This is a genomic window from Mucilaginibacter sp. (genome assembly GCF_039935595.1).
Taxonomy (GTDB): Bacteria; Bacteroidota; Bacteroidia; order Sphingobacteriales; family Sphingobacteriaceae; genus Mucilaginibacter.
This window is the reverse complement of sequence record NZ_JBDTJZ010000084.1, coordinates 1-56,147: the sequence shown is the minus strand read 5'-3', so window position 1 is coordinate 56,147 and position 56,147 is coordinate 1. Positions and strand designations below refer to the sequence as shown.

The window sequence follows — 56,147 nt, the reverse complement described above, 5'->3', positions numbered from 1 at the left end:
GGTGGCGATACCACTTCGTCAAAGCAAGGATTGGTAATCAGTGTAACTTCTATAGGTTATGCTGATGAAAAGGATATTGTGTACCGCAATGGCGCCGAAGAAGGCGATTTAGTATGTGTATCAGGCGATTTGGGTGGTGCTTATGTAGGGTTACAGTTGCTGGAACGTGAGAAACTTATATACTTAGAAAACCCGCAAGTACAACCCGACCTTGAGGGGAAAGATTATATTGTTGAACGCCAATTAAAGCCCGAAGCACGTAAGGATATTATAGATTTGTTAAAGGAAATTGATGTTAAGCCAACAGCCATGATAGATGTATCTGATGGTTTAGCCTCCGAGATAATGCATGTATGTAAGCAAAGCGGCAAAGGATGTAATATATACGAAGAAAAAATACCGCTTGACCCCATGACCTTTGAAACCGCCCGCGAGTTTAACCTGGACCCAACGGTATGTGCCCTAAGTGGTGGCGAAGACTACGAGTTGCTATTTACCGTTAAACAAGCCGACTACGACAAAATAAAGTTTAAAATGGATATTACCATTATCGGCTATATTACCGAGCCTGCAGTGGGTTGTAACTTGATATCAAAAAGCGGGGTGGTACATCCGTTAAAGGCGCAGGGGTGGAATGCGTTTAAAGCGAGTGAATAAGAATTAACCAGGCATCTGCTCACAACTGATTATGAAAAAAGCCATTTTATTAGTTACGTTGTTGATTTTGGCTATTTATACTAGCGCACAAAAATCTTATGTATTTAAGGTTAAATATCTCCCCAATTATATTTACAAGTCAAGCAGCGAGGAAAGGTTGTTTCCAGATATTAACGATAACACGGAAATTTTTTCCGTAAGGACTTTAAGTATTGAAACCGACAAGAAAAATGGAAAAGAAAAAATTCCGTTTAAAATGTTTTATGATGCGAAACAAAGGTTTATACCAATGCAGGAAAAATTCACTCAACTTAATCCTAAGTTAGACAAACAGGTATATGGAAACATTAACGATGAAAAAATTGATATAGACACGGTCCCTGGAAAAAAAGCTAAACAGGTGTCTGATAACGATTGGACTAGAATAATTAATGAGTTTGAGTTAGACCTAAGTTTCCCCCTAAAACCATTAAGCATTGGCGAATCATTTACCCGAACAGCTTATATCCAAATTATACATGTTGGCGGACTTTATCAAATGCCAATAAACATAACCTACATATTGCGCAATGTAAAAGATAACATAGCGGTTTTTGATACTCAGTTAGCTATGAATTTTGATTTTAACTGGGCAAAAGGGTTTAAAGCGAAGGGGACTGCAAAAGGAATGGGCAAATTGATATTTAACATAGCGAAGAGTTATCCTGAATATATTAGCAGCGATTTGGAGATGAATTATAGCGGCAGTAGAACGAGTATAGATATAATTGTTGATACCAAGCCTACTACTTTAAGAAGAGTAGTAGAAATTAAAAATGAAATAACACCACAATAAATGGCATAGTAAGACAAAAAAAGCGGCTAAGTATCCTTTTTACTTAGCCGCTTTTTTTAACAGTTATTGTATACTTTATTTAGTAACGTACATTACCTCTTTAACCGCTTTTATAACCTTTTCAGGATTTGGCAGATATTCTTGTATCAGCGTTGGTGCATAAGGCAATGGTACATCGCCACCCATAATGCGTAGTATCGGGGCGTCTAAATAATCAAACGCGTCTTTTTGTACTTTAAATGCTATTTCGGTGGCTATTGAACCTAATGGCCAGCTTTCTTCAACCAATACCAAACGGTTGGTTTTTTTAACCGATTCGATAATAGTAGCGTAATCAATAGGGCGTACGGTACGCAGATCTATTACTTCGGCGCTGATGCCTTCTTTTTCTAATTCGGCTGCGGCCGCGTTAACCACCTTCATGATCTTACCAAAACCCACTAAGGTTACATCAGTACCTTGTTTGGTTACGTTGGCTTTGCCAATTTCTATATAATAGGTTTCTTCGGGCACTTCGCCTTTATCGCCGTACATTAATTCAGACTCCATAAAAATAACCGGATCAGGATCAATAATAGCCGATTTTAACAAGCCTTTGGCATCTGCCGGGTTTGAGGGCACTACCACTTTTAAGCCCGGGCAATTGGCATACCAGTTTTCAAAGCACTGGCTATGCTGTGAGCTTAACATACCCGCGTTACCGGTAGGGCCGCGAAAAACAATAGGAACAGAAAACTGACCGCCACTCATTGACATAATTTTAGCCGCGCCATTAATAATTTGGTCAATAGCTACTAACGAGAAGTTAAATGTCATGAACTCGATGATGGGTTTTAAACCATTCATGGCCGAGCCTATACCAATACCGGTAAAGCCTGCTTCGGAAATTGGCGTATCAATAACACGTTTGGCGCCAAACTCATCTAACATGCCCTGGCTAACCTTATAAGCGCCATTATATTCGGCAACCTCTTCGCCCATCAGGTAGATGGTTTCATCCTTACGCATTTCTTCAACCATTGCTTCGCGAAGGGCTTCTCTGAACTGTATTTCTCTCATCGTGTTAAAATATACTATTTACGCGCAAATATAAGCACTAATGTGTTAAAAGCAATTGCTTTGCCTGTTGTACAATAAGCTTTTTATTATAGCCGGGTAGTTAATTGTCAATTTTTTTTATCTCGGTGGTAATGGTGCGTTTGGTAAAGTTTGCCGATGTAAATTGCGTATACGAATGCTTTGAGGTTTTAATTATTTTTTCGGTTAAAACAGCAGTCGGGGGTACCCCCTTTAGCTTTTGTACAAAAGCCTTTTGGGGAGTAAGCGTAAAAGTGCAACCATCAACCCACTTAACCGTGTATTCGGTTGGCGTTTTAGCGCCATCGTAGTATTGCAACTGTTTATTGCCCTTACGTATAATAGTAGTTTTTTTACCCTGAAAAGTCATTTCAAATTTCCCCGTTCTGAAGTTTTTACAATCGGGATTTTGAGCATATAAATTAGCAGTTGTAAATATTAAGACTATAACGAAAACGAGCAGAAGCTTCATACTGCAATTATTTTTTACGTTCGCCTTTTAGTTTTGATGCCAGTTCAATCGCTTTATAAGCATTTACAACACCGCCCGATTTAGAAAGGGTTGAAAAATCAACCTTTTCAGTGCTTCCGGGTTTTATGACCATGGTACCTGTTAATGGCGTAGCCGATTGTAAAATTACCTGCTTTAATTGTTTGGCGCTCAAATCGGGGTAGTATTCTAAAATCAACGCGGCAATGCCGGCTGTAATTGGCGAAGCAAAGCTGGTACCGTCGGCAGTATTAAATTCGCCATCCATATCAATAGAGGTCACCTTAACACCCGGGGCAAATACATCAACATTATGTTTACCGTAATTGCTGAAAGAGGCCGGCAAATTTTCGCCCAATAAAGCGCTTGATGCGCCAACGCTTATAACGTTTTCCGAATCGTTTGATGAACCATCAGCAAAAGTATCGTTAGGATATTGTGGCTTCACGTCAACGTCCTGCCCGTCATTACCCGACGCTTGAACCAACAACACATCTTTTGAAGCCGCGTATTTAAAAGCCGCGTCTACCCAATCCTTATGAGGCGATAGTTTTTTGCCGAAACTCATATTAACCACCTTGGCACCATTATCAACAGCGTAACGTATGGCGTTAGAGATATCTTTATCGTACTCATCGCCGTTAGGCACGGCCTTAATGGCCATAATACGTACATTATCGGCTACGCCGTCAATACCATAGCCATTGTTGCGTATGGCGCCTATTAATCCGGCTACACCTGTACCATGCGAGGCGTCCGGAAATTTTAAAATGTTATTGCCGTATGGTTTACCATCCTGCACATCAGGGTCATCGCCTACAATTTTTTTACGCGAGGTTAGGTCGGGGTTAACATCATTATTTATTTTGGCCTGGTATTCGCCGTATTCCTTAAGTATTTTACTGTTATCACCACCATCTTCCTGCAAAACGCGTGTCCATATATCAAGGCTCTTCATAACGGTATCGCCCGGGTTCTTTATTTTAGCCAGATCGGCCAGGGTAAAGGAGGCGTCGGTATTTAATTTTAACGCGCGTTTAATATAGCCGCTGCTAACCATCAATACATTCATCATTTGCGAAACCTGACCAATTTCTGTTGATGATTTGCCAACAGTTTCATCATATATGGTTTTTACTTTTAGCCAGTAGGCATACTCTTTTTCATTGCCATCGGTAGCCGTAGCAGCATTAGCATATTTTGTTTTAAGGCGGTTATATTCGCGCACCTCTTCAACGGTTTCGGTATAATCGCTTTTACCATTGGGGCCACCTAAAAAATCCCAGCCATGCACGTCATCTACATAGCCATTATGGTCATCATCAATGCCATTTCCCGGTTTTTCTTTAGGGTTTACCCATAAAATGCTTTTCAGATCTTTTTGCGCGGTATCAATACCGCTATCAATAGTAGCCACCACTACGGTTTTGCTTTTTTTGCCCTTCACAAACTGGTAAGCATTGTTTAAACTTATGCCGTAATACCCATCGGCCTTAAGGTCCATGGTATGCCAGTTTTTGGGAGGATCGGCAACTACAGCCGGTGTTTGCGCTACAGAGGTTAAACTTAGAAATAAGAAACCGCATATAGATAAAGCGGTATTAAACTTGCGAAGAATATTCATTTATATAAATTTTGCGTAATATATTAAATCGGGAGTTATTTTTTTGTAAAACCTTTAACATACGAGGTTAGCTACAGGATGCGTTATAGTTACAATAGTTGCTTTTCTGAACGGTTTATTTATCGTTCAAGTATATTACAACCAAATTTTGACGCAGTTGTTTATTTAAGATGACTAACACTTTAATGTAATATTAGAGGTAATAATAGCATAAAGCCCAACGGATACGTATATTTGATATACAAGAAAAAATATCCCGGCAATTACACATCTCACCGCAGCAATTGTTTTATATTCATAATCAATGAATTGTAAAAAGCGATGTTCAAAATGTTTGTATGTTGAAAACTATATTGCCATGGGGATATTTATAACTTGTAATTTGAACCTGTAAGGTTTAAATGAGTCTAATGTATATTTAAACTAATGTTCTGCAAACAATATTGAATGGAAGAAGAATTTGAATTTGGTTTTACCGAAGATCCAAAGTTTTCGGTAGAACGGTACGAGGAAATGATACGCAATCATGACCAGTACTTTTTTGATGCCCAGGCGTTTGAGAATATTATCGATTACTACATCGAAAAAAATGACCCCGCCAAGGCATTACAGGTTGCAGAATATGCCCTAAACCAACACCCATTTGCCGCTGTTTTTTTAATAAAGCAGGCGCAGTTGCTGGCTGTAACCAATCAGGTTGACGAGGCTTTTGCCGCGCTTGAAAAAGCCGCTACACTGGAAGCTTCTGACGCTGATATTTACATCATTCGCGGTAATCTGTACGAAAGTATGGAACGCTTTGAAGAGGCGCTGGAGAATTATATTAAAGCGCTTGAGCTGGCCGAAGAAACCGACGAAATTTTACTGCATATTGCCTACGTACACCAAAACATGGGCGATTACGAAAGCGCCATTAAGTACCTGAAGCTTTGCCTGGAGCAAAACATGGAGAATCAGGATGCTTTGTATGAGCTGGCCTTTTGTTACGACGTGTTGGATAACCAGCAGGAAAGCGTGCAGTTTTACCAGCAATATATTGATAACGAGCCTTACAGCTACGCGGCCTGGTACAACCTGGGCAATGCCTTTACCAAATTGGGCTTGTTTGAAAAAGCTATTGATGCTTACGACTACGCCATCCTGATAAAGGATAGCTTTGCGTCGGCCTACTTTAATAAGGGTAACGCTTTGGTTAATCTGGAAAAATATGCCGAGGCTATTGAGGTGTACCGCCATACTTTTGAGTACGAGCAACCCAATGCCGATACCTATTGTGCCATTGGCGAATGCTATGAAAAGCTGGAGCAAATGGATGATGCCCGCGCTTTTTACAAAAAATCGGTTAAAATGGACCCAAAACTGGCTGATGCCTGGTTTGGTATAGGTGTAACGCTTGATTTTGAAGAGCGCTATTTTGAGGCGCTGCACTTTTACAAAAAAGCGCTTGACCTTGATATTGCCAATGCCGATTACTGGTTTGCCATTGCCGATGCCGAGTATAAGCTGGGCCATATTGACGAGGCTCAAACCGCTTACGAAAAAGTGGTGGAGCTGAATCCGTTGGATATTGATGCCTGGCTGGATTACTCGTCAATACTATATGAGCAGGAAAAATTGGTTGGGGCCATCGAGATTATATCCGAAGCTATAAAAAACAACCCCGAGGCGGCCGAGCTGTATTACCGCATGGTGGCGTATTTATTTGCCAAAGGCGAATATAACGAGGCATTAAACTACCTGGAAACCGCACTGGCAACCGACCCGGAGAAGCATTATATACTGTTTGATTATTTACCGCAGTTGCAACAAAATAAAGCCATAATTGATATTATTAACCGGTTCACCAAATAGTTATAGGAGATTAAAGATTGAAGATTGGTTGGATGCATGGTATAACCAATCTTCAATCTTTACTTTCTAATCTTTAAAAACCGAAATATTTTTCGGTTTTTTTTATAACCTTTGAGCCGTTATTTTATTGCGATGTGTTTATGAATTATACGATCAATAACCTCCCCCAGCGTACACAAAAACCCCGTAACAGCGGCATAACCATGATGATGGATAAGGGCCTTAGCCCGCGCCAGGTGGAAGATTTTATTGAAGTAGCAGGTGCCTATACCGATATTGTTAAGCTGGGATGGGCCACATCATACGTAACACCTAACCTTGATAAAAAATTACAGGTATATAAAGATGCCGGTATACCCGTATATTTTGGCGGCACCCTGTTTGAAGCCATGCTGGTGCGCGGGCAGTTTGATGATTACCGCCGCTTGCTTGATAAATACGACCTGCAATACGCCGAAGTATCTGACGGCTCAATCGAAATACCGCACGAAGCTAAATGCAGCTACATTAACCAGCTGGCAAAGCAGGTTACGGTAATATCCGAAGTGGGATCAAAAGATGTGCAAAAAATATTTGCCCCTTATAAATGGATACAACTGATGAAGGCCGAAATTGAAGCCGGTTCATGGAAGGTTATTGCCGAGGCCCGCGAAAGCGGCAACGTAGGCATCTACCGTGACTCGGGCGAGGTGCGCCAGGGATTGGTGGATGAGATACTAACCCAGATACCCGAAGAATCCATTATTTGGGAAGCCCCGCAAAAGGCACAGCAGGTGTGGTTTATTGAGCTGATAGGCGCCAACGTAAGCCTGGGCAATATAGCTCCGGCAGATGTTATCCCGCTGGAAACCCTGCGCCTGGGCATCCGCAGCGATACGTTCGACCATTTTTTGGATATGTAGTTGTTGGTTTGTCCGTCCGTTTTGGTACGGATATGTACGGGCGCATAACCCCTACGTCATTTGCGAGCGTGGCAATGACGCTTCAGTTTTGCAATTAAAACCGTTTCTTTGTAAATAGCATACATGATGATGAGACAATACGGATTAATAGGCTTCCCGCTTTCGCATTCTTTCTCCAAAAAATACTTTGCCGAAAAGTTTGCAACCGAAAATATTACCGACGCCCGTTACGATAACTACCCTATTGAACATATTAAGGACCTGCAGGACCTGCTTGACGAGCACCCTGGTTTACTGGGCCTAAACGTTACCGTACCCCATAAAATAGCTGTAATTAAATACCTGGATTGGGTGGAGAATGATGCCCGCAATGCCGGCGCGGTTAACTGCATACGCATATACAAAGAAAGCCCTGTAGAGGCCGCCTTTTCAGGCGAGGTGGGTATTAAGGATCATGATTTTAGGCTGGAAGGCTTTAATACCGATATTTACGGTTTCGAAATGTCATTAAGGCCCCTGCTGCACTATCATCATGACGAGGCCCTGATACTGGGCGATGGTGGCGCGGCACGTGCCGTTAAATGCGTGTTGGATAACATGGGCATCAACTATAAAGTGGTAACCCGCAAGCCCCAGCCCGGTAATATTTTATTTAAGGATTTAGAGGCGCGCCATATCGCGCAGCATAAAATAATAATTAATACCACGCCGCTGGGTACATCGCCTAATGTACACGAATGCCCGCCCATACCGTACGAGCATATTACCGATAAGCACCTGCTTTACGATTTAATTTACAACCCCGAAAAAACCCTCTTTTTGCAAAAAGGCGAGGAGCAGGGCGCAACTATAAAAAACGGCTACGAAATGCTGCTGCTGCAGGCCGAAAAATCATGGGAAATATGGAACTCGCCCGCAAAGCACCCTTAACCGTCCTGCTGCTGGCCGCCTGGCTTATAAGCGGCTGCGGCGGCAATGCCGACTATACACCCAAACCACGGGGGTATTTCCGCATAGTGATGCCTAAAAAGCAGTACCGGCTGTATGATGCCGGCTACCCGTTTACGTTTTTGTACCCGGCCTATGCCAAAATGGAGGTTGATACCACCCCATCGCGCAATAACTTAAAAAAGGTGGAGTATAAATTGAATATGCAGTTCCCGCAGTTTAACGGTACGCTGCACCTAACCTACCAGCCGGTTGCCGACAAAAAGGAGTTTAATATGCTTATTGAAGATGCCTACAGGCTGGCCTTTAAGCATACCGTAAAAGCCACAGGTATTGACGAAACCCGCATAAGCAGCCCCGACCGTAAGGTGTACGGTTTGTATTATAATATTGATGGCAATACCGCATCGTCTGTACAGTTTTATTTAACTGATAGCACGCGCCACTACCTGCGCGGCGCCCTGTACTTTAACGAGGCCCCCCGGCTGGACTCGATACAACCCGTACTCACCTTTGTAAAAAAAGATGTGGATGTAATGATCAGAACTTTGAAGTGGAAGTAGGTTATTTGGTCATTGTGTCATTGGTCATTAGGTCATTTTTTGTCCGCCAAGCCCTTTTTGTTATTGCGAGCGAGAAAATGGACAGCCATTAACGGGCAGGGTAATCTCAACGCCCCCAATTATTCCTAAATTTTAATCGCCCCAAACAATTAAATGCTTATTTGCTTATTTTAGGCGTATGATAAAGCGTTTAAAGGTTATAGGGTTTTATGGTTTGCTGGCGACTATGTTGGTGCTGGCGGGTTGCAGCAATAAAACTAAGGGGGTGCTGGTAGCGGCTCCAACGCTGCCGCCCAATGCCAATGCGGGTACCAATATTATACCGGTGCTGCCCGCGCCGCTTACTACGCAGCAATTTTATACGGTAAAAAAAGACTCGCTGCTAAACATTGTTGAGCAGGAGCAGCCCCTTACACTGCTTGATAGCCTGGGCGTGCCTATACCATCGGCATGGGCGGGTACGGTTAACTTTGGCATACGCAGGCCCAATTATGTTATCATTCACTTTACCGGGCAAGACAGCATACAGCAAACGCTTAAAACATTTTCGTTATTAAGTACCGAGGTTAGCGCGCACTACGTGGTGGGTAAGGACGGTAAAATTTATCACCTGGTTAATGATTATATGCGCAGCAACCATGCCGGTGTAGGCAAATGGGGCAGCGTTACCGATATGAACAGCTGCTCGTTAGGTATTGAGATTGACAATAACGGCACGGAGCCTTTTACTGATGCCGAAGTTAAAAGCTTGCTGGCCCTGCTTGATTATTTAAAGCGTACCTACAATATACCAACGGCAAACTTTATTGGTCATGAGGATTTTGCCCCCAAACGCAAGCCCGACCCGGGCCCGCTTTTCCCATGGAAACTGCTGGCACAAAAAGGTTTCGGCTACTGGCAGGACGACGTGCTTGAACCCGCTCCCGCCAACTTTGACCCGGCTATTGCCCTGCGCCTTATAGGCTACGACACCAGCGACCTTAACGCCGCCATTATTGCCTTTAAACGCCACTTTGTACAAACCGATATCAGCCCTATACTAAGCCCGCAGGATTTGAATGTATTGTATAATGTGTATAAGAAGTATTGAGTTTTCAGTTTGCAGTAGTGAATATAAAAACTGCTAACTGAAAACTGCCAACTGAAAACTACTTCTTAACCCACCCATCCTTCAATGTTACTGTGCGGTTAAACACCAGCTTATCGGGCGTGGAATGCTTATCTAAAGTAAAATACCCTTTGCGGATAAACTGATAGCCTTTGCCTGTTATAGCTGTGGCCAAATCGGGCTCAATATAGGCGTTGGGTAATATATGCAAGCTGTTGGGGTTCAAGTAATCTTTAAAATCGCCATCCTCGTTAGATGGATCCTCTACCTGGAACAAACGGTCGTAAAGCCTTACCTCAGCGGTTTTGGCATGTGGTACGCTTACCCAATGGATAGTGCCTTTTACATGTATACCGCTGGTATCCTCGCCCGATTTTGACTCGGGGATATAGGTACAATATATTTCGGTTACGTTGCCGCTGGCGTCCTTTTTAAAATCTTCACATTTTACGATGTAGGCATTTTTAAGCCGCACCATCAATCCAACACCCAGGCGGAAAAACTTTTTAGGCGGTTCTTCCATAAAATCTTCGCGCTCTATCCACAACTCATTACTAAAGGGGATATCCCTGCCGCCATCGCCGCCCTCAACCTCGGGGTTGTTTTCGCCGTGCATGGTTTCGATTTTCCCTTCGGGATAGTTGGTGATGATGAGCTTTATAGGGTCCAGCACGGCCATGCGGCGCCATGCGGTTTTATTCAGATCTTCGCGGATGCAAAACTCTAACAGGCCCACATCTATCATATTCTCGCGTTTAGCAACACCAATACGCTCACAAAACTCGCGGATAGAGGCTGCGGTATATCCTCTGCGGCGCAACCCGCTAATGGTTGACATACGCGGATCATCCCAGCCTTCTACATGGTTTTCGGCCACTAACTGCATCAGTTTGCGCTTGCTCATTACGGTGTAGGTCATATTTAACCTTGCAAACTCATATTGCTTTGACGGGAATAAATCCAATTGCTCAATAAACCAATCGTACAACGGACGGTGGGGCACAAACTCCAGCGTGCATATAGAGTGGGTAATCCGCTCAATAGCGTCAGATTGGCCGTGCGCAAAATCGTACATTGGGTAAATGCACCAGGCATCGCCGGTGCGGTGATGGTGGGCATGTTTAATACGATACATCAATGGGTCGCGCAGTTGCATGTTAGGTGATGCCAGATCGACCTTAGCCCTTAACACTTTGGCGCCATCCGGGTATTTACCGGCTTTCATATCGGCAAATAGCGTAAGGTTTTCCTCTGCCGTACGACTGCGGTATTGGTTGGGTGTACCCGGCTCGGTAGGTGTGCCTTTTTGGGCGGCTATGTCCTCGGCGGTGCTATCATCCACATAAGCCAGGCCTTTTTTAATCAGTTCAACAGCAAAAGCGTATAGCTGGTCAAAATAATCAGAAGCATAAAGCTCTTCGGCCCAATCAAAGCCCAGCCATTTAACATCTTCTTTAATGCTGTCAACATACTCGGTTTCCTCTTTGGTGGGGTTGGTATCGTCAAAACGCAGGTTGGTTTTACCGTTATATTTTTGGGCGAGGCCAAAGTTTAAGCAAATAGATTTGGCATGGCCAATATGCAGGTAACCATTAGGCTCGGGCGGAAAACGGGTTAACACCCGGCCACCGTGTTTGCCGGCGCTTATATCCTCTTCAACAATCTCCTCAATAAAATTCAATGATCTCTCTTCGCTCATAAAAAATTTGCAATGGCTGCAAAAGTAATAAATTGTGGCGGGTTGACGTAATTGGTTTTACGTGTGTCGCCAGTGGTGAGCAAACTATTATGCACTCTAACTGTGTAGAAAAAGAAAACTATATTAGCTTTGCAAAATATATCCGGTTAAAAAGTTAAATATAAATATACGTTGTTACCCGATAATACGTTAACAGCATTACAATCTGAACATTAAACATGAGAACCTATTTAAATAAACTGATAACATTATTACTTTTTGTAAGTGTTTACCTGGGAGCTTCGGCACAGTCGGTTCCTGATACTGCACGTATATCAATAGGTGTAGATGGGGGTTTACCGCTTTATGTTACCAATTTATACTCGCATATTTTGGGCGCATCTTTGCATATTGATTACCCCATAAGTCGCAGAACCTACATTACCGGTAGTGCAGGGTATAATATATTTTTCGCGTCATCTACAGCGTCATCCGCGCCAAATGGCATATTAAATGTGCAAAACGCCAATATGAAAACCGTTCCGTTAAAAATAGGGATCAAGCAATTTATAATAAGGCATTTTTATGTAGCCGCCGAGGTGGGCGGAACCTTGTTGACCAATAAGGAAGAAGTATACGCTACCAATACATCGGCTTTTACTTATTCGCCACAGGTAGGAATGCTTTTTTTTCTTAAAAAGCATACTTACATTGATGCCGGTATCCGCTATGAAGGCTTAGCCAGTTTTTATAATGATTCAGAGAAGTATAGCTTCTGGGCGGCACATATATCATACGCGTTTAACCTGTAGCAGCATCACAACAGTTATATTAAAATTATGTAAATTGTATTTTTTTTGTAAATTGACGGCTTAAATACGTTTACCTAATTTACTGTATTGCTGATATGAAAAAAATACTCATCATAGATGATGAAGTTAACGTAGCGCAATTACTATCAAAGTTTTTAACGCGCAACGGTTTCGAAGTAAGCGCCGCATCCAGCGGTACCAGTGGACTGGAGTACCTTAAAAACGGCGAATTTGATTTAGTGCTTTGCGATTTCAGGCTGGAAGATACTGATGGCCGCGAGATGCTCAAAAAAATAAAAAAGCATTATCCGCAAACCGGCGTAATTATTATTACAGGCTACTCTGACATAAAAATGGCGGTTGAGCTTATAAAAATGGGCGCCTACGATTACATTTCAAAACCGCTTTACCCCGACGAAATATTAAATACCATTACTAAAGCGCTTGAAACCCACCATGCATTGGTTGAAGAAGACCAGGAGCAAGGAGAACCTCAGGGCAATGTAAAAGCAAATCGTAAGCAAGCCTCAAGTGGCATTGTTGTTGGTACCAGCAAAGCATCAAAGGAGCTGGCCCGCCAAATAGAATTGATAGCCCCAACCAATTACAGCGTTATAATTTTAGGCGAAAGCGGAACGGGTAAAGAAGAAGCGGCCAAAAGCATACATATGCAAAGCCGACGCAGCAACCAGCCATTTATAGCTATGGATTGCGGGTCGCTTACTAAGGAGTTGGCAGCAAGCGAGTTTTTTGGGCATGAAAAGGGATCATTTACCGGTGCTTTTGCTACCAAAATAGGTCACTTTGAAATGGCTAATGGTGGTACGCTATTTTTGGATGAGGTTGGAAACTTATCCTACGAGATACAGGCCGCTCTTTTACGAACCGTACAGGAACGTAAAGTAAAAAGAATAGGCAGCACCAAAGAGATTGACCTTGATGTGCGTATTATAATAGCCACTAACGAGAACCTGCTTGATGCCATACAAAAAGGCCGTTTCAGGGAAGATCTTTACCACCGCTTTAATGAGTTTACCATATATATGCCACCACTGCGCGAGCGTGGAAATGATATTATATTACTGGCAGAGCATTTTTTAAAAACCGCCAATCAGGAGCTTAACCGTAATGTAAGTTCATTTGCCCCCGAGGTGGTTGAATGCTTTATGAATTACCGCTGGCATGGCAACATACGCGAGATGAAAAATATTGTGCGCCGGGCCGCGTTAATAACCGAAGGCGACCAGATATCCATTAAAGCATTGCCGCTGGAAATATCAAACTATAAAAATGCTTACGAAATGCCTTCAATACAGTACCATGTATCAGAAAGCAACGAGGCACCAAGAAACGACCTTAAAAACATTGCTCTTGAAGCGGAGTATGATACTATTTTGAGGGTATTAAAAGAAGTGAGCTACAACAAAACCAAAGCTGCCGAAATATTAAATATTGATCGCAAAACGCTTTATAATAAAATGAAGGCCATCAACCTTAAATAATAATGAACCAGGGTTTAGCTGATAACGAAGCGATGCGTATACTGAGGCACGATATAAAAAATCAGCTCTCTAACATCAGCCTGTTGGTGGCCGAATTGAAATATGAAATAACCAACCCTACGCCTGATTGCGTTACCTATCTGGATATGATAGACCGCAGTGTATCAGCCATTGATACGATGCTTAAAAACACACAACAACAATAATAAGCACCTGCTAAAACTTTTTAGGCTTAGTTTGCTTATAGTAAATACTCAAAAAAGCAAGCATGTCTATTTTTACCTATACCCAACGTAATAACATTATACTGGTAAGTATAGTTGTACTTGGCTGCCTTTTATTGTATGCATTAAGCGGGTTATTTAGCTCCATATTAGGAGCGGTGGTTTTATTTACGCTTTTTAGGCCGCTATACCTTAACCTGGTAGATAAACGTGGCTGGAACAAAAGCGCGGTAACCTTACTCATAATATTCACTTCGTTAGTGGTAATTGTATTGCCTTTTTTGGCGCTAAGCTTTATGGTTATTGGTAAAATAGCCGATGTTGATTTAAGCAGCCTGCCCATCCAGGTATGGCAAGCCAAAGTTGATACGTTTACGGGGTCAATGTTTCATCAGCCGCATTTTTTTGAAAATACCGTAGCAAAACTGGGCGTATACGCTACTGATCTTTTCCCATCTATATTAGGCAGCGCGGCTAATATTATTATTACGCTGCTGGTATTGTACTTTTTATTGTTCTTTATGTTTACGCAGATAAAGGAGTTTGAGGCAGGGCTGCTCAGGTACGCTCCTTTTCGCGAACAATACTCGTTAAAATTTGCAACCGCCTTGCGCGATTGTACCTACTCCAACGTTTTAGGGCAGGGAATAATAGCCGTTGTACAGGGCGCGCTGCTGGCCAATGGGTTTTGGGTATTCGGCATACCCGACCCGTTGTTTTGGGGGGTAATAGGGGCCTTTATATCGTTTTTACCCGTTGTTGGCGCGCCAACACTAACTATACCTGCAAGTATTATATTATTTGCTAATGACCATACACTAAAAGGCATATTGTTGCTGGCTTACGGCTTATTGTTTATTGGCAATATTGATAATGTATTACGCATGATAATTAACCGTCGCCTGGCTAACACGCACCCGCTTATATCGGTGATTGGGGTATTTATTGGGTTGCCCATGTTTGGTATTTTAGGATTGGTTTTTGGCCCGCTGCTGTTATCATATTTTTTATTGCTGATAGAGATCTATGAAACCAACCGTCTGGCTGCTGACAGGCTGGAGCGTATAAAGAGCGTATCAGAAGCTGAATCGTAATACTTTTAAAAGCAAAAAACCGTTTAAAAACAGCGAATAAAATAGAAACAGAAATACGGCCAATGGCACCTATTAGGTATATTTGGCAATATTTATATATTTATACTAAACAATTGTTAAACTTTTAAATTATACTAATATGAATGATAACACAAAAGTAGTGGTGGCCCTGCTGGCCGGATTAGCTGCCGGAGCCGTACTTGGAATATTATTTGCCCCTGAGAAAGGCGAAGAAACCCGCGATAAGCTTTCAGAATCATTAAAAAATCTTGGCGATTCAATAAAGGAAACGGCCGCTTCTGAAATTGATAACCTGGTAAGCTTGAAGGACAAAGTGGTTGAAAGCATTAAAACTAAAATAAACGGCGCAGAAGAAGAATACCAGGACGACCTGGAGCACGCATAGATTAACCCATACCGGGCAGGTATTGGCCGGGTAACCCAAGTTTTATGGACGAAGATAAAAAAGAACAACAGCCACCAGTAATTGATCAGCTAAAGGATTACGTAGAAACACGTATTAAAATAGCTAAACTTAAAGCGGTTGATAGCAGTACTTCGGTAATTGCGTCTATCATTGCCGATCTGGCTGTTGTTTTGGCGCTTGTATTGGTATTTATTTTCGGCACAATAACGCTGGGGTTTTATTTGTCTGAGCTATTTGACTCTTTTTGGCAAGGTTTTGGGTGCATAGCATTAGTATATGTAATAATTGCCATTATATTAAAAGTGCGAAAGCCCAATATTCAAAAAACAATAGCCAACGGGCTTATCCAAAAAATATTAAATTAAAAAGATGAGCTTACCCATAAAAAACGCGGTTGAATTACGAAACGAACTTTACCGGCTTGAGGTATTGGAGGTGCAGCAAGCCGATGCCATAAAAAGCAGGTTTAGCAGCCCGGGCGCTTTGTTTTCAACTTTCTTGAGCTTGTTTCCTAAATCTGGCGACCACGAAGGTGTAAAGTCGGGTTTGTTTCATCAGGATTTTATTGGCTTAATATCACGACTGGTGTTACCGATTGCACTAAATAAAACCCTATTTAAAAACTCGGGGTTTATAGTAAAAACCCTTGTAGGCTTGATTTCGCAAAAAGCATCAAACTACATCAATGAAGACTCTGTAAGCGATGTTTGGGATAAAGCCAAAACACTTTTTGAGGCAAAGGTGGCCCATAACCCGGCAATTACAGGTATTGTTGACAAGGTAAAATCGCTTTTCAGCAAAAAGCAATCAAAAAGCCGGGGCCGCATAAAAAACGCACCCGTGCCGGCTTACGTAAAGGCTTCTTAATATCCCCCCCCCTCCCAAATCGACCCATAACGTAATTTTTAGGTTACAAATAAATTAAACACTTGCTTTGTTACGAAAATTTCGTAGGTTTACTAAACAATCGTAAAGAATGAAACCTATAGCTATTAAATACGCCGGCTTTTTGATAATAATAATAATGTTTAACTTTTTGGCTAATGCTCAAAAGCTGCCTAATGTGCAGCAGGGCGGCTTGTATGCCCCGGCAGATGTTAAGATAGATGGTAAAACGACGGAGTGGGATAACAAGTTTCAGGCTTACAATAAAAGTACCTCCGTTTTTTATACGATGGCTAATAATAACGACAATCTGCTTTTGGTAGTACAAGCAACCGATAAAACCGCTATTGGAAAAATATTGGGAGGGGGCATAACGCTAACTATTGCTGATAAAAATAAAGCAAATACTACTGTAAGCATTACTACGCCGGTTACCTCTGCACCAAACCGGTCAAATATTGCGAAGGTGGTTGGAGGCACCAGCCCAGTTTCCGATTCGTTACTGTCCGAACTAAATAAAGGCCTGCAAAACAATTTTAAAGAGATCGGCTTAAAAGGCATCGCTGCAATATCCGATTCTTCGCTATCTGTTTATAACGAATATGGAATTAAGGTATCGGGCCTGTTGGATATCAACAGAGCTTATAATTGTGAATTAGCCATTCCTTTAAAATATTTGAGGCACTTGGTAGCTGATGATGGGTCATTTAATTATAACATCAGGCTAAATGGCGTAAAATACATTAAAACAATGCTGATTGATGGCCAGCCAATAGATCAGGCATCGCCAGCTGCTGCAGCAGTACTTATGAATTTAAAATTGGACGGTTCTCCAATTATGGAGCTAAACAGTCCTACAGATTTTTCGTCGACCTACACGTTGATTAAAAAACCATAAGCATTTGTAAATATTTTGTTAAAAAAGGTTAAATCATAACAACATCTACGAAAAATTCGTATACTTACTAAACAATCGTAAACAATGGAAAAGTTATCAGTACAGGAAGAAGAAGCAATGCAGGCCATTTGGCAATGTAAAGGTGGTTTTATAAAAGATTTTTTAGAGCAGCATAGTGAGCCAAAGCCCCCTTACACCACGCTGGCCTCAACCGTAAAAAACCTGCAGCGCAAGGGCTTTTTAAAAAGCGAAAAAATGGCCAACTCCTATTTATACCGCCCGGCCATAGCCGAAGAGGATTATAAAAAACGCTTTATGCATGGTTTTGTAAATGATTATTTTCAAAACTCCTATAAGGACTTGGTAGCCTTTTTTGCAAAGGATAAAAAAATAAGCGCTACCGAGCTTAAAGAAATAATAAACCTTATTGAAAACCCTAAAAAATAAAGGATATGACCGCTTTATTTGTTTACCTGGTAAAAGTAAATATAGCCCTTATAATTTTTTGCCTGGGCTATTATGGGGTGCTGCGCCACCTTACTTTTTATACGCTTAACCGGGTGTACCTGGTTTGCGCTATTTTGTTTGCCACACTATATCCGCTGGTTAATTTTTCGGACCTGCTAAACCGCCACCAGGAAATTGCACGGCCGGTGCAGTTAATTATTGTAAACTGGCAGGCGCCGGTGGCCCACGCGGTGCAGGTTGCACAGCAACATAATAAATGGTACTGGCTTGAACTGGTTTTTTGGACCGGCGTGATAATTTTGGCCGTAAGGTTTATAATGCAATTGCTGTCGTTATACAAACTGCACCGTCAATCAAAACCCATACAAATACACCAATACCTGGTACGTGTTATAAGCGGCGATATTAACCCATTTTCGTTTTGGAAGAGTATTTATATTAACCCCGAGAATCACGCCCCACACGAGCTTAAAGCCATACTGGCGCACGAGCAGGTGCACGTTAACGAATGGCACACGCTGGATATTTTATTAGGTGAGTTAAGCACCATATTTTACTGGTTCAATCCCGGTGTATGGCTGATGAAACGCGCCATACGCGAAAACATTGAATTTATAACCGACCAAAAAATACTGCAAAGCGGATCGGACCCTAAAGTATACCAGTACAGTTTGCTTAACGTAACCTTTAGCGGTGGTCATAACGCAATAGTAAATCATTTTAATACCTCGACCATAAAAAAACGAATTATCATGATGAACTCTAAAAGATCTTCGCCGCTTAACCTTACCCGGTACGCGGTGCTGGTGCCGGCAGTGATAGCATTGGTGCTGGTATTTACAATATCAAAAGCCGAGCTGGGCAAACAGGTTGCCAAAGGCAACGCCGCAATTGCTAAAGCGTTTAATATAACCGTTAATAACCTAACACCGGCAAATGTTAGCAGCGTAACAACTTCTGCAAAAAGAAAATTGATGGTTTTGCCCAATGCGGTTAGCGCTTTTTTAGCCGAAACATTATCGCCTAAAGTTATTGATACACCCAAAGTTGGTAAAGTTTTAGGCACGTTGGATGGTCGCATAATAACCGTTATTGGATATGGTAAGAAAAAAATTGATACCGTTATATTGTTAAATGACGAAAAGACGTCTGCATCGCTCAACAAGCTTTCGGGAATCGTTGTAAACCCCGACGGTACCGTAACCCAAAACAATCAAAGGGTAACAATGGCCAGGATAAACGGCAAGCAAATTACGCCCTTTAATTTAAGAGCAGACAGCATAAGTAAAATTCAGATAACATCAGGATACGGCTTGACTACAGCGGGACAAAATGCCCCCGTTACTGGTGTTATAACAACTACCAAGCCTGTAGCCACCTATAATCTTAACGGGGTCACTTATTTTCGTAGCGATACTAATGAATACCGTACCAACGTGCAAACAGGCGCTATTAGGATAAGAGGCAATGTTAACCCAAGTTCAACCCACCCCTTAATTGTTATAGATGGAAAAATCCAGGAAGGTAATCCTATAACTCAAATAGATCCTAATGATCTTGAAACGGTAACGATATTAAAAGACCCAACCGCTATATCGCCGTATGGTGATAAGGGTAAAGATGGCGTAATATTAATTACTACTAAAAACAGGTCTATACCTGGTACCGGAATTACCATAAGAGGAAACAACAATCAAACCAATAATCTTACTTTAACCGGCGCAGATAATACGCAACCATTAATTATAGTAAATGGGAAAGTTCAGGAAGAGAACCCTTTTATAACTCAAATATCCCAGGATGACATTGAATCTATGACCGTATTAAAAAGCGCAACAGCCACAAACATGTATGGTGACAGGGCTAAAAATGGCGCGATACTAATTACAACCAAAAACAGGGGCGGAGGCGCTGTTACCGTTACCGGCTATAAAATTACAACAGAACCCCGAGTTATAAATTTAAGCACCAATTTAAGCACCAAAAATATATTTTCAGGCAAATTCTTATTGGTTAACGGAAATGAAACCACCGAAGCAGAATTAAATAAAATACCTGCTGAAAATATAAAACTGATAAAACCGCTTACCCAAAAAGAGAAAGCCAAATATGGCGACAAAGCAAAAAACGGTGGCTTCGCCATAACCACTATCAAATAAACATAGCCTAAACCTTAACCCCAATAACACCAAAGACCGTAATAGTTTACGGTCTTTTTTTATGGATTAAAGCGGCAAAAACATGGCGCAGTTGGGTTTAAACGCATAAAAAAAACAAAATTCAGCCCTAATAATATAAGAATTACTATATTTGGAGAACTTGTTAAATCGGACTAACCAATTTGTTCTTTATGAGATAATAAGATCAGTTAATTAAGAGGAGAGGCTTTAGCGGCGTCTCCTTTTTTATTTTAACGTTTTATATCTTACAAATGTTTGCTTAATTATAAAAAAGTGTTGAATTATTTATGATTAAGCTGCGGCTTCCCCACAAATTGTTTATATACTTTCCTGCAAACTATTATTCATTGAATTGTATAGCTTGTCTACCTCGATCGGTTTACGCAAAAACCCTTTAAAATATATATGGTGCTCTTTTTGATATTCTGCAGTAACATCAGCCGTTAAAGCAAATATTGGCGTTTTACTATTAGGATTCTCTGATGCTATTATCAATTTAGTGGCTTCAAAACCATCCATATCAGGCATGTGGATATCCATCAAAATAAAATCGAATCTTTTTTGTTTGGCGGCTTCAACTACCTCAAATCCGTTTTTGGCATGATGTGTGGTCATTTTCCAATTGGCTAATAATTTACCCAACACCATAGCATTTATCATATTATCTTCGGCCAGTAGCACCGTTTTGCCTTCAAGGCTGTTATTATAGCTTTGCGCCTGTTTATTAGCTATTGTGGCACGTTTAAGCTTTATGGTAAAGTAAAAAGAGGATCCGCTACCAATAACACTGTCTACCTGTATGCTACCGCCATGCAAGGCTACCAGCTTTTTAACAATGGCAAGGCCCAGGCCAGATCCGCCCTGTTTTTTAGTGGTGATAGATTTTGGTTGCGAAAAGCTATCAAAAATATGTTCCTTATAATCGTCGGCAATACCCATGCCGGTGTCTTTAACGGTAAACAACAGCTCGTCGTCCTGATCGTGGCTCGCTGTTTTTTTAATAACAATATCTATATGGCCGCTTTGGGTAAACTTTATGGCATTGGTGAGCAGGTTACCCAATATTTGCGACATTTTTGTTTCGTCTATCTCATAACAGTCGGCAACACCTTCGTCTATTTGCAGGGTTAAACGCAACCCTTTTTCGTTAGCAAGCGAATGGTAGGTGTTTTTAATGTTATCCAATAAAAGTTTAAAGTCAACGGGCCATAGGTCAAGACGGGCTTTATCGGCATCCAGTTTGGTAAAATCAAGTATATCATTAATTATCAGCAACAAATTATTTGAGGCAAACCTAAGGGCGTTTACCAACTCCTGCTCGGCTTTATCTGTCCGGTCGCCCAATAATCCCGCAATGGTTATTACCGCGTTTAATGGCGTGCGTATTTCATGGCTCATGGTCGACAGAAATTCCTGTTTTACAACCGCAACCTGCTCGGCATGGTTCTTTTTCTTGATGATCTCTGCTTTTTCTACCTTAAGCTGTGCCTCCTTTTTAAGCGATTCCATTTTTGTGAGGAAAGCATAGTTTTCTATCACCATTAAGGTTTGGGTGTTAATAACCGATTCTTTCTCTTTCAAATAAAGCTCCAGATATTTAAGCGAATTCTCCGGGTCATTCTCCAATTTATATAGCTGGTAATACAAATAATAACATTTAAATTTTACCATTATCAGGTTATAATCGGTGCTAAAATTTAAACATCTTTTAAGCAATGCTTTTGCTTCATCCAGTTGCCCCGTTTCTACATATAAAACCGCCAGCTTATGGTAAGCCATACCCAGGCCAAGCGTTTCGCCCATTTTAAGGTGCATCTCTACCGCTTTTTTTAGGTCGACGGCGGCTTCTTCATATCTTTTTTGTACCAGGTAAACCTTGCCTCTGCCATAGTAACCAAATGCCAGGCCGCGTGTATCGCCGGTTTTCTTTTTGATGATAATGGACTCGCTAATGAGTTGAAAAGCTTTGGCTATGTTTTTTTGTTTAAGATAAATGCCCGAAAGTGTATTATAAGCATTGGATTTAAGATTAAGATCCCCGGCTTTTTTTGCTGCCGCGATAGAATCTTCGTAGGTTTTGATGGCGTTTTTTTCGTCGCCAAAATATTCATAAATAGTCCCCAGCGATTTATGCGCTCTGGACAGGTTATAATAATCGTTATATTTTTTGAAGGTGGTTATGCAATCCAGCAGGTTTACCATACCTAAATGGTAGTTATCAGTTTTATAATGAACCCCTGCTATATTATACTTGGCGTTAGCAATACCCTGTTCGTCATTTAGCCCTTCAAAATATTCAAGAGCCTGCGCACCCATTTGCAGAGATTGTTCGTATTCGCCGCATATCATATAAAAAAGCGACAGGTGGCTCAGGCTTTTTGCTTGTAATGAGATATCATTAATGCTTTGGCTTAAGCCCAGCGCCTGCTTGGCCAACGCTGTGCTTTGCTTCAAATCACTCATTCTTGAAGCGTACGCTTTATCTAAAAGCGTATTTATTTGACTCTTAACTTCAGGAGTGGATTGGTTCATAATTAACTATACGGGCAAAAAGCTAAACAGGTTTGCTGTATTAAATAACAAATTACAACATAACTCATTAATAAACAACAGAATAATTGTTTATAATTTACTCAAAAAAAAATCGGCTACTAAAATAAACTGAACTGCGCATTTTCAACGGTGCGCTGCATTGGCAGGTGTCCCGGCATTGTTATATAATAAACGGGTGTTTCTTCAAACCGCGATGCTACAATAACCTCGGTGCCACGGGCATGTGTGTTAAATAAGTTATGCACCAGGGTTGGGCAATTGTTGTCTTTTGATAGGTGCGCCAGCAGCAAATGGCTCATCCAATCTGGTTTATGATCAATAAATAAAGCCAGAGCCTGTGTGTTTGAAAGGTGACCGTAACCACCACGTATACGGCGTTTTAAATGATAGGGGTAGCGCCCGTTTTCAAGCATTACCTCATCGTAATTGGCTTCCAGGAAAGCTGCATGGCACTGCCCAAAATGATGGATAACATTATCACATACCGAACCAATGTCAGTAAATACACCCACATTAATACCATCCGCCGAAACCATGAAGCTATGCGGCTCGACAGCATCATGCAGTTTTTTAAACGCGGTTATTGTTATTGCGCCAATGTTTATGGCTTGTTGTGCGTTAAACGGTTGCACCAGCGTTTCATTTAATACTAAGCCGCCATGCTTTAAAGTTAGGGATGTAATATAAACCGGGATGCTGTATTTTTTGGATAAAACCTCAACGCCGCGTATATGGTCCGAGTGTTCATGCGATACAAAAATGGCCCTTACTTTTTGCATGGAAAGGCCCAATCGCTTCATACGTGTTTCGGTTTCGCGGCAGGATATACCGGCATCAATCAACACGGCGTCGCGCTCGTTGCCAACATAATAGCAATTACCATTGCTTCCCGAATTTAATGAGGTTATATATAATGCCATCCGGTTACAAATTAACTTATTTTAAGTTAGCCTGCAATTGGATGTGTATAAATTTAACGGGTAAATTAAGCTGCAAGTTGTAGTTCAACCATTTCAATAAGCTCGTGGGTATCAAAAGGTTTATGCAGTACATCATTAGGTGCGCCTTTTTGTTTAAGGGCGTCATCAACATCATCATTACCCGAGCACATAATTACGGGTAATTGCCGGGTAGATCTGTTCAGCTTTAGCAATTTACAAACCTCGCGGCCGTCCATACCGGGCAGGGTAACATCTAATATAACCAGGTCGGGATGGCTGGCCATTACTGTATCCAACACCTTATCGCCGCGATAAAGTGCAATAACTTCGTAGCCTTTGGCAATTAATATAAATGTCATGATCTCTATCATAAACTCGTTATCATCCACAATCAATATTTTTTTAGCCATGACCTTATCTTTTACATTATATACAATGCAAAGCACATGCCATTAATTTACAGCGAGTTAAAAAATGCGCCCAAAAAAACGCCCTTTAAATAGGGCGTTGTAATTATAATTAACAGAAATATTAATAGCAGGGTTTGGGACCGGGTGTACTTTAGCCATTGCGGCCAACGATTGCAATACTATAGTATCCCTTTATCTTTTAATTCCTGGCGCTTCTCTTTTTCCTGGCGTTTTATTTCGCGTTTTTCCTGACGTATTTGTTTTTTTGTTTTTCCGGTGGTGTCAATATTATCTACTTTGCGTTTTACCTCTTCCTTTAATTTCTGATCTATTTTCTGGGCAACGGTATCTTTTTTGCCAAATAGCCGCTGTAAAAAAGTAGGCTTAGGTCTGTCTGGTTCAACATTAAGCAACGGTATAATATCGTCATCCGCGTCAGTAGCTTTCAGCATCTGGCTTGCTGTAACCGAGTCGACCGGGGCAACCTCGCGGCGCAAGCTCTCTTTAAGCCGCACACCATAAAACCCATACGCGGTACTGGTATCAGGTTTGGTTAAATATTGCCCGGCCATTAACCTACCCAGTGAGTTAAAATAATTAACAAGCCCAGGCCGTAATGATCCATCCGTTAAAAACGCATACAACCCTGTACTTGGCTTGGGCACAATACTGGCCAGGTAAATGCTTTGGCCCAAAGTAAGCTCGGCCGGGCTAACGCCAAAATAGTAGTTAGCGGCCTGCCGTATGCCATAAATATTAGGCCCCCACTCCACAATATTAAAATACACCTCCAGCATACGTGCTTTGGTCATAATATTATTGTTCTCTATCATCCACACTATCAATATCTCTTCAATTTTACGGGCGAGGGTTTTTTCCTGGCTCAAAAAGGTGTTTTTTACCAGTTGCATTGATATGGTGCTACCGCCCCGCTTAAACTTCTTTTCTTTAAAATCAGTAGCTAACGATTTACGAAGGGCCTCCTCTACAAAGCCGTGGTTTTTGTAAAAGGTAGGGTCCTCGGCAGTCATAACCGCGTTGCGCAGATCGGGCGATATTTCATTAAGCGTTGCATAGTCAGGGTTTTCGGGCCCGATGACGCGCGAAGGCAGCGGCTTGCCCTTTTTATAAGGCGTGTATATAAAGCTGCTGTTTAATTTACTCAAATTGGCTTTGCCATATTTAATGATCCTGAAATCGTCTTTACTCAGGCTCGAATCAAATTGTACATCGTCCGGGTGCGCGCTATCCAGGTATAGGTTAAAGCTATAATTAAGGTTACCCGCAACCTGTATCCCCTGAAAGGAATCAAACATCCCCGAAGGGAATGAATCAAAAACATCCTGTGCGGGCAACCAGCCGGTATTGAGCTTTAATTCATAAATTTTGCTGGGGCTAAGGGTATATTTAAGATAAGGGTGCGCCGTTAATTTTTTAAGGTGGATAACCGATGAGCTATCAACCGACACGTAGTTGCTGCCTACTACCAAATTAGCTTCAATGGCCCCGTTAGGTACCACCATATCCGACGATGATAACGCCTTATGGTTAATGAGCAAATTACTTACGCCAACATAACTTTCTACCCTGGTTTCGCCGTCGCTATGCTTTACATCATTAAGCTTAATGGTTAATTGGTCGAAATTAAGTTTAAGCTTAAATTTTTGCTGTATAAGCGGCAGCTCCACCTTTTTACCATCGGCATACCACTTTACGTCAATCTCTTTATCGCTGGGATACATGGTGCCTGCAAAATGCCAGGTAGCCGCGCCATCGTCAACTTTTATGGTTGATGTAAGGTCGCCACCATCAATAACCGCTTTTTGGGTAAGCAGCTTTACGCCGGTGGTATCGCCTTTATAGCTTATTAAAAAGTTATTTACCTGCATATTGTCAGGTATTTTATACAGCACCTGTTTAATCAAATTGTTGGCCAGTTCAGCCAGGTCAACCTTTGATTTTTGCGTGGTGGTATCCTTCTTCTTTTTAAAAAGGAAGTCGAAGTTTTTAACGCCGTTTATGTCGGTTAGGTTCAGATGACCGTCGGCCATATTCAACTCGGCCAGTTTAACATTACCAAAAATGAGGGGGAATATTTTAACACCTACATCAAATTTTTTGATGCTGAGCAGGCTATCGCGGTTTTGCGGTACAACGGTTATGCCATCAAAGGCTACGGTAGCCAGGCCGGTAAACCGTGCCGAACCTATTTGCACATCTAAATTATATTCTGTTTTTGCTTTTGCTTTGATTTTGGCGATGGCGCTTTGTAATAAAGCCTCGCGTTTGGAGTAGGCAACAGCGCCGCCTATAAGCATTATAACCAATAAAGTAGCGGTAACAATCCCGGCAATGCGGATATATTTAAGAGGAATACGGTGCATCAAAAAAAATTTAGCCAAAACTAATCAAATCTTATGCGTTACAAACGCTGGGATGGGTAAAATGTTTCCTTGCAGGGCTATAAACACGGTTTGTAATTTATCGCCACCCCATTTTATCATTACCATGACATTAGTTAACCCCTGTTTTAGTAAGTTTGTGTTTCTGATAAAATATGAGCATCACTAAAGAACAAGTTTTACAGGCCTTGGGCAATGTAGAAGAACCCGATCTGAAAAAGGATCTGGTTACCTTAAACATGATACAGGATATTGTTATTGAGGGCAATAACCTTAGCTTTTCGGTTATATTAACTACGCCGGCATGCCCCTTAAAGGCGCTAATTGAAAATGCCTGCCGCAATGCCATTGCCTATTTTATAAGTAAGGATATTGTGGTTACAGTTAATATGACATCGCGCGTTACTTCTCAAAAAAATACGGGTGTGCCTAACGTTAAAAATATTATCGCGGTAGCATCGGGCAAGGGTGGTGTGGGTAAATCAACCGTGGCGGTAAATTTGGCTTTAGGGCTGGCCGCATCGGGCGCTAAAGTGGGGCTGATTGATGCTGATATTTATGGTCCGTCAATCCCCATTATGTTTGGACTGGAAGGTGCCAGGCCGAAGGCCAGCGAGGTAGATGGCAAAACGCGCATTGAGCCTATTGAAAAATATGGCATTAAGCTGCTTTCGATAGGTTTTTTTACTGACCCTAACCAGCCAGTGCCCTGGCGTGGGCCAATGGTATCAACTGCGGTAAAACAACTATTTAATGATGCCGATTGGGGCGAACTGGATTACCTGGTGGTTGACTTGCCGCCCGGTACCGGCGATATTCATATCACCATAACACAAACATTCCCGGTTACGGGGGCAGTAATTGTAACCACCCCACAAAACGTGGCCCTGGCTGATGCTAAAAAGGGCATAGGTATGTTTATGATGGAGGCTATTAATGTACCCATATTAGGCATAGTGGAAAACATGGCCTACTTTACCCCGGCAGAATTACCCGAAAACAAGTATTATATTTTTGGACAGGGTGGCGGCAGCAAACTGGCGGCCCAGCTGGATGTACCCTTTTTAGGCGAGATACCGCTGGTAAAAAGCATCAGTGATTCGGGCGATGCCGGAATGCCTATTGTATTAAAAGATGATGGCGTTATGAGGGCAGCATTTATTGAAATGGGCAAAAAGGTGGCCCAGCAGGTATCTATAAGCAATGCAAAAGCCACGCTTGCCCAAAATGTTGTAAATAATTAATAACTTTACTTTATAATAATATAAAAATGAGCTTATTAGATGAGGTAGAAAAAGCTTTAGATACCATACGGCCGTATCTGGAAGCTGATGGCGGGAATGTTTCGGTAGAGGAGATAACCCCTGACAATGTGGTGCGCTTAAAATTATTAGGCTCGTGCGGGTCATGCCCCATGAGTATAATGACCTTAAAAGCGGGCATTGAACAGGCTATACTAAAGGCGGTGCCCCAAATAACCGGTATTGAAGCTATGAACCTAACGGATATTGACGACCCCAATGCCGTACTTCCCGAAAATTTACGTTAACTGTTAAGTATTGTTAAATTTATTTGGGGCGATGCGCCAATTGCGTATTTTTAAAAACTAAAATTTAATTTTATTGATTTAAACAACAGCGAGCATAAGCACAATGAAATATATATTGGGCATATTGTTTTTATTAATAACTACCTGTGTTTTTGCACAGGAGCGTGAAAGGCCGTTGGTGCAATTTACCGGTATTATAAATAATGCCGATAGCGCCCAGGTGATAGTACCTTATGCAAGTATTGTTAACTTAAACTACCACAATCAAACTATAACCTCTAATTACGAGGGCTACTTCTCATTTGTAGTGCATGAGCGCGATAGCATACGCATTACCTGTGTGGGCTACGATCCGGTAACCGTTGTTATACCGGATAATGTTACCAGCAAAAGTTTTATGATGCAGGTAATGTTAAAACCAAGGATATTTAATTTACCGGCCGCCAGGGTGTTTCCGTGGGCAACTGTTGATGAGTTTAGGAAAGATTTTTTAACCATGAAAGTGGCGGATGATGACCTGGCTATTGTGATAAAAAACCTTAACCGCGCAAGTAGGCAGGCTATGCAGCAAGGGTTGCCGAGAGATGGATCAGAAAGTATTGCCAACGATATGCACAACAGCGTTGTAAACTCGCATTCAATAACCAACCCACTTATAAACCCATTTGCATGGGGCGCCTTAATTAAACAAATTACTGATGGCGATAAAAAAAGGCAGGTTACTCAGGATGATGCCGGCTACAATTTTTAACGGCCCTTTTTAGCCGCGGGGAATTTCATTTTATAATCAACACTCACATTTCCTTTTGCAATATCATTTAACTTTTTTTCCAGCAGACGTTTACGCAGCGGGGTAAGCTTATCGGTAAACAACTTCCCTTCAATATGATCATATTCATGTTGTATGATACGTGCCGCCATGCCCGAAAAAGTTTCCTCATAATGCTTCCAGTTTTCATCATAGTATGATATTTTAACGGTCTCTTGACGGCTAACATCTTCCCTTACATCGGGTATACTCAAACAGCCTTCGTTAAACACCCATTCCTCGCCGTTTTCTTCCAGTATACTGGCATTTATAAATACCTTTTTAAAATCCTTTAACTCGGGTTCCTCATCATCAAAAACAGTAGCATCAACCACAAATAACCGCATAGAAAGACCCACCTGCGGCGCTGCCAAACCAACACCACGGGCACCGTACATGGTTTCAAACATATCGGCAACCAGCGCTTTAATATGCGGGTATTCTGCAGGCTCAATAGATGGTGCTTTCTTTCTTAAAACCGGATCGCCGTAGGCTATGATAGGAAATTTCATGCTACAAAATTACATTAAATTTTTGTGTGTAAAAAACCCAGCATGTCATTTCAAGAAAGACCAAAATAATCAAAGCCTATCAATCCTTCGGCTCAAAAAGCAGGGTTATCATTTGCTTATCATCCAGTATCTCGTTGCTTATCTTCAATAACTGCTCGGTGGTTACGGCGTTAATTTTTTCAAATATTTGTTCAAGGCTGTCCACGGTGCCCAGGTCAAGCAGGCTTTTAGCCATGGATATAATCAGGCTCATGCGGTTCTCTTCGGCCAGGGCTATTTGCCCAATAAACTTTTGTTTGGCCTGATGCAACTGCAGGACGCCCAGTTTATTATCGCGTAGCTTTTTAAGCTCCTTATTTACAAGTCGCATGGCTTTGTCCGTTTTTTCACTATCGGTACCAAAATAAATAGAGAACATGCCGGTATCTGTTAACGAGGTATAGTTAGACTCTACAGTATAAGCAATGCCATGTTTTTCGCGTATCTCCATATTTAAACGGTTGCTCATGCCCATACCACCCAGCAGATTATTTAACAACAACAAGCCATATTTATCCGGGTGCGATGATGAGTAGGCCTGCCCGCCCATAACGCAATGCGTTTGCGATATGGGTTTGGCCATAACTATTTGCGCGGCGTTATTAACTGCCGGCACAATACGGTTTTTTGAGGTATAGTTTGGTGTTATGCCGCCAAAATATTTATCGGCAAGTTTAATTACTTTATTAAATGTATAATCGCCATACACCGCAAAAATCATTTCGGCGGTATTATAGTTGGCGGCCATAAATTGTTTTATATCATCAACGCTCAACAAAGCAACGCTTTCGGGCGATCCTAAAATATTTTTACCGATGGGATGGCCCTTAAATAGGATATCCTCAAAATCATCCTGTATGGCTTCTTCAGGCTGGTCAAGGTACGATGCTATTTCGTCCAGTATCACACCGCGTTCTTTTTCCATCTCTTCCTGCGGGAATGTAGAATGAAACAAAATATCCTCAAACAGATCAATGGTACGCTCCAAATGGGGTTTAAGTAGCGAGGCGTGTACGCAAGTATATTCTTTAGTGGTGTAAGCGTTTAAATCAGCACCAACCAGTTCAAGGCGGTTAAGTATTTGTGACGTGTTGCGCCGGGCGGTTTCTTTAAATAGCAAATGTTCAATAAAGTGTGCCAGGCCTTCTTTGTGTTCCTGTTCGTCCCTTGATCCGGCATTTACCAAAAAACAGCAATGCGTTATGGGCGAAGGTGTGTATTTATACATTATCCGGATACCGTTAGATAAAGTATAGAGCTGATAATCTGTCATGAAAAGTAAAGATAAGTATTTTATGCAGGCCCTATGATCATAAACAATTGGCAGTAGTATCAAAAAAGTTCACATGTTTATTTAAATTCATTAAAACATTAACAACCATCTAAAAAAAATTTCTTAATAGAAAACGACATTTTTTGATATAAAATCGAAATAAAAAGGAGTAAAAATTAGATAAATGCAAATAAACCCTGTATTTATTTTAAAAAATGCATTATTATTCATAACATTGATAAAAATTAAGCGTTTTTGTTAAATAAATCACATAAAAAAACGAGAATTTTTTAATAAAGCATAATTTATAACGCATTTTTTATATATTAAATGAAGTATAGAGGGCCGGCTCTTCTTGTTTTATTCATTATTTCGGTTTTTTCATTCCGGAATCAACTCTCGTTGGAGCAAAAGGCCTCACGACACAAGGAATATCACGCCTGCGAATTAAGGGAAAGTACCAACAGGCTCCCAGTCAATAACAGCCGTTTATTGATCAATGAAAACGCGCCAACACAAGTATTAAATACACGTATAGCACGTACCGTACATTTTCTAAAATCAAATTCAATTATTACAAGCACCATTTTAGGGGTGTGCCAATATTTAAAACTCACCTTTTATACCAGCGACGACCCCTTTATTCCGTCGACTGAGTTATTGCTCTTTCCTCATCATACTTTTTGGTAAAACATTCGGTTTTTAATCCGCGCTTGATATTTGCGGCTTATTTTTAATAAGTTTGTTGCAACCTAATGCGCTAACTACTTATTTACTGAATGTTTTACCAAAAAAAACTTATATGAAAAAGTTCATACCTTTTGCCATACTTATTATTGTGGTTATCCTGGCGCTTATATACCCGGGTAACAAAGTCGCGGTACATGCCGCAACCACCTATGACAAGGCTGATATAGCCTGGATGCTGATATCAACCGCCCTTGTATTATTGATGACCCCCGGCCTTGCCTTCTTTTACGGCGGTATGGTTAGGAAAAAAAATGTTATTTCAACCATGCTTCAAAGCTTTGTATGTATGGGCCTTATTACCATAATATGGGTAGTATTTGGCTTTAGCATGGCTTTTGGCGATGATGTTGGTGGCATGGGATTAATTGGAAACCCCAGCTCATTCTTCATGATGCAAAATACCCTGGGCGTAGCCTGGCTGGGTGGAACCATCCCGGTTATACTATTTGCTATGTTCCAGTTAAAATTCGCCGTTATTACGCCGGCACTTATTACCGGTGCGTTTGCCGAACGTATACGTTTCAATTCGTATTTAATTTTTATCACCTTATTTATAATTATTATTTATATACCATTGGCACACGCCACCTGGCACCCTGAGGGTTATTTCTTTAAAATGGGTGTTTTAGATTTTGCAGGTGGTACCGTTGTACACATGTCTGCAGGTTGGGCCGCTTTGGCCTCCGCATTATACCTTAAAAAGCGTAACGAAGTGCCCGAATCACATGCACCGGCCCGTATCAGTTATGTAATATTGGGTACAGGTTTACTTTGGTTCGGTTGGTTTGGTTTCAACGCGGGTTCGGCATTGGGCTCGGGAGAATTAGCGGCCACGGCATTAGCTACTACAACTACCGCGTCGGCAGCTGCTGCCATGTCATGGATATTCTTTGATATTTTACAAGGCAAAAAACCATCGGCCTTAGGCGCTTGTATTGGCGCGGTTGTAGGCTTAGTTGCTGTAACACCGGCCGCCGGTTATATCACCGTATCAAGCTCGTTAATAGTAGGTATTGTGGCTGCTGTTGTAAGTAACCTGGTAGTTATTTGGAGAAGCAAAACAAACATTGACGATACTTTGGATGTATTCCCATGCCACGGTGTAGGTGGTATGGTGGGTATGTTAATGACCGGTATTTTTGCTACAAAAAGCGTTAATCCCGCCGGAGCAGATGGTTTATTTTATGGCGAAACCAGCCTGTTTGTTAAACACGTTATAGCATTGATAGCCGTATCTGTATTTGCGTTTGTTGGTTCGTATATTTTATTGAAAGTAACTGACCTGATAAGCCCGCTACGTGTATCAATAGAGGACGAACTTGTTGGCCTTGATGTAAGCCAGCATGACGAAGAATTGTAAAGCCTGAGGCAATGATTCCTTCATATTTTCTCCGAGGTAGTTAGCGGAGAGATGCTTTTACGAACTTTTAGGCCCCTCACTTTCAGGGTATGGAGGATCATTGCCTCAGACTTCCCTGACGTGTTGAATTGGTTAAGTATTTTATGATCTGACAATACGTTTGTACTAAGCTATGCCCTTAAAGGCATAGCTTTAGTATTTTTTATAGGGGTGCATATACCTGTTTAGTTAAACATTTTTAATAAGTTTGATCTATACCGGCACCGCCATGAAAAAGATCATCCTAATTTTTGCAGCAGGGTATTTATTATTTACACCTGCCGTATTTGCACAAACAGTCCGCGTGGCAGCGGCAGCCAATTTACAGGCCGTAATACAGGCTTTACAAAAAGATTTTAAAGCAAGATCGGATATAGAGATTGAGCCGGTTATTGGTTCGTCAGGAAAGCTGGTGGCACAAATTAAAAACGGCGCGCCGTTTGATGTTTTTTTATCGGCTGATATGGCCTTCCCGCAGGATCTGTATAAAAATGGTTTTGCATTGCAACAGCCCCAAATTTATGCCTACGGCAGTTTAATTATTTGCAGTAATAAGGACATTGGTTTTGAAAACTGGCCCCGCACGTTATTAACCGATCGCGTTAAAAAAATAGCCATAGCCAACCCCTCTATTGCGCCATACGGAAAAGCTGCACAAGGGGCCTTAGCCAGCAAAGGCATTTTAGATGATGTAAAAAATAAAATTGTTTATGGCGAAAGCATATCACAGGTAAATACCTACATAACCACAGGTAATGTTGAAGTTGGATTTACCACTCTGGCTTTAATTATGGACCCGGCCAACAAAACCAAACTTTACTGGAAAGCCATCAACCCTAAAATATATGAGCCTATTGCACAAGGTGCGGTAATTATAAAAGCCACGGTCAATAAAGCAGCAGCTCTGAAATTTTATGGCTACTTGTTTGGGGCCGACGCTAAAAAAATATTTGCTCAATTTGGCTATCACGTAAAATAAAAACGTATCAACCTTGACAGACCTTTCTCCTATATGGCTTACGTTAAAACTGGCTGCTATTACTACGTTATTGCTGCTTATAATTGGTTTGCCCGTAGCCTGGTGGTTATCGCGTGGCCGCTCTGTTATAAAAACAATTATTGAGGCTATTATTACTATGCCGCTGGTGCTGCCCCCATCGGTACTGGGCTTTTACCTGTTGCTGGCTTTTAGTCCGCAACGCGGTGTGGGCAAATGGCTGCAGCAAACATTTGATGTGCAGTTTGTATTTTCATTTAAAGGGTTGGTGTTGGCCTCGTTTATTTACAGTATGCCGTTTATGATAGCGCCGGTTAAATCGGCATTGCAGCAATTGCCGACCACATTGGCCCAGGCATCATATACCCTGGGTAAAACGCGGTGGCAAACATTTATAAAAGTATTATTGCCCAATATTAAGCCATCATTGTTTACCGCATCGGTATTAACCTTTGCCCATACCTTGGGCGAATTTGGTGTAGTGCTCATGATAGGCGGCAGCATCCCCAATGTTACCCGGGTAGCATCCATAGCGGTTTATGATTCGGTTGAGCGGATGGATTATGCATCGGCCAATACTTATTCGCTGATATTGCTTTGCATTACATTTATTATGGTGATAAGCGTTTTTTTATTTAATAAATATCAGGCTAAAAGTCCGTTAGATTAAAAAAATGATAAGCATCGACATAGAAAAAAACCTTAAAACTTACCAGGGCAAAAGGGTGCTTAAAATTTCCAGGAATTTCCCGGCCGGAAGTATTACTAAAATATATGGGCCGTCCGGGGCAGGTAAAACCACCTTTTTAAAAATTATAGCCGGATTGGTTACACCAGAAGATGGCAAAATTGTAGTTAACGGGACTGTTTGGTTAGATAGCGTAACAGGTGTTTCATTGCCGCCGCAAAAACGAATGGCGGGTTTTGTTTTCCAGGATTACGCGTTGTTCCCTAACATGACCGTGCGCCAGCATTTAGAATATGCTACGGACAATACTAACTGGATAACCCGTTTATTGGCTATTGGCAAATTGGAAACGTTGGACCAACATAGACCCGAATATTTATCAGGAGGGCAGCAGCAGCGACTGGCGATATTAAGGGCGCTGGCGATACGCCCCAAACTGCTTTTAATGGACGAACCATTCTCGGCACTTGACGCTGAAATGAAACAAGCGCTGATAGCCGAACTAAAAATAATATTCAAAGAGTTAGGCTCAACCGTTTTAATAGTTACACATAACCCGCAGGAACTGGATGAGTTAACAACAAGCGGACTGTTAATTGAATAACAGCCCGCCTGTTTTATTATAATGCCGCAGATAATGATTTTATGGAAGGCCTGTTCCTAAAATCTTTATCAAAGTGTACAAAAACTAACTTGCCGCTTTTATTAATGATATACGTAGCGGGTACAGGTAATACATGGTCGGTATTGCCGTTGTTTTTTTCTATGTCAACCCCGTTATTTTTATATTTAGTAAACAGCTCGGTATCCATCACATAGTTTACATCATAACTTTTCATGATCTTATACCCCTTGTCCTGTATCATTGAAAAGGATGCATGAGTTTTATTAATGGTTTTGTTGATGTTTTCGCCGGTTTCGGGAGTCACACCAATTACATAAGCGCCTTTTGATGTAAGCAGCTGTAACGAATCCTGAAGGCGCTGTATATATTTATTGCAATAAGGGCACCATTGGCCACGATAAAAAAACAATACAATTGATTTATGATCTTTTAAAATGCTTTTCAGGTCTATTGTTTTACCTGCGTTATCCGTAGCGGTAAATAGCGGCGCGGTATCTCCCTTTTTTAAGCCGCTTTGAGCCCGTAGTTGTATCGCGCTGATTGTTATAAATAGTATAAGTAATAATTTCTTCATGTTTGATGTAGGGTTAATTTAAGGAGAGGGCTTTCCTCTCCTTAAATTGGGTTTTACATTTTACTGTCAGACATTTTGCTGTCCATCTTTTTGTCCATCTTGCCTGTTGACATTTTGTCTTTAGACATTTTGCTGTCCATTTTCTTGTCCATCTTGCCTGTTGACATTTTGTCTTTAGACATTTTATCCATTTTCTTTTTGGACATTTTTCCTGTATCACTCACCGCGTTTGGAGTAAATGAACTTGCCTGAACAGTTAAATTAATGCCGGCAACAAAGGCAGCGGCAACGATTAGTTTTGAAATTGATTTCATTTTATGTTGGTTTTTACGGCTTAGTCGCACGTAAAACCACAACCTTACAAAAAAATTATTTTTTATTTAGTTCGTCTTCAATACGGTGCTGCATATCGTTTTTAAAATCATCATCCAGTTTCAAATCCGGTTGCCCCTTGTTTATTAAAAGCTGTTTCACCATGGTGTTTATAATACGGCTTTGTTTGTTAAAAAGCTTACATACCGAACAGCCATAAAAATGAATATGCAACTGAATTTTTTCGCGCAGCGTGATCTTACCAATCAGCCTTTTTTCTATCAGGTAAGTTGCCTCCCGGCAGTTATATATGATATTTCGTAGTCTGCTCATATTATATCCAGTTTTTTTGAAGGCAAGCCCTCAGGTTAACTTTAGCGCGGTGTATGATCACCCAAAAATTTGAATCGGTGACTTTGAGTTGTGTGCAAATAACATTGGTCGGTTCGTCATCAATATGCTTCATGGTAAAAACCGCCAGCCATAAGGCGGGGAGCTTTTGCATACATTTTTGCAGTATCTGGTTAAATTCTTTATCATGCAGTGGGTTATGGTCCTCAACGCCAAAATGTCTGGGCTGATGGTCTTCGCGCCAATGGCCATCTTCCTCAAAAAACTCCTGCATTTCATGAACTTCCTTATGCTCGCCTGTTGATATTAACCCGGAAGATCTTTTACGATAAACATCAACTATTTTGTTTTTTAAAATGGCAGTTAACCAGGTGCGTTCGCTGCTTTTTCCTTCAAATTTATCAAGGCGCTCTAATGCCGCCAAAAATGTTTCCTGTACAAGGTCGCGGGCCTGCTCTTCGTCATTAATTCGACTAAGCGTATAAGCGTACATATAGTCAGCATGGTTGTTTACCCATTGGTGCGGGTTAATAGTTTGGTCAGGTAGCATTTGGTTAAATCATTTTGTATTATAATTATTTAGTCGCAAAAAAGAGTAAAACCTTACAATGGTTTATTAGTCAAATAAATCTATTAAATTTATTGTAAGGTTTTGATTATTGCCCCGACTAATTGCGTAAATATCAAACCCATACTTATTAAAATGAAGACCATTAAAATATTTATGATGAGTGGTGCGCTTGCCATAACCACATTCATAACCACATCATTTATCAATTTAAAGCCGGTATACAAATCGGCTATAAACAAAGTTGCGGCTCCCGGTTTTGCCGTTGTTGAACTTTATACATCCGAGGGCTGTTCAAGCTGCCCGCCTGCTGACGAACTGGTAGCTAAGATACAGAAAGAAGTTACTGACCAACCGGTTTATATTTTGGCGTTTCATGTTGATTACTGGAACAGGTTAGGCTGGAAAGATGTGTTTAGCGATGCCGCTTACTCCAAACGCCAGGGCGATTACGCCAGATACTTAAAGATAGAATCTGTTTATACACCCCAAATAGTGGTTAACGGAAAAAAGGAGTTTGTAGGTTCGGAGGAAGGGACTTTACGCAACGCTATAAAAGGGGCCTTACAAAGCCAACCGGCTGCTAAAATAGTTTTAAGCGATGTTAAAACAATGGGAAGGCAAGCTACCATACATTATGATGTTGATGGCAATACCGGCAATACTACACTGCTATTCGCATTGGTTGAAAAGGCGGCAAGAACTATGGTAAAAGCCGGCGAGAACTCGGGCCGTGCACTATCTCATGTTCAAATTGTGCGTAACCTGCAAAGTATCAACCTAAACAAAGGTAAAAATGGCGTAAGTAATGTAACTTTACCTAACGGAATAAATACCGGCAACTACGAAATAATTGCCTTATTACAAAATACCATAACCGGCGAGATCAGTGCCGCTGCAAAGACGGCTTTGCCACCGGTAGCGATATAAATAGTACCATGAGAAAGATCAAGGAAAAACATCCGTTAGTCATGAGGTGGACCCACTGGGTAAACTTCCCCATCCTCACCATTATGATATGGAGCGGAATGCTGATTTATTGGGCCAACGATACGTATTCTATCACCCTGTTTGGGCATAAGTTTTTTGGATTTTTCCCGGAAGGATTTTATAAAGCGCTTAATATCCCCCATCGTTTGGCCGAGGGCATGTCCTTCCACTTTTTATTTATGTGGGCGTTTACTATAAACGGTGTTGTTTATATGTTGTACACCTGGATATCAGGCGAGTGGCGCGAGCTGCTGCCCAATAAACATTCATTTAAAGAGGCCTGGCTGGTTTTGCTGCATGACCTGCATATACGCAAAACCGTCCCGCCGCAAAATAAATATAACGCGGCGCAGCGCATAGCCTATACCGCAATAATTATAATGGGCTTCGGATCGTTAATTACGGGGCTGGCCATTTATAAGCCGGTACAGTTTTACTATTTAACCTGGCTATGCGGCGGTTACCATTTTGCACGCATCCTGCATTTTGCACTAACTATTGGTTATGTTTTGTTTTTTGTGATACATATTGTACAGGTTATACTGGCCGGTTGGAATAATTTTAGCTCGGTTGTTACCGGGTTTGAGGTTGTAAATAAAAAAGCGGATGGAAAAGAATAAAGCTGAAAAGCAACTCACAGATAAACAAATAAACAGGCGCACGTTTATCTCGTTCGCTACTTTTTTGGGATTGGGTGGTGCCGCGTACGGTGGCTGGCGATGGTTGTATAAATCACCCGTAGAAACAACGGGAATTACCGCCGGGGCACATGCGCCATTGCGCCGTGCGCTTAATAAAACCGAATTATTTTTCCGAAACTTTTTTAGCAACAATCACCTGGTTAAAACCTACCCCAAATCAATGGCGGCCAAAAAGGTTAGGTTTAACAGCGATATTGGTATAGAAGAAGAAAAGCCGTTTGATCTTGCACAATGGAAACTGGAAGTTAAGAAAGCGTCAGGCGAAAGCACGTACGTAACTTTGGATGAACTAAAGGCATTGCCTAAAACCGAAATAGTGTATGATTTTAAATGCGTAGAGGGGTGGGACCAGATATCGTACTGGGGTGGCGTTAAGTTTGCCGACTTTATAACACACTACGGGCTGGATAAAGAAACCCAACTACAATATGTGGGTATGGAAACCCCCGATAAAACTTATTATATAGGTTTAGACACGCCAAGTGCTATGCATCCCCAAACCCTGCTGGCTTATGAGATGAACGAGATGCCATTACCTGCAGAACATGGGGCACCATTACGCTTAATAATTCCGGTAAAATATGGCATAAAAAACCTGAAACGTATTGGCAGCATCAGCTTCAGCAATACCCGCCCACGCGATTATTGGGCCGAATTAGGGTACGATTATTACTCGGGTTTATAAGTTACCGCTTTTAAAAAGCGCTCAACAGCGTAGGTAGATAGTTGTCCGCCCGGTCCTTTTATAGTATAGTCAAACCCGTGGGTGGCCCAGGGCAGCCGCAGCCAAAAATGTTTAACACCGTTTTGCTGTAGCTTTTCGTTCAGTCGGCGGCTATGTTCATAAGCAACCAATACATCGTTAGCACCATGCAGTATTAGCGTTGGCGGCGACTGCCGACTAACAAACTCAATAGGCGAACTGGCTACATAATTTTGAGGCACTTGTTTATACGTACCGCCCAGGTAACGCTCCATTACCGCGCGCGAGTCCATAACCAGTGGTTTTGTTGGTGCTGAGTACCCCCAAACCATATCTGCCGGGCCGTAAAAATCAATTACGCCTTTAATGTTTTTATCATGCAGGGTATAGGCAGCAAGCAAGGCTATCTGTGCGCCGGCAGATCGGCCCAGCAAAACAAAGTTATTGGTGTCGATTTTTAAATCGGTAGCGCGGGCTCTTAAAAACTTTAGGGCTACTTGCATATCCTGAATAGGCGCGGGGTTTTTATATTTTGGTGCGAGGCGATAATTTATAGATGCAACATTATAACCGTGCTTGCTCAAATAACTGTTAAGCTCTGGCAACTCTTTACTGTCGTCATTACTCCATGACCCACCATGTACTACAATTACACAAGGTGCAGTTTGATGAGATTGTGAAGGGTAATAGTCAAGCGTTAGGCTGGTATCGGCATAAGTTACATAGGGAAGTGTTTTATATTTTACCATTTTGGTACTGCCGAACATTTTATAAACATTAAACGGGTGACTATTACCCGATAAAATGCTACCGGGGCCTAATGCACTGGTAATTTGCGATGGTATATCCCCGGCAATTATATTGGCTCTCACAATGGGTAATAATAATACAATAAGCGTTATTACCCCAACTACGGTGCCTGCCAGGCTGTATTTGTTTACCCAGGCGGCCAAACTTAACAAGGTTAATGTTAGGGCAATAAATACCCACGGAAACTCGGTAACACCCACAGCCAGCTTCCATAAATGATAGGTTGGCGCGCCAAATAATCCTAATAATGATATAGCAAATAATAAGCTTAAAAGAGTTAGCCGTACCATGCGTTTAATTTATACAATGAATAATTTGTAATTTACGGCAATAAATCAACCCATAAAAACCACATAAAAATATCATTAATACCAATACGGTTTACATCGCCTTGATTTTTACATATTAACAACATTTTTTTATATAAACTTGTACCCTCAAGGGGCCCCGGCCCATATACATTATATTAATGAACGAAGATTTTTACCGGCAAATACTAAACAAACAGCAGCAAATAGAGGCTGTTCCGTCTAACGAGTCTATTACCGAATGGGCCACGCGGGTTATACGTTTATTGTACCCGGAACAATCAAAAAAAATATTTACCTCTGTTGCGCATTTACAGGAGGAGTTTAAATCTCTTGAAAACGAGCTTTGCGAGATAATGAACGCTACCAAAGCCTGTAACAACTGTAATAGTGAAAAACTGGCCCAGGCATTTTTTAATGAATTGCCCGATCTGTACAGGTTGTTAAACACAGATATACAGGCCATTTTTAACGGCGACCCTGCTGCCCGAAGCGAGTTTGAGGTGATACGTGCCTATCCCGGTTTTTTTGCCATTTCATTTTACCGGATGGCACATGCCCTGCATAAATACGAAATACCTTTAATACCGCGCATACTTACCGAGTTTGCGCACTCAAAAACGGGTATTGATATACACCCGGCCGCTCAGATAGACGAATATTTTTATATCGACCACGGCACCGGTACTGTTATTGGCGAAACCACCCAGATAGGTAAACACGTAAAGCTATATCAGGGGGTTACCCTGGGCGCGCTAAGCGTTGCCAAAAGTATGGCCGATACCAAACGACATCCAACAGTTGGCGACAATGTGGTTATTTATGCGGGCGCTACTATTTTAGGGGGCGATACCGTAATTGGGCATGATAGTATAATTGGGGGCAATGTTTGGCTAACCAGTAGTGTTGCGCCAAAATCTACCGTATATCATACACCCAGGATAAAAGTATTAAAGAAGGAAAAGCAACAGTAATATGGCCGGAATATTAGACCTGATAGGCAACACACCTATGGTTGAGATAACAAAGCTTAATCCCAACCCTAACGTAAAAATATTTGGTAAGCTGGAGGGCAATAACCCCGGCGGTAGCGTAAAGGACCGTGCGGCTTATAACATGATAAAAAGCGCCCTGGAACGTGGTGATATTAAGCCGGGCACCAAATTGATAGAAGCTACCAGTGGCAACACAGGCATAGCTTTAGCTATGATAGCCGGTTTGTTTGGATTGGAGATAGAACTGGTATTACCATCAAACTCAACCCGCGAACGTACCCTGACCATGGAAGCCTTTGGAGCAAAAGTTACCTTGTTAGAAGGCATTGAAAAATGCCGCGACTACGCCGAAGAAAAGGCAGCGGGCGATGATTTTTTTATGCTGAACCAGTTTGCCAACCCGGATAATTATTTGTCGCATTATAAAACAACCGGGCCGGAGATATGGCGCGATACCGAACAACAAATAACCCACTTTGTAAGTGCCATGGGCACTACCGGTACCATTATGGGGTGCTCCAAATTTTTTAAGCAAGTTAATTCGGCTATTCAAATTGTAGGCTGCCAGCCTACAGATGGCTCATCCATACCCGGCATTCGCCGCTGGCCCGAAGCCTATATGCCTAAAATATTTGATGCAAAAAGGGTTGACAGGGTTATGGATATATCCGAAGCAGAGGCTACAGCCATGACGCGCAAAATGGTTAAACACGAAGGTATATTTGCCGGTATGAGCAGTGGCGGTGCGTTATCAGCAGCTATACGTTTGGCTGAGGAACTTAAAGAAGGCGTTATTGTATTTATTTGCTGCGACCGCGGCGACCGGTATTTGAGTAGTGAGTTGTTTGGGTAAATACCATACTACTGTCATTTCGAGCATAGCGAGAAATCTATGAAGCGGCATACGCATGTGTATGGATTTCTCGCTATGCTCGAAATGACAGGGTTGGTAAAGTGAAAACTTTATTGCGGCTTATTCCTCGGTCCTTTATTCCAAACCTTCTTTTTACCCCTATCCCTGTTATTTTTATTAGGCACATGGGCTGATCTTACCTCGGCGATAGAAGCGATATGCGGTGGAATCTCATGCTGTGGTAGCTTCCTGTCTATCAGGTCCTCAATGCTTTTCAGCTTCCGTTCATCACGATGATTTACGAATGTGATGGCAGTACCCGTAGTTTCGGCACGTGCGGTACGGCCTATGCGGTGTATATAATCTTCGGCGTCGCCGGGGGCATCATAGTTGATAACCAGGTCTATCCCCTCTACATCAATACCACGCGAAAGTGCATCGGTACCAATAATAACCGGAAGCTGTTTGTTTTTAAATTGCAGTAATATCTCTTCGCGTTCCTTTTGTTCCAGATCCGAATGAAAGGCGGCTACGTTTATCTTAGCGGCTTTCATTTCTTTATATAATGATTTAACCAGTTCTTTCCGCGAAGCGAAAATAATAGTGCTTACATAGGCCCCTTCTTTTAAAAGATGCAGCAACAAAGGTGTTTTTTGCGCGTCGTGTGCGCGATATATCTGCTGATCAATACCTACAGCAGGTTGTGAGAGGGCTATATTTATTTGCTCCGGATCGGTTAATACCGATTTGGCTAAATTACGTATTCGCCCCGGCATCGTAGCCGAGAACAATAGTGTTTGTCTTTGTTTAGGCAGGTAGCTGATGATGCGCATAATATCATCGGAAAAGCCCATATCCAGCATACGGTCGGCTTCATCTAATATCAAATATTTAATTTGATCAAGCTTTAACACGCCCGATGTAAGGTGAGCTATCAATCTGCCGGGTGTGGCAATAATAATGTTTACGTTATTTTGTATGCCGCGGCGCTGCTGCTCATACACATGGCCGTCGCCGCCACCAAAAACCGCTATGGAGCTGATACCTGTAAAATAGGCAAGCCCCTCGGCCTGCTGATCTATTTGTTGAGCAAGCTCGCGTGTTGGGGTTAAAATAAGGGCGAGGGTCTTCTCTTCTATATTTCGGCCTATTTTTTCTAAAACGGGTAATAAAAATGCCGCTGTTTTACCTGTTCCGGTTTGTGCACAGGCAATTAAGTCCTTGCCTTGTAATATTGCCGGTATGGCCATTGACTGTATAGGCGTAGGGTTTATATAACCCATGCTATTTAAACCGTCTGATAGATGCTCGTTGAAATTAAAATCCTGAAATGTCACTATATCTTTTTGTGTGCGTACAAGATAAGCAAAAATTGTGTGTTAGCGGTATTTTGGGCATAGGAGTTGGCATATCTTAAGAAAAACACAACCGTGTGAAGCTTGTTAACGTAGTAAAATTTGCCATTTTTCAGGCACTTGGGATTGCCTTTAAGCGGCAGTGTTAGTTACGACTGTATATAATTTTGCAGTTGCTCTATCGTAGCTTCGTGCGAGAGTATGGTTTCGGTTACCACATCGCTCATCGAAACAATACCTTCCAGTTTATTGTAACTAAAAACCGGCAAATAGCGCAATTTACCTTCGGTCATAATATGCATACAGTTATCGACAGAGGTTTCCGGCATAATGCGCGGGATGCTGGTGCTCATAATTTCGCCGGCTGTAGTATGGTCGGATGAGCGCCCTTCCAGTATCACTTTGCGGGCATAGTCTCTTTCGGTTAATATGCCTGCGTATTCACCATGTTCTATAACTACTACCGCGCCAATGTTTTTCTCAGCCATTAATTTTAAGGCATCCAAAACTAAAGTGGCGGCATCAATAGTTACTACTGCACTACCCTTGCGGACAAGTATATCAGAAACTTTACGCATAAGAATAAAAGGCTAAGTGAATAACGCTTATTTCAAATATAATTAATAATAAACAAAAAAGACCTCAAAAAGAGGCCTTTATATTAACATTTGTGTATTTCTTGTGTTGATTACTTAATCCCTGTCTCTACTTAGTTTGCTAAATGCAAGCGGGTTTTCATTTAACTCGGCACCCTCAACTCGGTTTTTTACAATATGTATGGCCGTAAACAATGCTTCGCGGAATGATATTTCTGATGCCAGGTTCTTGCCGGCAATATCAAAAGCGGTACCATGATCAGGCGAGGTACGTACAAATTTTAACCCTGCCGTAAAGTTTACACCCGATTCAAAAGCTATTTGTTTAAACGGTATCAATCCCTGGTCGTGGTACATGGCCAGCACGGCATCAAACTGCAGATAAGTCGCGTTAGCAAAAAAACCATCCGCGGCATACGGGCCAAATGCCAGTATATCGCTTTCGCGCGCCTGCTCAATAGCCGGAATAATAATTTCCTGCTCCTCGTTACCAATTAAGCCATTATCGCTGGCATGAGGGTTTAGTCCCAACACGGCAATGCGTGGCTTGCGTATCCAGAAATCGTTTTTAAGGCTGTTATTCATCAGCTTTAATTTGGCAACAATTTTATCAGCGGTTATGCTTTGCGCAACAGCCGAGATTGGGATATGGCCCGTTACAACACCTACACGTAAAGTATCGCTCACTAAAAACATTAATGATTCGGCTGCGCCATCGCGCTCCTGCAAATATTCGGTATGGCCGGGAAAGTTGAACGATTCGCTTTGGATATTATCTTTATTGATAGGGGCTGTAACCAGCGCGTCTATCTCGCCGCGCAACAGGTCGTTGGTGGCACGCTCTAATGACAGGAACGAATATTTACCCACCTCTTTATTTACCACGCCCGGTTCTATCTTTACATCTTCTTCCCAGCAATTGATCATATTGGCGCGCTTATCTTGCGCATCAGCAGGGGTGTTGATCACGTTGAAATTAAGCTCGGTTATTTCGGTAGCCTTACGGTGAAACGAAGCTACTTTGGTATGCCCGTAAACTATAGGGGTGCAATATTTATAAAGTTGACTATCGGCTAATGTTTTAATAATGATCTCTAAACCTATCCCGTTTACATCGCCAATGCTTATTCCTATTTTTAATTTCTCGCTCATGATTTTATGATTTCATCGGTCGTCATTACCATCACACCGGTGTATCTTGTTTATAATGTTCGCGCTTTTAGCTTCACAATCTTCAAATTTAAAAGATTTTGCCTTTAGCGTTCCTGATTAAAGCACAAATATGACTTAATTTGCTCAAATATTAATTTAATAATGTCGTTAGTAAGAGCAAAAAAACATTTAGGTCAGCATTTTCTTACTGATAAAAACATAGCGGCAAAGATAGTAGAGAGCCTGCGCCCCCAAAATAAGTACACCCAGGTATTAGAGGTTGGTCCGGGGATGGGTATCCTGTCTGATTTTTTGCTGGAGAAAAAAGAATACGAAGTTTCGTTGATTGATATTGATGACGAGTCGGTACAATACCTGCAAAAAAAATACCCGCAGCTGGGTAAACGATTGCTAAACGCCGATTTTTTAGAGCTTGATTTTGAGTCAATATTTAACGGCCCATTAGGCATTATTGGTAATTTCCCTTACAATATATCTTCGCAAATATTATTTAAGGTGCTGGATAACCGGGCGCAAGTAGTTGAGGTTGTGGGCATGTTCCAGAAAGAAGTAGCCGAGCGCTGCGCCTCTAAACCCGGCAGTAAGGAGTACGGCATATTGAGTGTGTTTTTGCAGGCGTATTATAAGGTTGAATATTTATTTACGGTAAAGGCGGGGGTGTTTAACCCGCCGCCAAAAGTGTTATCGGCGGTTATACGCTTAACCCGCAACGAAACCACCGAATTAAACTGCGACGAAAAGCTATTTTGGCAGGTAGTAAAAGCCGGCTTTAACCAGCGCCGCAAAACCTTGCGCAACGCGGTATCATCCCTCATCAACAAAGAAAAAATGACCGACGAGCCGCTGCTTGACCTGCGCGCCGAAAGGTTAAGTGTGGAAGATTTTATCAGGCTTACTAATCTGATTTCGGCGAACAGGGCCGGATAAACACATTTTTTATGACCACCGGGTTGATGCCCGCAAGGCGTCATTTTCTTTAATAAACAAAAAATCGCATTGGTTTAGGGCGTTATCATACGGGCGCCGCAACAGGCTGCATATATCATACAATACAAAGCCCTGCAACTTCATAAAGGCCATAACCTCATCAACCAGGGGGCAATTTTTATAGATGTTTAATAACGATACCTCAAGCAAAACAAACCGGGCGGCTTTAAGCGTATTTGGGCCACCTTTTAATATTTCCAGCTCATAGCCCTGAGTATCTATTTTTATAAAGTCGGGGGTTTCAAATTCAGTTCCTTTTACAACATCGTCCAGTAGGTTCAGTACGCGTTTTTCAACTATGGCAGGTGTTTCGTTGTCTTCTTTTAAAACCGAGCTGGCGGTATCATAAACGTTAAACTCAACCTCGCTTTTCTCGCTGCCCAATAGTTCAATTTTAAAAGCGGTGTGGCTCAATTCGCGCGTAACTTGTAGTAGTTTATCCGCTTTGGCGGTTTGGCCCTCTATCATCAATATGTGCGCTTCAGGAAACTGCTGCTTAAAGGCTTTTGTCCATAAACCCTCATAGGCCCCAATATCTAATACCACACCGGGCGTGTAGCCCAGATTTTTTAAATTGATAAAACTACTCTCCTGGCTCGGCACCCCCAGTTTATGGCGGAGCTTATTTTTAAAGCCCGGCGGTACCAGGTTTTTTATGAAGGAGGTTAGCGACATTATGGTGTTGATGATTATAGGGTGAATATACATATAAACAGGATAAATAATATTTATTGTCATCCTGGGCGTAGCAGAGGATCTTATACGCCATATAAACATTCAATTGGGCTGCTGGATAGGTTCTTGGCCTATAATTTTTTTGGTAAAATGGTTTACAAAGGTTTACATAATTAAAGAAAAAAACAATTAATTCATTGATAATCAATTTATTATAAAACAGCAGGTTTACATAAATGCAATTGTTTTTTTATTGATAGAATTACTTACTGGTTTAAGTTTAGTGCAACTTAACTTAGTTGGCATAATGCATTAGCTTTCAGCTTAATAAGATAAGCTGTATAGTTGCCGCATTTTAGGACGAAGCTACAAGCTTCGACCAGCATGGGGCGGGGTATTAGGTAAGTAGTTTTGTTATAACTGGAATCGCATGATGCATGAAAAAGTCTTTAAGTTCTGGTTTGATTAACTCGAATATTTCGTCCGTTGCCTTAGTTCCAACGTATGAAATTATTGCGCCAGAAGTTCTTTGATACCATTTTCTTTTACCCAATGGATAATCAGTTTTGAATGATATAAAATCAGTTTTAATATCTTCAACAGTATCAAATAATATTTGTTGTCCAAATTGAATATTATTAAGCTTATCTAATATCGCATCAATTTTTTTATTCAGTTCGATGACCTCATTATTTGAAAAAGCGTTTTGCTCTAAACCGGATATACCTAAATTTTGAAGTGCTCTAACAGCATAAAAAATCATTGACTGGTAATACAACTTTTGCGATTCAAATTCTTTATATTGATGATATTGCTGTTGTTCGTAGATGTCAAATTTGAAATCATTTCTTTTGACCTTTTTTTCATAGTTGCTTATGAAATCGTATCGAATTCTACTGTTTTCCTCTTCTACTTTAATATTTAAATAATTAATAGATTCAAGATTGTAGATTATTTTATCCTCCTTATTTGTAAACAGTTTTTGTCCATCGGTAATAATTTTCTTAGACTCTTTTCGAGAACGAATATTTGAATCAATGTATAAAATCGTTTCACGTTTTACTATTTGGTTAAAATTTAATTTTCCAATATCTTTTAATAATTCTTCAATTTCCATTATATAATAATTAAGATGTAGTCCTGTTTTTGTTTAACCTCTAATATTTACTTTCTTTGAATGCACATGCGAAACGCGTATGCCAGATCAGACAATAAAACTAAATCATTTTTTATAGCTTTAATTAAATTATAGCATTTATGATTCTTAGGATAATTGAATTTATTAGTAAGACTTTTGGCACAGGTAAAGACACGACGGCCACCATTGCTGTAACATTGGCAACTTTTACTATTGGTATACTAGTAACAGCGATTTTTAAAGCGATTGAAAACTTTCTGGACAGAATGAACCATAGAATAATGTTCAGGTTAAATTTGCTTAATTTAATAAGGGAAATGCACCGTCAGAGAATGTCTTATAGGAAATTTGCGGACGGGTTAATAATAGGTAAAAGTACGCCGGAATTTAAACAAATATCAATTTCAACATTAAGCATTTATCAGCAATTAGGTTATAAGGATAGCTATAATTCTTTTTTTAACGGTTTTGAAAACATCCGTTTAAGAAACGGAAATAAATTTAGAGAATCATTCAATCTAATATGGTCTACATTACAATTTCTTAATTTATTTCATCAAAAAACTTTTAAAGACGCTAGTGAATTTATCGAAGCTGAAAGGAAAGCCAATGAGTTACGTAATGAAGCAATTGCATCTTCTTATAACATTATAAATTCCATTCGTTTTACTTACCATAAACAAAAAGTTCAACGAAATTTAGGAGTATATTGTAACACAATTGAATCGATTTTAAAGGAAAATATGGCACACACTGACAATACCAATCCACAAATAGTTAACGATAGCATCATTTTACCAATAATGGCGCTAAATAACGATAACGTTGACCTAATGAAAGATTATATGGACGTTTTACAGCCCGTGGCTTTTGGTGATTCTCTGAACATAAGCGTACTTAGATACGAGAACCAAAAAAATTTAATAATATCAAATCAAAAGTATTTTCGACACCTAGATGAAGAATTTTCTAGGCACATAGATAAATTAAAATCGAGCTATAAAAACTTATTTCGATAACGGTGGTTCCCCCTATTGTTTACGTTTAGCGGAGCGTAACCTAGTCTACAATGTATTAAAATTTAGCTTTCAAAGACAAGTAGCGTACTTTCCCCATTTTAGGACGAATTCTACAAGCATAGACCTTACTCGTTCCCTTTGACGTTTGCAGGCTTGAAGGCACGGTAGACATACAAACAAACTACGACGCCCATTACCAAGACGATTAATTTACCCGCGTTGTTTTTAGGGTCGCTTTGCGTCCAGGAAACCGGCGGGGCCAGACAATACACCGCGGCTATCCATAAAACAATACACAAAATGGCGGTGGCTTTTTTGTTCATAGGGGTGATGACATGAGGATAAATATACTGATTTCTACTAAGTCACAAGAACTCCACGTTATTGGCCTCGCTGCTTTTTGCGCCAGCTTAATCTTTACGCAATAAAAAGCTACGATCTCATTTTGATACGCGGATTATAATTCCTATATTGTTGCGTTAAACGCCGAGTATTCAGCGGTTTATGCTAAACCACCCGATATGAAAAATCACCTTGCACTTTTAACTCTTATAGCCGCGTTTGCCCTCCAATCCTGCAAAAAGGGGGACGGGAGCGGTACGTCGTCGAGTTCGCAGTCTCCTGCAACTCCTGCCGTCACCTTACCATCGGTTGGCTTTTTTGTGAAGGATACTTTCACCTATCCCGCCGACATCTATGTGGTTGCCCACGACTCAATAGGGTACAACATCAACGTTTTCTCCGACGGAGGCGCGCCCGTCACGGCGCGCGGCGCATGTTGGAGCACCTTCCCAAATCCGACAATCGCGGACAAAAGGAATCTTGACGGCGCGGGAACTGCAAACATCCACAGCGGTATCGGCGGGCTGACGGTTAACACCAAATACTACCTGAGAGCCTATGCGACCAACTCTGCGGGAACGGCTTACGGGTCACAGATTACGCTGACCACCGCATACGTAAAGGGAGAGAGGTTCGGCGGCGGGATAATAATCAGCATCGACCAGACAGGTCTTCACGGTCTCATCGCCACAGAATTCGCAAAATCTGCGGTCGTGTGGGGTACGGGTACAGGGAATGCTTACAGCGCTTCTGACGGAGCAGGCAATACCGATAAGATAATACAGGCGCTGGGCCCCAATTCGGTAAATGCTGCAGCGATTTGCAGGGCATGCAGAGACGGCGGTTTTTCAGACTGGTTCCTGCCAGCCTTGAACCAACTTACGCTGATCGGAATACCGGCAAACGGCGCATCCTATTGGTCATCGACCGAAATATCCACCAATCCAGCAATTGTTTACATTACCGCCTCTCCCTACGGAAGCTCCTACGCCGAACCGAAAACGGTAAAGCACGAACTCCTCCCGATGCGGGCGTTCTAAGATTCTTTTGTCTCCGCACTTTCAGGAGAATCTGCGGAGGCGTAAGGGGGATTATAATAATAAACTAATCATTAATATTCATTAAAATTACCGGATATAAAAAACATTTATCATATTAAAAAAAAACCACATTCATCTAAAAACTAAACTTTATCAAATGAATAACTATCAATGTCAAAAATGTTCTACAACTGTTCAAAACGGTTCAACCCCGACTTCTTACGGCTGTCCAAAGGGTGGTTCACATTCTTGGAATAATTTAGGTTCCGTTGGAACTCATGATTATCAATGTAAAAAGTGTTCAACACATATTAAAGGAAATTCTACTCCAACTTCTTACGGCTGTCCCAATGGGGGTTCTCATTCTTGGAACAAACTTACATGATCTCTTTTGTCTCAGCAGGGCCTCTCGTAGATCACCCTGCGTTGGTTGGCGTATCGCAGGGTCCATTTCAGGAGACCTTGCGACTACTAAATCATTATAAAATAAAACCGCTCGTGGTGTAACATCGTAGGTATTTAAAACGTAAACATAAAAAAACCCTGCAAGGGATCAACTTACAGGGTCAAATATCGGGTTTGATAGCCCGACAGGGGCGCACTTATCTAACAATTTTCAAGGTGCTGTTTCGTACGTCCTTTATTTTAAGGCTCACGTCTGTGAGCCTTTTTATTTCCTTTAAATTATATATACGTAATTTGTTAAAAATTAGTTGTAGGATTTTATACTTTGATTGATTTGGCGAAAGTTTGCGGTGACAACATTTCGAAAATGAATTAAGCTTTCAGCTTAATAGCAGAAGCAGGATGCTTGTTTTATTTTAGGACGAAACTTAAGCTTCGACCAGTGAGAGGGTTAAATAGATGCTACCTTTTTAAACCCATCTTTGTAACTAAACGTTGCTCGGTAAACACCATCAATAATTAAAAATTGATTATTTATTTTTAGATCAAATGTCTTACCTATACTTTCCAAATGCCGGTAAATAATATATGATCGTAGCCTCTTATTTAATTCCTCGACAGATAGACTTGACCATTCAGCATTTTTTAAAGTTAACCCATTTCCAAATTCAACTTCATCTTTATGTTTTATACCGTCTAAACATACTTGATAGATATAAGTTAAAGTATCTGATGGTTCAACAGATATAAAATCTTTTATTATCTCATAATAATAACTATTCAAATCATTTAAGAAATAATAAAAAGGAGTTTGACTTGATCCTTGACACTTTACATAAAGCCGTAATGTTTTTAATGACGGTCGCATTGCTGCTCCGCCAGGGGCCTTTATCGCTATAACAAATGATGTGCTTGTATTTGGATTCCCTGGGGGTACAATTAATCCTTCATTTTGTAAAGTCTCCAATTCGGTATCTATTTTTAATCTACTATCTGTTTCCATAACAGAACATAACGAATCGTATGTTACACCAACGGGTCTTGCATATACAATGCCATCAGCTTCTGCTAAATCAAGGTCACTAATATTACAAGTCTTTTTAGAATGCTCACATAAATAAGATAATAGTTTTACTTGTGATGAGGTCAAACTTTTCAGCAGGTCAATAAAAAAAATGTTTTCATCTTCTTGATACTCTCCACACGACGCGGCGAATAATCCCGCCCACATATTTTGTAAAGTATCATTACTTACTTCTGAGGCATTTTCGATTATTCTTGATGCAACTCTGGGGTCTATATATAGTTTACTTGTATCCTGAGTGCTCTTTAATAATCGCTGTACTTTCTTGCCAAATTTCAGGCGGTTTAACTGTCGCAAGTAAAACACTTGATCACTTAACAGGTTCCCAAGTTCCTTCGCTGGTGGCAATAGTGCTGCTTCTACAAGAGATTTACCAACATCAATTACGGCTTTAACGCCTTCTTCTAGAAATTTATCTTCAATTGGATTCATCTCTTTATTTTTTATCTAAAACTATTGTTTAGGTGTATGACTTTTTCATTTCTTACCCAGCCCAACCCTCTCTATCCAAGCTTCTAAACTGTATGGCTTCGGCCAGGTGTTCAATTTTTATGTCTTCGCTTCCGGCAAGGTCGGCAATGGTGCGGGCCACTTTGAGTATACGGTCGTAAGCCCGGGCGGATAGGCCCAGTTTTTCCATGGCTTTTTTGAGTAGCATCTGTCCGGCCTCGGTTATTTTGCATAGGTCGCGCACCATTTGGGGGCTCATTTGGGCATTGGCGTGTAAGTGCGGCTTGTCGCCAAAGCGTTCTATCTGTACCTCGCGCGCTTTGATCACACGTTCGCGGATGAGTTCGCTTTTTTCGGCCAGCCTGTCTGATGCCAGTTCGTTAAAATTTACCGGGGTTACTTCTACGTGCAGGTCAATACGGTCCAGCAATGGTCCCGATATTTTACTCAAATACTTCTGCACCATCCCCGGCGGACAAATACACTCCTTCTCCGGGTGATTATAATAACCGCAAGGACATGGTACCGTTGACTTTTTACGCATGCTCTAAGATAGTGCAAAAACCAAGAAATCCCGCATTGCCCTTCGCGCTCAACACGCTTGGCGACCATATCAGGGCAAGGCGCATCGGAAAAGACCTGATGCAGCGGGACGCTGCGAAGATCATCGGTGTATCGGAGGACTCCGTGACCTATTGGGAAAACAACCGGGCGCAACCGCAGATACGGCACTATCGGGCAATCATAGCCTTCCTCGGATATTATCCGTTCGACCACGAAACTGAAAGCTTCGCGGGAAGGCTGCGACAACTGCGCTACTCACTGGGCTATACATACAAGCAGCTCGGGGCGGCGATCAACGTCAATGGTTCGACTGTTCGCGGGTGGGAGCACTCAATCAATATCCCCACCATGCCCCATCGGCTTCGCATGATGGCGCTAATCGAACAATCATCAAAGCCACAATACCCCTCAAAATGAGGGGTATTTTATAATAAAAGCACGAACACTTGAAAGAATAGCGTTAAAGTTATATGGTGAAGCAAAATAATTTGGTCTGGTTCTATTGGAGGCCATTATTATTGGTTAAGCAGAATTGGAGCAAAATAAAAATTAAAAGGGGGGTACTAAAATAGCCTTTATTCCAAGATCCCGTAGCTCTAAGCAGCTCTCCCCGGTCATTATACTTTTAGGCCAAGGAATTAACCGGGTCTAATTCCGCTATTGTGAGACGGGAGATCTATAGTAAAAACCGCCCCATTATCGTTATGGACCCTAATAGCACCGCCATGCGCCTCAATATGTTGCCTAACAATGGCGAGTCCCAGGCCTGTGCCGCCGCTCTTGTTTTTTGTCACAAATGGCTCAAAGATTGTTTCCATTATGTCGTGTGGGATTCCCGGACCACTATCCATTATTATAATTTTGATTGAGTCAGAGGATTGTGAGGCCGTCACCACTATTTTCTTTGGAGTCACTGTGGATCCAGACAACGCATCGGCGCTATTGTTAAGTAGATTACTAAAAGAACGCCTTAACTTTCCGGCATCACCACAAATCTTCAAATCAGGGTCTATTTCGACTTCAAAATTTATGTTAGATGTATCATCTCGGGTTTTTGTACATGCTAGCGCTTCGTGTATTACATCATAAAGGGATATCTCTGTTTTTTTAATCTGAGTCTTTTTAATAAAATCCAGAAAATCGTCGAATATCTCGGAAGCTTGCGCAGCAGATTCTTCGATCATATCCAACATTTCATCAGAACAACCGTCTTCTCGAATCATTCCGGTTATAAGCCTTATGTTTTTCACAGGCGTACGCAAATCATGCATAACCATACCGATGACCTGACCGACAGCAGATAATTTTTCGTTCTGAAAAAGTCTTTCCTGTAATTCGGCGTTACGAATTGCCTGTGCGGCATTTTGTACAAATATTTTCAGCAAGTATATTTTCTCCGTCTGCAATTTCTCATGCTTATGGAGCAAGGCGAATATGGAATAATTTTCCAGTCGCGCAACCACAAGTTCGCCAATTTGCAGTACCTCGTTCTCTCCAATAGGTTGGTTCTTAATACTGTCGACCAACTGTCCGACATCGACATAGTCTTCAAAAGCTCCAATACTGAGCACTTTTTCGTAGCAAAGGTCGGCATGAAATTTACCAATTAAAGCAATTTCGGAATTTAATGAGCTTGAAAGTTGTACAAGTATATTCCTTAATAAAACGGTTAGCTGATTTTTGTTTAAGCCAATCGACGAAATAGATTCCATTAAGCCCTCTAGATTACGAAGTTTGTTGTAATCGGTCACCGCTTTTGTAGCCAGTTGGACAATCACTTCGGGAACATAGGGCTTACAATGGTAGCCAACGTTTAAACCCGCTTGTTCTATTATCTCTTCAATAGAATGGTCGCTATATGCCGTAATAAATATGATTTCGGCCCTTTCGTCGTGTTTTCTGATTTCTTTAGCTGTTTCCAACCCGCTCCAGCCAGGCATTCGCATGTCTATAAAGATAACGGCATAGGGGCTCCCTTTTTTAATCGAACTGATAACCTGTTTGAGACCTTCCATTCCATTGGAGGCTTTATCAACGCTAAAAATAGGAATATTGGGTGCTCGGGACGCCTGTATTGATGTAGGTGTATCAAACAACACGTTTACCGCGTTATGTATAGTCTGCTGGCTCGTATTGAGAGTATCAGGTACGAGAATCTCCTCGATATTATCTCTTACCATCTTCTCGTCATCAATGACAAGAACCGCAGTATTTAACTCGTTCATTATTAGGGCTTACTTAATCAATATTGTATTTGGTTTAACGTCAATTCGCAAAAAAGGTTGTCTTATGAAATTAAACTTGTCAATTTTATAGTTATAATTACGATAGTGTACCGATTTTTTTATTAAATGAACATTTTTGTTCTAGTAACGTAAAAGAGCTATAAAGTAAATGCATTTCAAAACCGTAGAATATGTTCCTCATACCACGGCGGAAAGCTGCCATTGAACCATGTAAATAATCATTGCTTATATTTTTATAAGGTAAATACCAAATACATGCATTGGGAATAATATTTGTAATATCCAATTAAGAAAGGAATAAATGAAAGTCGAACAGAGATTATTTAAGAAGGCATTTGGTTGGGAAAATAAAAGAGAAAATAATATCGATCGTTCACTATGTAATATTGTATTTGGCTTCGGAGATATAGATATTATAAAAGATAGTAGTATCCTCCGCTCATTGAATGCCGACTATCCATCAGCGGAGATATTAATGTGCTCTACTGCCGGGGAGATCATGGATATTCAGGTCAATGAAAACTCGCTATCATTAGTCGCGATACAATTTGAAAAAACCAATATTCAAACCGCTTCCGTCCAAATTAGCGACTTTGAAAACAGCTTCCAGGCTGGTTACGACCTAGCCTCACGACTTCCTCACGAGAATCTAAATAGTGTTTTATTGATTTCAGATGGGCACAGTGTGAATGGCAGCGAACTGATACTTGCAATGAACGAATTTTTACCTCCCGGTACA

General features: G+C 41.2%; 57 protein-coding genes and 1 pseudogene. 34 read left to right on the top strand and 24 right to left on the bottom strand.

Annotation, left to right across the window (positions count from 1 at the left end):
- Both ABI367_RS05475 and ABI367_RS05470 read left to right on the top strand, forming a co-directional pair.
- Positions 1-657, top strand: a 657-nt coding sequence (locus ABI367_RS05475; RefSeq protein WP_462231620.1) for a thiamine-phosphate kinase, incomplete at its 5' end; no start/stop codon positions are given.
- A gap of 31 nt (positions 658-688) precedes the next feature.
- The gene (locus ABI367_RS05470; RefSeq protein ID WP_462231618.1) at positions 689-1,492 is read left to right on the top strand and encodes a hypothetical protein; all 804 of its coding nucleotides are present in this window, start codon (positions 689-691) and stop codon (positions 1,490-1,492) included.
- Between the two features lie 75 nt (positions 1,493-1,567).
- Here the strand turns inward: ABI367_RS05470 and ABI367_RS05465 are convergent, their stop codons facing one another.
- The 3 genes from ABI367_RS05465 to ABI367_RS05455 form a co-directional block, all read right to left on the bottom strand.
- Positions 1,568-2,551 (bottom strand): pyruvate dehydrogenase complex E1 component subunit beta, encoded by a 984-nt coding sequence (locus ABI367_RS05465; protein WP_462231616.1) that lies wholly within the window; start codon positions 2,549-2,551, stop codon positions 1,568-1,570.
- 100 nt (positions 2,552-2,651) lie between these two features.
- The gene (locus tag ABI367_RS05460; RefSeq protein WP_462231614.1) at positions 2,652-2,939 is read right to left on the bottom strand and encodes a hypothetical protein; all 288 of its coding nucleotides are present in this window, start codon (positions 2,937-2,939) and stop codon (positions 2,652-2,654) included.
- Between the two features lie 109 nt (positions 2,940-3,048).
- Positions 3,049-4,683, bottom strand: a complete 1,635-nt coding sequence (locus tag ABI367_RS05455) for a S8 family serine peptidase (protein ID WP_462231612.1) — start codon at positions 4,681-4,683, stop codon at positions 3,049-3,051.
- 447 nt (positions 4,684-5,130) lie between these two features.
- On the opposite strand from ABI367_RS05455, the gene ABI367_RS05450 reads away from it, so the two are divergent.
- The 5 genes from ABI367_RS05450 (at position 5,131) to ABI367_RS05430 (ending at position 10,037) form a co-directional block, all read left to right on the top strand.
- Complete coding sequence (locus ABI367_RS05450; protein WP_462231610.1) at positions 5,131-6,534, top strand: tetratricopeptide repeat protein; 1,404 nt, start codon at positions 5,131-5,133, stop codon at positions 6,532-6,534.
- A 140-nt stretch (positions 6,535-6,674) separates the two neighbouring features.
- Positions 6,675-7,436: a phosphosulfolactate synthase gene (locus tag ABI367_RS05445; protein WP_462231608.1), complete on the top strand. Its 762-nt coding sequence runs from the start codon at positions 6,675-6,677 to the stop codon at positions 7,434-7,436.
- A gap of 123 nt (positions 7,437-7,559) precedes the next feature.
- On the top strand, positions 7,560-8,366 hold the full coding sequence (locus ABI367_RS05440; protein WP_462231606.1) for a shikimate dehydrogenase family protein: 807 nt from the start codon (positions 7,560-7,562) through the stop codon (positions 8,364-8,366).
- Entirely contained in the window at positions 8,339-8,947 is a 609-nt protein-coding gene (gene gldD / locus ABI367_RS05435) for a gliding motility lipoprotein GldD (protein ID WP_462231604.1), read from the top strand. Before ABI367_RS05440 ends, gldD begins: the two co-directional genes overlap by 28 nt.
- 178 nt (positions 8,948-9,125) lie before the next feature.
- Entirely contained in the window at positions 9,126-10,037 is a 912-nt protein-coding gene (locus ABI367_RS05430; RefSeq protein WP_462231602.1) for an N-acetylmuramoyl-L-alanine amidase, read from the top strand.
- Positions 10,038-10,095: 58 nt separating this feature from the next.
- Here ABI367_RS05430 and ABI367_RS05425 read toward each other — a convergent pair whose 3' ends face one another.
- Positions 10,096-11,754 (bottom strand): glutamine--tRNA ligase/YqeY domain fusion protein, encoded by a 1,659-nt coding sequence (locus tag ABI367_RS05425; protein WP_462231600.1) that lies wholly within the window; start codon positions 11,752-11,754, stop codon positions 10,096-10,098.
- A 218-nt stretch (positions 11,755-11,972) separates the two neighbouring features.
- Here ABI367_RS05425 and ABI367_RS05420 point away from each other — a divergent pair, with 218 nt between their 5' ends.
- The 10 genes from ABI367_RS05420 (at position 11,973) to ABI367_RS05375 (ending at position 20,202) form a co-directional block, all read left to right on the top strand.
- Positions 11,973-12,545: a hypothetical protein gene (locus ABI367_RS05420; protein ID WP_462231598.1), complete on the top strand. Its 573-nt coding sequence runs from the start codon at positions 11,973-11,975 to the stop codon at positions 12,543-12,545.
- A gap of 95 nt (positions 12,546-12,640) precedes the next feature.
- Positions 12,641-14,047, top strand: a complete 1,407-nt coding sequence (locus ABI367_RS05415) for a sigma-54-dependent transcriptional regulator (RefSeq protein ID WP_462231596.1) — start codon at positions 12,641-12,643, stop codon at positions 14,045-14,047.
- A gap of 2 nt (positions 14,048-14,049) precedes the next feature.
- On the top strand, positions 14,050-14,253 hold the full coding sequence (locus ABI367_RS05410) for a hypothetical protein (protein ID WP_462231594.1): 204 nt from the start codon (positions 14,050-14,052) through the stop codon (positions 14,251-14,253).
- Positions 14,254-14,315: 62 nt separating this feature from the next.
- Positions 14,316-15,365 carry an AI-2E family transporter gene (locus ABI367_RS05405; protein WP_462231592.1) on the top strand — a complete coding sequence of 350 codons (1,050 nt, stop codon included), beginning with the start codon at positions 14,316-14,318 and terminating at the stop codon, positions 15,363-15,365.
- Between the two features lie 139 nt (positions 15,366-15,504).
- A complete protein-coding gene (locus tag ABI367_RS05400) occupies positions 15,505-15,771 on the top strand; it encodes a YtxH domain-containing protein (protein ID WP_462231590.1) in 267 nt (88 codons plus the stop codon).
- 44 nt (positions 15,772-15,815) lie between these two features.
- Entirely contained in the window at positions 15,816-16,157 is a 342-nt protein-coding gene (locus ABI367_RS05395) for a hypothetical protein (protein ID WP_462231588.1), read from the top strand.
- Between the two features lie 4 nt (positions 16,158-16,161).
- A complete protein-coding gene (locus ABI367_RS05390) occupies positions 16,162-16,659 on the top strand; it encodes a hypothetical protein (protein ID WP_462231586.1) in 498 nt (165 codons plus the stop codon).
- A gap of 109 nt (positions 16,660-16,768) precedes the next feature.
- Positions 16,769-17,575 carry a hypothetical protein gene (locus ABI367_RS05385; RefSeq protein ID WP_462231584.1) on the top strand — a complete coding sequence of 269 codons (807 nt, stop codon included), beginning with the start codon at positions 16,769-16,771 and terminating at the stop codon, positions 17,573-17,575.
- 84 nt (positions 17,576-17,659) lie between these two features.
- Complete coding sequence (locus tag ABI367_RS05380; RefSeq protein WP_462231583.1) at positions 17,660-18,022, top strand: BlaI/MecI/CopY family transcriptional regulator; 363 nt, start codon at positions 17,660-17,662, stop codon at positions 18,020-18,022.
- A gap of 5 nt (positions 18,023-18,027) precedes the next feature.
- Entirely contained in the window at positions 18,028-20,202 is a 2,175-nt protein-coding gene (locus ABI367_RS05375) for a TonB-dependent receptor plug domain-containing protein (protein WP_462231581.1), read from the top strand.
- Between the two features lie 339 nt (positions 20,203-20,541).
- On the opposite strand, the gene ABI367_RS05370 is transcribed toward ABI367_RS05375, so the two are convergent.
- The 4 genes from ABI367_RS05370 to ABI367_RS05355 all read right to left on the bottom strand — a co-directional run bounded on the left by ABI367_RS05370 (position 20,542) and on the right by ABI367_RS05355 (position 26,529).
- Complete coding sequence (locus ABI367_RS05370) at positions 20,542-22,755, bottom strand: ATP-binding protein (protein WP_462231579.1); 2,214 nt, start codon at positions 22,753-22,755, stop codon at positions 20,542-20,544.
- A gap of 119 nt (positions 22,756-22,874) precedes the next feature.
- Positions 22,875-23,696, bottom strand: a complete 822-nt coding sequence (locus tag ABI367_RS05365) for an MBL fold metallo-hydrolase (protein WP_462231577.1) — start codon at positions 23,694-23,696, stop codon at positions 22,875-22,877.
- Between the two features lie 65 nt (positions 23,697-23,761).
- The gene (locus ABI367_RS05360) at positions 23,762-24,127 is read right to left on the bottom strand and encodes a response regulator (RefSeq protein ID WP_462231576.1); all 366 of its coding nucleotides are present in this window, start codon (positions 24,125-24,127) and stop codon (positions 23,762-23,764) included.
- A 179-nt stretch (positions 24,128-24,306) separates the two neighbouring features.
- Entirely contained in the window at positions 24,307-26,529 is a 2,223-nt protein-coding gene (locus ABI367_RS05355; RefSeq protein WP_462231574.1) for a transglycosylase domain-containing protein, read from the bottom strand.
- Positions 26,530-26,684: 155 nt separating this feature from the next.
- Here ABI367_RS05355 and ABI367_RS05350 point away from each other — a divergent pair, with 155 nt between their 5' ends.
- The 3 genes from ABI367_RS05350 to ABI367_RS05340 all read left to right on the top strand — a co-directional run bounded on the left by ABI367_RS05350 (position 26,685) and on the right by ABI367_RS05340 (position 28,829).
- A complete protein-coding gene (locus ABI367_RS05350; protein ID WP_462231572.1) occupies positions 26,685-27,773 on the top strand; it encodes an Mrp/NBP35 family ATP-binding protein in 1,089 nt (362 codons plus the stop codon).
- Positions 27,774-27,799: 26 nt separating this feature from the next.
- Positions 27,800-28,078, top strand: a complete 279-nt coding sequence (locus ABI367_RS05345) for a NifU family protein (RefSeq protein WP_462231570.1) — start codon at positions 27,800-27,802, stop codon at positions 28,076-28,078.
- Between the two features lie 103 nt (positions 28,079-28,181).
- Complete coding sequence (locus tag ABI367_RS05340) at positions 28,182-28,829, top strand: hypothetical protein (protein ID WP_462231568.1); 648 nt, start codon at positions 28,182-28,184, stop codon at positions 28,827-28,829.
- Here ABI367_RS05340 and def read toward each other — a convergent pair.
- Together def and ABI367_RS05330 are read right to left on the bottom strand one after the other, a co-directional pair.
- Entirely contained in the window at positions 28,826-29,398 is a 573-nt protein-coding gene (gene def, locus ABI367_RS05335; protein WP_462231566.1) for a peptide deformylase, read from the bottom strand. The two genes, ABI367_RS05340 and def, sit on opposite strands and share 4 nt — an antisense overlap.
- A gap of 79 nt (positions 29,399-29,477) precedes the next feature.
- The gene (locus tag ABI367_RS05330) at positions 29,478-30,710 is read right to left on the bottom strand and encodes a M16 family metallopeptidase (RefSeq protein WP_462231564.1); all 1,233 of its coding nucleotides are present in this window, start codon (positions 30,708-30,710) and stop codon (positions 29,478-29,480) included.
- 802 nt (positions 30,711-31,512) lie between these two features.
- Here ABI367_RS05330 and ABI367_RS05325 point away from each other — a divergent pair.
- The 4 genes from ABI367_RS05325 (at position 31,513) to ABI367_RS05310 (ending at position 35,148) form a co-directional block, all read left to right on the top strand.
- Positions 31,513-32,820 carry an ammonium transporter gene (locus ABI367_RS05325; RefSeq protein WP_462231562.1) on the top strand — a complete coding sequence of 436 codons (1,308 nt, stop codon included), beginning with the start codon at positions 31,513-31,515 and terminating at the stop codon, positions 32,818-32,820.
- A gap of 268 nt (positions 32,821-33,088) precedes the next feature.
- On the top strand, positions 33,089-33,838 hold the full coding sequence (modA, locus tag ABI367_RS05320) for a molybdate ABC transporter substrate-binding protein (protein ID WP_462231560.1): 750 nt from the start codon (positions 33,089-33,091) through the stop codon (positions 33,836-33,838).
- A 13-nt stretch (positions 33,839-33,851) separates the two neighbouring features.
- Positions 33,852-34,526 carry a molybdate ABC transporter permease subunit gene (gene modB, locus ABI367_RS05315; RefSeq protein ID WP_462231558.1) on the top strand — a complete coding sequence of 225 codons (675 nt, stop codon included), beginning with the start codon at positions 33,852-33,854 and terminating at the stop codon, positions 34,524-34,526.
- 4 nt (positions 34,527-34,530) lie between these two features.
- A complete protein-coding gene (locus ABI367_RS05310; RefSeq protein ID WP_462231556.1) occupies positions 34,531-35,148 on the top strand; it encodes an ATP-binding cassette domain-containing protein in 618 nt (205 codons plus the stop codon).
- Positions 35,149-35,164: 16 nt separating this feature from the next.
- Here ABI367_RS05310 and ABI367_RS05305 read toward each other — a convergent pair whose 3' ends face one another.
- From ABI367_RS05305 to ABI367_RS05290, 4 genes are read right to left on the bottom strand one after another with little or no spacing between them, the layout of a single operon-like run.
- Positions 35,165-35,743, bottom strand: a complete 579-nt coding sequence (locus ABI367_RS05305; protein ID WP_462231554.1) for a peroxiredoxin-like family protein — start codon at positions 35,741-35,743, stop codon at positions 35,165-35,167.
- Between the two features lie 53 nt (positions 35,744-35,796).
- Positions 35,797-36,057 carry a hypothetical protein gene (locus ABI367_RS05300; protein ID WP_462231552.1) on the bottom strand — a complete coding sequence of 87 codons (261 nt, stop codon included), beginning with the start codon at positions 36,055-36,057 and terminating at the stop codon, positions 35,797-35,799.
- Between the two features lie 55 nt (positions 36,058-36,112).
- Positions 36,113-36,388 carry a hypothetical protein gene (locus ABI367_RS05295; RefSeq protein WP_462231550.1) on the bottom strand — a complete coding sequence of 92 codons (276 nt, stop codon included), beginning with the start codon at positions 36,386-36,388 and terminating at the stop codon, positions 36,113-36,115.
- Between the two features lies 1 nt (position 36,389).
- On the bottom strand, positions 36,390-36,956 hold the full coding sequence (locus ABI367_RS05290) for a sigma-70 family RNA polymerase sigma factor (RefSeq protein WP_462231548.1): 567 nt from the start codon (positions 36,954-36,956) through the stop codon (positions 36,390-36,392).
- Positions 36,957-37,109: 153 nt separating this feature from the next.
- On the opposite strand from ABI367_RS05290, the gene ABI367_RS05285 reads away from it, so the two are divergent.
- The 3 genes from ABI367_RS05285 to ABI367_RS05275 are packed head-to-tail and all read left to right on the top strand — an operon-like array spanning position 37,110 to position 39,350.
- Positions 37,110-37,904 carry a DUF1223 domain-containing protein gene (locus ABI367_RS05285; protein ID WP_462231545.1) on the top strand — a complete coding sequence of 265 codons (795 nt, stop codon included), beginning with the start codon at positions 37,110-37,112 and terminating at the stop codon, positions 37,902-37,904.
- 8 nt (positions 37,905-37,912) lie between these two features.
- On the top strand, positions 37,913-38,584 hold the full coding sequence (locus tag ABI367_RS05280; protein ID WP_462231543.1) for a cytochrome b/b6 domain-containing protein: 672 nt from the start codon (positions 37,913-37,915) through the stop codon (positions 38,582-38,584).
- Complete coding sequence (locus tag ABI367_RS05275; protein WP_462231541.1) at positions 38,571-39,350, top strand: molybdopterin-dependent oxidoreductase; 780 nt, start codon at positions 38,571-38,573, stop codon at positions 39,348-39,350. Before ABI367_RS05280 ends, ABI367_RS05275 begins: the two co-directional genes overlap by 14 nt.
- Here the strand turns inward: ABI367_RS05275 and ABI367_RS05270 are convergent.
- On the bottom strand, positions 39,335-40,468 hold the full coding sequence (locus tag ABI367_RS05270) for an alpha/beta hydrolase fold domain-containing protein (protein WP_462231539.1): 1,134 nt from the start codon (positions 40,466-40,468) through the stop codon (positions 39,335-39,337). The two genes, ABI367_RS05275 and ABI367_RS05270, sit on opposite strands and share 16 nt — an antisense overlap.
- A 179-nt stretch (positions 40,469-40,647) precedes the next feature.
- Here ABI367_RS05270 and epsC point away from each other — a divergent pair, with 179 nt between their 5' ends.
- Positions 40,648-41,460, top strand: coding sequence for a serine O-acetyltransferase EpsC (gene epsC / locus ABI367_RS05265; RefSeq protein WP_462231537.1), 813 nt, complete (start codon positions 40,648-40,650; stop codon positions 41,458-41,460).
- Position 41,461: 1 nt separating this feature from the next.
- Positions 41,462-42,334, top strand: a complete 873-nt coding sequence (cysM, locus tag ABI367_RS05260) for a cysteine synthase CysM (RefSeq protein WP_462231535.1) — start codon at positions 41,462-41,464, stop codon at positions 42,332-42,334.
- A gap of 110 nt (positions 42,335-42,444) precedes the next feature.
- Here cysM and ABI367_RS05255 read toward each other — a convergent pair whose 3' ends face one another.
- The 3 genes from ABI367_RS05255 to pdxA all read right to left on the bottom strand — a co-directional run bounded on the left by ABI367_RS05255 (position 42,445) and on the right by pdxA (position 45,437).
- Positions 42,445-43,671, bottom strand: coding sequence for a DEAD/DEAH box helicase (locus tag ABI367_RS05255; protein ID WP_462231533.1), 1,227 nt, complete (start codon positions 43,669-43,671; stop codon positions 42,445-42,447).
- A gap of 167 nt (positions 43,672-43,838) precedes the next feature.
- On the bottom strand, positions 43,839-44,267 hold the full coding sequence (locus ABI367_RS05250) for a CBS domain-containing protein (RefSeq protein WP_462231531.1): 429 nt from the start codon (positions 44,265-44,267) through the stop codon (positions 43,839-43,841).
- A 114-nt stretch (positions 44,268-44,381) separates the two neighbouring features.
- Positions 44,382-45,437 carry a 4-hydroxythreonine-4-phosphate dehydrogenase PdxA gene (gene pdxA, locus ABI367_RS05245; protein WP_462231529.1) on the bottom strand — a complete coding sequence of 352 codons (1,056 nt, stop codon included), beginning with the start codon at positions 45,435-45,437 and terminating at the stop codon, positions 44,382-44,384.
- 162 nt (positions 45,438-45,599) lie between these two features.
- On the opposite strand from pdxA, the gene rsmA reads away from it, so the two are divergent.
- Entirely contained in the window at positions 45,600-46,385 is a 786-nt protein-coding gene (gene rsmA / locus ABI367_RS05240; RefSeq protein WP_462231527.1) for a 16S rRNA (adenine(1518)-N(6)/adenine(1519)-N(6))-dimethyltransferase RsmA, read from the top strand.
- A 9-nt stretch (positions 46,386-46,394) separates the two neighbouring features.
- Here rsmA and ABI367_RS05235 read toward each other — a convergent pair whose 3' ends face one another.
- Entirely contained in the window at positions 46,395-47,153 is a 759-nt protein-coding gene (locus ABI367_RS05235; RefSeq protein ID WP_462258038.1) for an FkbM family methyltransferase, read from the bottom strand.
- A 364-nt stretch (positions 47,154-47,517) separates the two neighbouring features.
- Positions 47,518-48,237: a hypothetical protein gene (locus tag ABI367_RS05230; RefSeq protein ID WP_462231523.1), complete on the bottom strand. Its 720-nt coding sequence runs from the start codon at positions 48,235-48,237 to the stop codon at positions 47,518-47,520.
- Positions 48,238-48,377: 140 nt separating this feature from the next.
- On the opposite strand from ABI367_RS05230, the gene ABI367_RS05225 reads away from it, so the two are divergent.
- The gene (locus ABI367_RS05225) at positions 48,378-49,277 is read left to right on the top strand and encodes a hypothetical protein (RefSeq protein WP_462231521.1); all 900 of its coding nucleotides are present in this window, start codon (positions 48,378-48,380) and stop codon (positions 49,275-49,277) included.
- Positions 49,278-49,402: 125 nt separating this feature from the next.
- Here the strand turns inward: ABI367_RS05225 and ABI367_RS05220 are convergent, their stop codons facing one another.
- Positions 49,403-49,600 carry a hypothetical protein gene (locus ABI367_RS05220; RefSeq protein WP_462231519.1) on the bottom strand — a complete coding sequence of 66 codons (198 nt, stop codon included), beginning with the start codon at positions 49,598-49,600 and terminating at the stop codon, positions 49,403-49,405.
- Positions 49,601-49,798: 198 nt separating this feature from the next.
- Between ABI367_RS05220 and ABI367_RS05215 the strand changes: the two genes are divergently transcribed.
- Complete coding sequence (locus ABI367_RS05215) at positions 49,799-50,659, top strand: Lcl C-terminal domain-containing protein (protein ID WP_462231517.1); 861 nt, start codon at positions 49,799-49,801, stop codon at positions 50,657-50,659.
- 856 nt (positions 50,660-51,515) lie between these two features.
- Here ABI367_RS05215 and ABI367_RS05210 read toward each other — a convergent pair.
- Together ABI367_RS05210 and ABI367_RS05205 are read right to left on the bottom strand one after the other, a co-directional pair.
- Entirely contained in the window at positions 51,516-52,580 is a 1,065-nt protein-coding gene (locus ABI367_RS05210; RefSeq protein WP_462231515.1) for an Abi-alpha family protein, read from the bottom strand.
- A gap of 52 nt (positions 52,581-52,632) precedes the next feature.
- Positions 52,633-53,121: pseudogene (locus ABI367_RS05205) on the bottom strand (magnesium chelatase subunit ChlI family protein); the annotation flags it as partial.
- Between the two features lie 32 nt (positions 53,122-53,153).
- Between ABI367_RS05205 and ABI367_RS05200 the strand changes: the two are divergent.
- Entirely contained in the window at positions 53,154-53,579 is a 426-nt protein-coding gene (locus tag ABI367_RS05200; protein WP_462258037.1) for a helix-turn-helix domain-containing protein, read from the top strand.
- Positions 53,580-53,800: 221 nt separating this feature from the next.
- On the opposite strand, the gene ABI367_RS05195 is transcribed toward ABI367_RS05200, so the two are convergent.
- Positions 53,801-55,387: an ATP-binding protein gene (locus ABI367_RS05195; RefSeq protein ID WP_462231511.1), complete on the bottom strand. Its 1,587-nt coding sequence runs from the start codon at positions 55,385-55,387 to the stop codon at positions 53,801-53,803.
- A 322-nt stretch (positions 55,388-55,709) separates the two neighbouring features.
- On the opposite strand from ABI367_RS05195, the gene ABI367_RS05190 reads away from it, so the two are divergent.
- Positions 55,710-56,147 (top strand): FIST N-terminal domain-containing protein (locus ABI367_RS05190; RefSeq protein ID WP_462231509.1); only part of this gene is annotated, 438 nt, incomplete at its 3' end.

Bases quoted from the DNA above. Each gene is read 5' to 3' on its own strand.
- ABI367_RS05470 (WP_462231618.1), top strand. From the start codon at position 689: ATGAAAAAAGCCATTTTATTAGTTACGTTGTTGATTTTGGCTATTTAT.
- ABI367_RS05465 (WP_462231616.1), bottom strand. From the start codon at position 2,551: ATGAGAGAAATACAGTTCAGAGAAGCCCTTCGCGAAGCAATGGTTGAA.
- ABI367_RS05460 (WP_462231614.1), bottom strand. From the start codon at position 2,939: ATGACTTTTCAGGGTAAAAAAACTACTATTATACGTAAGGGCAATAAA.
- ABI367_RS05455 (WP_462231612.1), bottom strand. From the start codon at position 4,683: ATGAATATTCTTCGCAAGTTTAATACCGCTTTATCTATATGCGGTTTC.
- ABI367_RS05450 (WP_462231610.1), top strand. From the start codon at position 5,131: ATGGAAGAAGAATTTGAATTTGGTTTTACCGAAGATCCAAAGTTTTCG.
- ABI367_RS05445 (WP_462231608.1), top strand. From the start codon at position 6,675: ATGAATTATACGATCAATAACCTCCCCCAGCGTACACAAAAACCCCGT.
- ABI367_RS05440 (WP_462231606.1), top strand. From the start codon at position 7,560: ATGATGATGAGACAATACGGATTAATAGGCTTCCCGCTTTCGCATTCT.
- gldD (WP_462231604.1), top strand. From the start codon at position 8,339: ATGGAACTCGCCCGCAAAGCACCCTTAACCGTCCTGCTGCTGGCCGCC.
- ABI367_RS05430 (WP_462231602.1), top strand. From the start codon at position 9,126: ATGATAAAGCGTTTAAAGGTTATAGGGTTTTATGGTTTGCTGGCGACT.
- ABI367_RS05425 (WP_462231600.1), bottom strand. From the start codon at position 11,754: ATGAGCGAAGAGAGATCATTGAATTTTATTGAGGAGATTGTTGAAGAG.
- ABI367_RS05420 (WP_462231598.1), top strand. From the start codon at position 11,973: ATGAGAACCTATTTAAATAAACTGATAACATTATTACTTTTTGTAAGT.
- ABI367_RS05415 (WP_462231596.1), top strand. From the start codon at position 12,641: ATGAAAAAAATACTCATCATAGATGATGAAGTTAACGTAGCGCAATTA.
- ABI367_RS05410 (WP_462231594.1), top strand. From the start codon at position 14,050: ATGAACCAGGGTTTAGCTGATAACGAAGCGATGCGTATACTGAGGCAC.
- ABI367_RS05405 (WP_462231592.1), top strand. From the start codon at position 14,316: ATGTCTATTTTTACCTATACCCAACGTAATAACATTATACTGGTAAGT.
- ABI367_RS05400 (WP_462231590.1), top strand. From the start codon at position 15,505: ATGAATGATAACACAAAAGTAGTGGTGGCCCTGCTGGCCGGATTAGCT.
- ABI367_RS05395 (WP_462231588.1), top strand. From the start codon at position 15,816: ATGGACGAAGATAAAAAAGAACAACAGCCACCAGTAATTGATCAGCTA.
- ABI367_RS05390 (WP_462231586.1), top strand. From the start codon at position 16,162: ATGAGCTTACCCATAAAAAACGCGGTTGAATTACGAAACGAACTTTAC.
- ABI367_RS05385 (WP_462231584.1), top strand. From the start codon at position 16,769: ATGAAACCTATAGCTATTAAATACGCCGGCTTTTTGATAATAATAATA.
- ABI367_RS05380 (WP_462231583.1), top strand. From the start codon at position 17,660: ATGGAAAAGTTATCAGTACAGGAAGAAGAAGCAATGCAGGCCATTTGG.
- ABI367_RS05375 (WP_462231581.1), top strand. From the start codon at position 18,028: ATGACCGCTTTATTTGTTTACCTGGTAAAAGTAAATATAGCCCTTATA.
- ABI367_RS05370 (WP_462231579.1), bottom strand. From the start codon at position 22,755: ATGAACCAATCCACTCCTGAAGTTAAGAGTCAAATAAATACGCTTTTA.
- ABI367_RS05365 (WP_462231577.1), bottom strand. From the start codon at position 23,696: ATGGCATTATATATAACCTCATTAAATTCGGGAAGCAATGGTAATTGC.
- ABI367_RS05360 (WP_462231576.1), bottom strand. From the start codon at position 24,127: ATGGCTAAAAAAATATTGATTGTGGATGATAACGAGTTTATGATAGAG.
- ABI367_RS05350 (WP_462231572.1), top strand. From the start codon at position 26,685: ATGAGCATCACTAAAGAACAAGTTTTACAGGCCTTGGGCAATGTAGAA.
- ABI367_RS05345 (WP_462231570.1), top strand. From the start codon at position 27,800: ATGAGCTTATTAGATGAGGTAGAAAAAGCTTTAGATACCATACGGCCG.
- ABI367_RS05340 (WP_462231568.1), top strand. From the start codon at position 28,182: ATGAAATATATATTGGGCATATTGTTTTTATTAATAACTACCTGTGTT.
- def (WP_462231566.1), bottom strand. From the start codon at position 29,398: ATGAAATTTCCTATCATAGCCTACGGCGATCCGGTTTTAAGAAAGAAA.
- ABI367_RS05330 (WP_462231564.1), bottom strand. From the start codon at position 30,710: ATGACAGATTATCAGCTCTATACTTTATCTAACGGTATCCGGATAATG.
- ABI367_RS05325 (WP_462231562.1), top strand. From the start codon at position 31,513: ATGAAAAAGTTCATACCTTTTGCCATACTTATTATTGTGGTTATCCTG.
- modA (WP_462231560.1), top strand. From the start codon at position 33,089: ATGAAAAAGATCATCCTAATTTTTGCAGCAGGGTATTTATTATTTACA.
- ABI367_RS05310 (WP_462231556.1), top strand. From the start codon at position 34,531: ATGATAAGCATCGACATAGAAAAAAACCTTAAAACTTACCAGGGCAAA.
- ABI367_RS05305 (WP_462231554.1), bottom strand. From the start codon at position 35,743: ATGAAGAAATTATTACTTATACTATTTATAACAATCAGCGCGATACAA.
- ABI367_RS05300 (WP_462231552.1), bottom strand. From the start codon at position 36,057: ATGAAATCAATTTCAAAACTAATCGTTGCCGCTGCCTTTGTTGCCGGC.
- ABI367_RS05295 (WP_462231550.1), bottom strand. From the start codon at position 36,388: ATGAGCAGACTACGAAATATCATATATAACTGCCGGGAGGCAACTTAC.
- ABI367_RS05290 (WP_462231548.1), bottom strand. From the start codon at position 36,956: ATGCTACCTGACCAAACTATTAACCCGCACCAATGGGTAAACAACCAT.
- ABI367_RS05285 (WP_462231545.1), top strand. From the start codon at position 37,110: ATGAAGACCATTAAAATATTTATGATGAGTGGTGCGCTTGCCATAACC.
- ABI367_RS05280 (WP_462231543.1), top strand. From the start codon at position 37,913: ATGAGAAAGATCAAGGAAAAACATCCGTTAGTCATGAGGTGGACCCAC.
- ABI367_RS05275 (WP_462231541.1), top strand. From the start codon at position 38,571: ATGGAAAAGAATAAAGCTGAAAAGCAACTCACAGATAAACAAATAAAC.
- ABI367_RS05270 (WP_462231539.1), bottom strand. From the start codon at position 40,468: ATGGTACGGCTAACTCTTTTAAGCTTATTATTTGCTATATCATTATTA.
- epsC (WP_462231537.1), top strand. From the start codon at position 40,648: ATGAACGAAGATTTTTACCGGCAAATACTAAACAAACAGCAGCAAATA.
- cysM (WP_462231535.1), top strand. From the start codon at position 41,462: ATGGCCGGAATATTAGACCTGATAGGCAACACACCTATGGTTGAGATA.
- ABI367_RS05250 (WP_462231531.1), bottom strand. From the start codon at position 44,267: ATGCGTAAAGTTTCTGATATACTTGTCCGCAAGGGTAGTGCAGTAGTA.
- pdxA (WP_462231529.1), bottom strand. From the start codon at position 45,437: ATGAGCGAGAAATTAAAAATAGGAATAAGCATTGGCGATGTAAACGGG.
- rsmA (WP_462231527.1), top strand. From the start codon at position 45,600: ATGTCGTTAGTAAGAGCAAAAAAACATTTAGGTCAGCATTTTCTTACT.
- ABI367_RS05235 (WP_462258038.1), bottom strand. From the start codon at position 47,153: ATGTATATTCACCCTATAATCATCAACACCATAATGTCGCTAACCTCC.
- ABI367_RS05230 (WP_462231523.1), bottom strand. From the start codon at position 48,237: ATGGAAATTGAAGAATTATTAAAAGATATTGGAAAATTAAATTTTAAC.
- ABI367_RS05225 (WP_462231521.1), top strand. From the start codon at position 48,378: ATGATTCTTAGGATAATTGAATTTATTAGTAAGACTTTTGGCACAGGT.
- ABI367_RS05220 (WP_462231519.1), bottom strand. From the start codon at position 49,600: ATGAACAAAAAAGCCACCGCCATTTTGTGTATTGTTTTATGGATAGCC.
- ABI367_RS05215 (WP_462231517.1), top strand. From the start codon at position 49,799: ATGAAAAATCACCTTGCACTTTTAACTCTTATAGCCGCGTTTGCCCTC.
- ABI367_RS05210 (WP_462231515.1), bottom strand. From the start codon at position 52,580: ATGAATCCAATTGAAGATAAATTTCTAGAAGAAGGCGTTAAAGCCGTA.
- ABI367_RS05195 (WP_462231511.1), bottom strand. From the start codon at position 55,387: ATGAACGAGTTAAATACTGCGGTTCTTGTCATTGATGACGAGAAGATG.